Below are 57,671 nucleotides of genomic sequence, written 5' to 3' on the forward strand. Positions count from 1 at the left end.
TAGATGTTAGACATATTCATGTTCCAAAAACAATAGATAACGATTTACCTTTGCCAGATAGAAACCCAACATTTGGTTTTCATACCGCAAAAGATGAAGGTGTACGCATTGGAAATACCGTTTATGAAGATGCAAGAACTAGTGAAAATTGGTTTGTAATGTCTGCAATGGGACGTTCTGCGGGGCATTTGGCCTTCGGAATTGCATCTGCATGTCATTTTCAGATGGTAATTATTCCAGAAATGTTTAATAAAACTACTATTACATTTAAGAAGTTAATCAATATGATTATTTCTTCTATTGTAAAATGTAAAATTATGGGTGTAGAATACGGTGTCGCTTTAATAAGCGAAGGTGTTTTTCACTTTATGGAAAAAAAAGAAATTATCAACTCAGGAATTAATTTTACCTATGATGATCACGGACATCCAGAATTAGGAAACGTTAGTAAATCGCATATATTTAATTACTTACTACAAGTTAAATTAAAAGAAATTGGATTAGAAATAAAATCTAGACCGGTAGAATTAGGGTATGAATTAAGATGTTGTAATCCTATAGCATTCGATTTAACCTTATGTACATTATTGGGTATTGGAGTTAAAAAACTATTTGATCAAGGTGCTACAGGTTGTATTGTAAGTGCTAATTCTAATGGAGATATTTCACCTTTATATCTAAAAGATTTTGAAGATGAAAATGGTAAAATTCCACCAAGGTTAGTAGATATCAATTCTGATATGGCACAATTATTCATAGAAAACTTATTCTTCTTAAAAGAAAAGGACTATGAAAATGCAAAAAAGTATGTTACCAATCCAGAAGCATACGATTTCAAAAAAATATTAAACTGGAATTAATAAGTAGCAGTTTCCAGTTGCAGTATCCAGTAAAAAATAAAATTTTTGTCACTTTTGGATAAGATATTTCATAGTTACACAAATTAAAGTTTACACAAAAAAACAGTTAAAAATATAAAATAAAATGGCACAATTTTCAAGATTAGAAGTAGCACAAGTAATGAAAGAAACAGGAATGATTCCTTTATTTTTTCATAACGATATAGAATTAAGTAAAAAAGTATTAAAAGCATGTTACGATGGTGGCGCTCGTTTAATGGAGTTTACAGCACGTGGAGATTTCGCTCACGAAGTTTTTGGAGCGTTAACTAAATATGCTATTGCAGAATTACCAGGTATGATAATGGGTGTAGGTTCTGTTACAGATGCAGGAGCAGCTTCATTATATATGGCATTAGGAGCAAACTTTATTGTAACTCCTGTTTTAAGAGAAGATATTGCAATTGCTTGTAACCGTAAAAAAGTATTATGGTCTCCTGGTTGTGGTACTTTAACAGAAATTACTAGAGCAGAAGAATTAGGGTGTGAAATAGTAAAATTATTTCCTGGTGATATTTATGGACCACAATTTGTAAAAGGAGTAAAAGGACCTCAACCTTGGACCAGCTTAATGCCTACAGGTGGAGTTTCACCAACAGAAGAAAACTTAAAAGGTTGGTTTGATGCAGGTGTAACTTGTGTTGGAATGGGGTCTAAATTAATTTCGAAAGAAATTATAGCGAACGAAGATTATGCAAAATTAGAAAAAGATGTGAGAGCAGCTTTAGCTATTGTAAATGCAGTTAGAAAATAAAATATAAGTTTATTTTTTTAAGCTGAGAACTCCAACTGAAAAGTTGGAGTTTTTTTTAGTTCCAAAAAGTCTATCTATACTTTTTAGCATTTCATCTACACTTAAATCTTTTTGACCAACCACTCATAAATTAGTCTATTTAATTACCTTAAGTTTGTATAAATTAAATGTAAAACATCCTAACATGTCTAAGAACTTAAAAATATTGTTGATTGAAGATAATCTAATTGAAATTATGAAAATGAAGAGAACTCTTTCATTGTTAAAATTAGAGCATACAATACAAGAAGCTAAAAATGGTGAAGAAGCAATAGATATTTTACAAGAAAAAGGTAATTTTCCTGATTTAATTTTATTAGATTTAAACATGCCAAAAATGAGTGGTATAGAATTTCTATCAATCTTAAAAAATAATAAAGACATACAACATATTCCTACGGTTATATTAACTACTTCAGATAATCAAAAAGATTTAGAAGAATGTTATAAAATAGGTGTTTCTGGTTATATTTTAAAACCTCTAAAATATGATGATTATGTTAAAAAAATTGAAACAGTATTATCTTATTGGAGTATGAATGAATTAAAAAAATACTAATATGAAAGGAATAGTTTTTACTGAGTTTTTAGATTTAGTTGAAGAAAAGTTTGGGTTAGAAATGGTAGATAAAATTATTTATCAGTCAGAATTAGCTTCAGAAGGAATTTATACTTCTGTTGGTACTTATAGCTTTTCTGAAATGTTACAATTAGTTACAAACCTTAGTGATAACACAGGTATTTCTACAGATGATTTGCTATTAGTATATGCAGAACACTTTTTTGGAATGATAGAAAGAAGCTATCCAGGTCTTTTAGCAACCTATAACGACCCCATAGAAATGTTAGCTTCCATTGAAAACCATATACATGTAGAGGTTCAAAAAATCTATCCAGAAGCAGAACTACCAACTTTTATAGTAGAACAAAAAACAGAAAACTCTTTAACAATGGTGTACAAATCTAGTAGAGCAATGCACCATTTTGGATTAGGATTAATGAATAAAACTTTTGAGCACTTTAATACAGAAGCCTCTATAGTTTTAGAAAAAATTAAAGAAGATGGTACAGAGGTAAGGTTTATTGTTAATAAAAAATAATGAGTCAAAATCAAATAGAAATACTACAACGAGCAGTAAAGCGTGAAAAAGCTGCTAGAAAAGCAGCAGAAAAAATTCTTGAAGATAAGTCTAGAGAATTATATGACCTTACAGAAAAATTAAAAGGTTCTAACTTAAAGCTAAATGAACTTTTAGAAGAGAAATCTAGCACTTTAAAAGGAGTTTTTGATAACATTAATGATGCATATTTAGTTATGGATTTGTTTGGTAATGTTTTAAAAATGAATGAAGTTGCAAAGGATCTTTTTGGGTATGATATAGAAAAGGAAACCTTTAATGTTACTGAAATTATTTATGAAGAAGATATAGAATATACCTCTAATTCTTTTAAAGAATTATACGAAAAAGGTTTTTTTAACGCTTATACTGCAAGAGTTTACAGTAAAAGCAAAGAAGTAAAATGGATTCAAATAAATGCAACTGTTATTTATGATAAAAATAATAAAGCAATAGCTGCGCAAGGTATTATAAGAGATATAACAAAAGATAAAGTAGCAGAAGATTTATTAATAGAGTCAGAAAATAGATTAGCAGCACTAGTATTAAATCTAAACAGTGGTATTATTTTAGAAGATGAAAATCGAAAAATAGTATTATCGAACACAAAATTTTGCGAGTTATTTAAAGTAGATGCATCACCTCAAGATTTATTGGGGATGGATTGTAAAATGGCATCAGAACAAAATAAAGTATTATTTAAAGAATCATCGTCTTTTGTTGAAAGGATGGATGAAATAGTAGCAAAAAGAGAACCTATTTTTGGAGAACAACTAGAAATGGTAGATGGTATAATTCTAGAAAGAAATTATATTCCTATATTTATTGGAGGAAAAATAAAAGGCTATTTGTGGACTTTTAGAGACATTACTTTAGAAAAAAAATATAATATAAGTTTAGAAGTAGAAAAAGAAAAGTATAGCAATATTATAGCCAATATGAATCTAGGGTTGGTAGAGATTAATATAGAAGACAAAATTTCTATGGTAAACCAAAGTTTTTTAGAAATGTCTGGCTATGCTAAAGAAGAATTAATAGGTAAAGTAGGAGGTGATATTTTTACATTTAACTCGGGGTCTAATATTATAAAAGATCAAAAAGTTAAACGCCTTAAAGGAGAATCTACTTCTTATGAATTTAAGACAAAAAATAAAAAAGGTGATATTAAGTACTGGCTTGTAAGTGCAGCACCAAATTATAATTTACATGGAGAAAACATAGGATCTATTGCCCTAAATTTAGACATTACAAATTTTAAAAAATTAGAATTACAAAAAGAGCAAATTTTAAAAGAATTAGAAAAAAGTAACGAACATTTGCACGAGTATGCACATATTGTTTCTCATGATTTAAAATCTCCGCTTAGAAGTATAGACGCATTAGTTTCTTGGATTAAAGCAGACAATGAAGGGAAGTTTGATGAAATGACGTTGCAAAATTTTGGACTTGTAGAAACGACATTAGAAACTATGGAGAAACTAATTTCTGATGTTTTAGAGTACTCGAGTGCCGGTTCTAGTACACAAGAAGATGAAGATGTAGATTTAAATAATACATTATGTGATTTAAAAAAGATCTTATTTATTCCAGAAAACATATCTGTAAATGTTCTTAAAAACCTACCTATTGTAAAAGGAGATAAGACTAAGTTTCAACAATTATTTCAAAATTTTATAAGTAATGCTATTAAATTTTGTGATAAAGAAGTAGGAATTGTAGAGATAAACTATGAAGATAAAGAACCATTTCATCAGTTTTCTATAAGAGATAATGGTATTGGTATTGAAAAAAAATATCACGACAAAATTTTTGAAGTTTTTACTTCTTTAAATAAAAGAGAAGATTCTACAGGAATAGGATTATCAATTGTAAAGAAAATAATCGCTTTACATGAAGGCAAAATTTGGTTAGAAAGTGAACCCAATAAAGGAACAACTTTTTACTTCACCATAAAAAAAGAATTAAATGAAAACAGTACAACTTAAAAAACATAAAAACTCTGATTGGAAATACTTATCTGAGAACATAAATTTAAAAGCACCGTTGGTATTGGTTTTTGGAAATAGGTTTCTATTAGAAGATGAAACTATTTTTGATGAAATTAGAACCATATTTAAAGACGGTCATATTGTTTTTGGTTCTGCTTGTGGAGATATTTCATCAGAATCTATTGATGACGAAAGTATAACTATTACAGCAATAGAATTTGAGAAAAGTAGTTTTATAATTAAGACTGCAAATATTTTAAATGAAGATTTAGAAGCTAAAATAGATAGCTTTGCCGTTGGTAAAGAATTAATAAGTCAATTACCAAAAGAGGGATTAAAGCATGTTTTTGTACTCTCTGAAGGAAGTTTTATAAACGGAAGCCAATTAACAAAAGGAATGAATGCTGCTACAGAAAATAACTTGTTAATTACAGGTGCTTTGTGTGGAGATGATGCACGATTTGAAAAAACAATTTCTTCTTATAATGAAAATCCTAAACCAGGAGAAATGGTGGCTATTGGTTTGTATGGAGAAACGTTAGAAGTTACTTTTTCTATTAATGGTGGTTGGACTCCTTTTGGACCAGAAAGAGTGGTAACTAAATCTAAAGGAAATGTTTTATATGAATTAGATAATTTACCCGCTTTAGATTTGTATAAGAAATATTTAGGAGAAAAATCTAAAGAATTACCTGGTGCAGCATTGTTATATCCTTTAAATGTAAAGTCTGAAGATGGTAACAATACAATTGTTAGAACAATCTTAAATATTGATGAAGAGCAGAAATCTGTGATTTTAGCTGGAGATATTTTTGAGGATTCTAAAGTACAATTAATGATGACTAATGTAGATAACATTGTAAATGCAGCAGAAAAAGCGGCTGTAAGTGCTTTAGAGTTTAGAAAGAAGAAACCAGAATTAGCAATTTTAGTAAGTTGTATTGGTAGAAAATTGGTTTTAGACCAAAGAGTAGAAGAAGAAGTAGAAGAGGTAATGGAAGTTGTTGGTGATTCTACAACGATTACAGGGCTATATTCTTATGGAGAAATTGCACCATTTATTGGAGAAAGTAGCTGCCAATTACATAACCAAACCATGACGGTTACTCTAATTAGCGAATAATGAATTCTTTATTAAAAAGACAAATAAGAAAGTTTCTCTCTAAAGAATTACAATCTAATGTCGAATTAGATAAATTCTTAGAGGTTATAGATCGATCTTACCATACTTCTGATGAACAATTTTTAATGCTACAGAGAGCAACAAAAATTAGTTCAGAAGAACTATTTAATGCTAATGAACAATTAAGAGAAGAGTCTAATTCTCAGAAAAAAGTAATCTCAAAGTTAGAAAGTGTAATAGACAAATTACAGGTTTATGATCTAACAACAAACCGACCTAAAGAAAGTATGGATTCTTTAAAATTGGTAGATTTTATAGACAATCAAACCAATGAAATTATTAAAATTAATCAACAAAAAGATAAACTTTTAAGAAACTTAGAGCGACAGAATCAAGAGTTAAATGATTATGCACATATGGTTTCTCATGATTTAAAATCTCCTCTACAAAGTATAGAAGCATTAACAGCTTGGGTTATAGAAGATTATTCTGGTGTTTTAGATACTACTGGTACAGAAAATTTACAATTGATAAGAGAAAATGTAGAAAAGATGGATACTTTAGTAAAAGGTATCTTACAATATTCTACAATAGGTAAAAATGAAAAAGACCTTTATGATATCGATTTAGATTCTTTAGTGCAAAATATTTTAGATGATAAGGAAAAAGCAGAAAATGTAAGCTTTATTATTCCTGAAAAATTACCAAAAGTAAAGGGAGATAAATTTAGACTAGAACAATTGTTTAAACATTTAATAGACAATGCCATTAAGTTTAATGATAAAAAGGAAGTTATTGTTGAGATTGGGTTTAAAGAAGAAAAGGAAGCTTGGCAATTTTATATAAAAGACAACGGTAAAGGAATAGAAAAAAAATATTTTGATAAAATTTTTATCGCATTTCAGAAATTAGAAGATGATTATAAGTCAACTGGAATAGGTTTATCTATAGTAAAAAAAATTGTAGAAGCGTATAGTGGTAAAATTTATTTAGAATCTGAGCCAAAAGTTGGTTCTACTTTTTATTTTAGCATAAAAAAATAAACATGGAACAACCAAACTTAGAGTATATAGAACAACTAGCAAGAGGAGACGAATCTATAAAAGCAGAGTTACTAGCAGTTATAAAAACAGAGTTTCCAGAAGAGAAGAAAGATTACTATAATAGCTTAGAAAATAAAGAGTTTAAAAAAATTGAAGAAAATGTTCATAAACTTAAACATAAAATTAGTATTTTAGGTCTCGAAAAGAGCTATGAAATTGCTAATGAGTTTGAACATAATCTTCGAGAGCTAAGTTTAGAGAAGCAAGAAGATTTTGATAAGATATTAAAAGCAATTACAGCGTATATAGAAACTATATAAGTTTTATGAATTGTATTATTATTGATGATGAAAAAATGGCAAGGGTTATAATTAAAACTCTATGCAATGAAATAGATTCTTTAAATCTTTTAGAAGAGTTTCCTAGTGCCATTGAAGCAATAAAATATTTAAATGAAAATAAAGTAGACTTAATTTTTTTAGACATTCATATGCCTAATTTTAGTGGTTTAGATTTTATTAGAAGTTTAAAAAATCCACCAAAAATTATTTTAACAACTTCAGATCCTAAATTTGCTATTGAAGCTTTCGAGTACGATTTTATTGTAGATTATTTATTGAAGCCAGTAGAATTACCTCGTTTTAAAAAAGCAATTGAAAAAGCAGAAAGGAAAAATATTACTACAAATGAGGTAAAGAACGAAAGTGCTAAACCCATAGATATTGAAAACGATTTTTATGTAAACATAGATCGTAGATTGATAAAAATAGATTTACCAAGTATTTATTTAATAGAAGCTAAAGGAGATTATATTAAAATAAAAACAGAAAGTAAAGATTATATAGTGCATTCTACACTTAAAAAAATTGAAGAAAAATTACCAGACTCTTTATTCCTTAAAATACATCGTTCTTACATTATCAATATCAAAAAAATTATAGATATTGAAGATAATAGTGTGCTTATAAAGAAAGATGTTATTCCCGTTAGTAGGTCTAAACGACCAGAATTAATGAAAAGGTTAGATTTACTTTAATTCTTTATCTAATGAAATCTTACAGCTCATCGACAGTTAAAGTATAAGTAACTAAAATTCGAAAATTACACTTTAATTAGTTCTTACTTTTGTGGTATATGAAATATATCATAAAAATATTATTGCTTATCTCTACTTTTATAGTAGCAATAAACTTAAATGCTCAAACAAAAAAAGCCAATAGATTTGGTGCTGTAGAAGGTGTAAGGTTTAATAAGAATCAATTATCTAAAAGTAATATAAAAAATTCTTTAATAGATTATTTACCAGAAACAGGAATTAATCATACCGAAACGGCATTTGTTTTTGAACCGAAAGAGCTCTCTGAAAATTCTAATCTTAAAGAGACTTTTTCCGTAAGTTATTATCAGGGTAAAAATAAAGTTTCTTCAATTATAGCAACTAAATCAGACGGTGTTGTTTATGATCATTCTAAAATTATTTATGATCGCTTAAATACTGATCGTTTAGATAGTATTAGTACTATTCTTGTAAAAGAACATCAAGTAATTAAAGCTACAATAAGTAGTGTTTCTGGTCAAATTACATATACATTACGTTTTTCCGTTAGAGTTGATACAAATCAAAATGAATTATTTAGTTTTTGGAATGTAGACCAATACCCAACAGGTAATTATCATAACTATTTAATTTTTGGAACTTCTTTTTCTCAAATTTTATCGACAGCAAATTTTATTATAGATCAACATTCATCTAAAAATGGATTAAAAAGCACCAGAGAAGCAAGTGTTTTACCAAATGTTTTTGTTAAATCTGGTAACTATGTTAATGGCATTCTAAATTTAAACTTAGTAAATAGAACTCAAGAAAAATCTGTAAATTTTGTTGGCAATATTGCCGAAACAGAATTAACAACACATATTAAAGCTGCCAATGTTTTTTCTCTTTCAGGAGACTATAATGAAGTATTATCTATAGAAACAGGTGTTTTATTTGACATTGGTTTTTATTTAGAAACAACTACTTCTAAGCAAAAAGATGCTTTATACGTGGCAGATGGTCCATGGGGATTAGATTACTTAAAAGAATATGTAACGGTTTCTAATTTTGAAGTAAACCTATCTGAAAGAGAAGAAGATGATGCTATTTATGAAGTAGATAGGAGCGTAAAAGTAATAGGAGAAGTAAAAGGAAATATTAATTTATTTAGACATCTTTTGCCAGGAAATGAAAGCTTAAGTGTTGAGGGGTATAATTTTGTAAATTTCAATATTAAAAATAATGAACCAGTAGAAGTCGTTATTATGACGAATGAAAATAGAGAATGGGAGCATAGATTACGATATACCGTTCCGGCAAATTCAGCAGAGAAAACATATACCATTTCATTGTTAGATTTTGTAGATGATGCGGGGAAGAAGGTTACGGTTTCAAGTATTAAAACAATAGTGTTTTCTGTAATAGGTGATTACACATATTATAAGCCTTTTAGTTTAGATATAAATAAGATAGCATTTACTCTAAACAATAATTTAAATGAGGAAAGTTTTACAGAAGAGATTAGTGAAAAATTATTAAACTATCCAAATCCTTTTACAAATTCTACAACAATAGAATTACCTAAAGTAGCTAAATATGTTCAAATTAATGTATATAATTTAATGGGTAGAATTGTAGATGCTCAGAAAATTAATACCAATTCTTCTTTAAAGAAAATACAATACAATGCTCCTCAGTTAGAAAAAGGAGTTTATAAATATAGACTGATTGACGATGAAAACAATCAACATTCCGGAACCTTTATCGTCAACTAGTCCCCCAATGTAAAGTAGGAATGTTGTTGGGCAAAAGAGAAATCTTTTGCCCTTATTTTTTGTATAAAGGTTTTTTTAAGAAGATCCATTTAAAGCGTAATCCAAACTCAGTATACGTAAAACTAGCTGTGGTTGTTGCAGATGCAGCAGCAGAAGCAATATTACTTTGTAACCCATAGATATTTATTAATGCACGGTCAGAAAATTTATATCCTAATTTCGCTTGAACTCTATAAGTGCTTTGAGCTTCATCATTTTCTATATATTGCAAACCAGTGGCTGCAGTTAATCCATAAAACCATTCTTTTTCCTTAGCTGCAGCTTCATCTTTTATAAGATCAACAAAAAATTCTACTGCATTAAATTTACTAGGACTAAAATAATTTTCTTTAGATTCTTTAAAAGAAATGTTTTGATAATTAAGACCTGCTTTTATAGAAGGTTTTGCAAATATATTATAGTAAAGAGACGTAAATAAGAGGTTTCTAGCATTATCATCACTTTGCCATGTATAATAATACTGCGTAAACCAACCGAGGTTAAAATTTGTATTTAAACTGTAATTTAAAATAAGGTTATTTTGTACAATTTCATCATTTAATAAAGCGGCATTAAAATTCTGAACATCTCTTTTGTAACCTAAATCTAAACTTTGAAGCTTAAATGGTTTTATATTAACGGAAATATCTGTTAATAATTGATTGTACTTTTTAGATTCTGAATCAGAAGAAGTAACACCAAAACTACCTTTTAAGGTTACGTTATTTAATAATTGATAAGAAATACCTAACAATAAATTATTGGTAGTTGCTTTTAATGAGTCAATTTGATTATTAAGAGTAGTTCTGTAATTATAGTTCGCTAATATTTTAAACTTTGTAGAAAACGGAATTTCAGCTTTTACATCGTATGCGTTTGCTTCGTTATTTCCGTTATCATAAGAATAAGAAAATTTTGTTTCTACAAAAGGGGTAAAACTTAAATCTAATTGTTTTATAAAATTAGATGCATCTTTCTGGTTTTCATAAAAAGATAACGTATTTTCTGCACTCTTGTATGCATTATTATAATAACCAGAGGCTTTTAAAGCATTTGCTTTTCCTAGATTACCATCAAAAGAAGTACTATCTTTTTTTAATATTAAATTATAATCATCTATACTTTTATTAAAATCACTTTTATAAATATTAAGAGTAGCTCTTAATGAAAGCATCCAGTTTTTTGGTTTTTTATTGTTGTCTAATAATTTATCAATTTCAGTTTCGGCAGGTGTATATTTTTTATTCCAAATTAATGCTTGAATATATCTTTCTATTGTTTGATTTTTTAAGGTTTCAGAGGTGTTTTTATCAATGCTTTTTAGTGCTGTTTTACTTACAATTAATGCCGTTTTATCATCAGTATCTAGGTGATACGCTAAAGAAATTCCGTTTAAAGAGGTTAGTTTATCTTCTGGTTTTTTACCTATAATTTCATAGGTGCTTTTTGCTTTTTCTATTTGATTAGAAATTAAATACAAATTAGCAAGGTTTAGTAATGTTTCTTTATCGTCTTTGAAAGAAGTAAAATTTTCTTTTAAAATTGTTTCTGCTTCTTTATATTTTTGATCCGTTACCTTTTTATTAGCCAATCCTAACCTCATGTATTTTTTAGAAACCAGTGCATTTGGGTTTCCTGGGAGTACTTCTAAAGCTTTGTCTACATTAAGTAAAGCAGCTTCAAATTCTTTTAAATTAGATAACGTATTTGCGTAACCTAATAAAGCAGCAAAGCTTTTATTGTTTTCTTTTAGTAATGTTTGATAATAGATTTTTGCATCAGGATAATTTTTACTCCAAAGTAATGATTCTGCATAATTAAGTTTTACTTCAAAATCGGTAGGGAAATCTTTTAAAAGATTTGTAAAAAGAGATACCGCTGCAGTTGCCTTTCCGTTTAAACCAATTGCTCTTCCGTAACAAAGTCTTGCTGTTTTATTTGTAGGATATTCTTTTAATATTTCTTTAAAAAATACTTCTGCTTCTTGGTATTTACCTGTTTCTAAATAAGTAAAACCTTCTTGCATTTCTTGAGAAATGCTGCTAAGACTTATCATAAAAATAATTAAAAAAGAAAAATACTTTAAACGCATAGGAGGATATTTTATAAAATGTAAGTTAAACGATAGCTATTAATCACAAAACTAAAGATAAATGTTTTTCGTCGATTAATAGTGATAAAAGTTTGTTTCTATTTGATATTTGTATTAATTTAATAAAATATTTAAAAACTTAATTTTTAAAGCAATATAAATGATTTTATCCCCTAGGCTATTAAAAGGAAAAATTAAACCAGAACAACTGTTTATGTTAAGTGTTCTCTTAGTTAATGGAGGAAATTACTTATACAATTTGGTTTTAGGTAGGGTTTTAGGTCCAGAGAAATTTGCTGATGCAGCAATTTTAATTACTTTTTTATTGGTTTTATCTTTTGTAGCCATGACTTTTCAGTTGGTTACCGCTAAGTTTTCTGTGCTTTTTGAAGATTCAATTTTTAGTGGTTTTATTTCTAAAATTTACAAAAATGCGCTATTTACAGGAATCTTTTTAGGGATTGCAATTATTGTTTTTTCAACGCAATTGCAACATTTTTTTAAAACAACTTCTTCAACAATGTTTGTTATTTTTGGGTTTGGAGTTCCGTTTTATTTTCTGATGAGTGTTAATAGAGGTGTTTTTCAAGGAAAACAAGAATTAAAATCTTTATCAGTTACATACCAATCAGAAATGATTAGTCGTTTATTATTAACTTTTACATTATTATATTTTTTAGATATAGATTCATCATTAATTATAGCAATCGGTATTTTTTGTTCTTTTGTTTTTGGGTTAATTCCATTTAAAAGTAGCAATTTTTCATTATTTAAACCTTTTTCTTTAGAAGCAGATAATAAAAAGTTAGTGAAGAATTTCTTTATTATTACTGCTTTTTATGAGTTAACACAAATCATTATTAATAACAGTGATATTCTATTGGTTAAACATTATTTTGAATCTTATGAGGCTGGGTTATACGCTTCATTAGCACTTATTGGTAGAGTAGTCTATTTTATTGCTTGGATGTTTGTAATGTTACTTTTACCAAAAGTTGTTCAATTAAAAAAAGAAGGCAAAGATACGTTACCAATCTTGTTAAAATACGTTGTTTATATTGGTTTTATTGCAGCTGTAATCGTTATTAGTTGCTTTTTATTTCCTGATGAAATAATTAAAATTTTATTTGGTAGTGAATACTTATCAGTTTCATCATTATTATGGAAATATGCTTCTGCAACAGGAATTTTTGCCATCTCAAATATATTTGCATATTATTATTTATCATTAGATAAATATGTACCTGTTGTACTTTCGGGTATTTTTGGAATGTTACAAATAGTATTGGTTGTTTTGTTTCATGAAACTTTAGAGCAAGTTGTTCATGTACAAATTATAGCCATGGTATTATTATTAATAGTACAACTTAGTTTCTTCTTTTTTAAAGATTCTAAAACATCTAAATCTATAAAAGAAATAAAAGAGTAATATTGTCTAAACCAATTTTCTAATCATCTATATATAATTGTATTTGAGCGGGGTTTATAAAAAAAGAATAAGTAATAATATAAATTTGTAATAAAATTAATAATATGAAATTAGCCATTGTAACAGCATATCCACCAAGTAAAGTAACTTTAAATGAATACGCTTATCACTTGGTAAAAAGTTTTAGACAGAGTGAAAAAGTAACAGAGTTAATTTTATTAACAGATAAGACTTTAGAAGGAAAAGATATTAATTTTACAGAAAATGGATGTAAAATTACGGTGAAAGAATGTTGGAAATTTAATAGCTACGGTAATACAAATAATGTTATAAAAGCAATTAATGAAACCAAACCAGATGCTGTTTTATTCAACTTGCAATTTATGAAGTTTGGAGATAAGAAAGTTGTTGCTGCCTTAGGGTTAACATTGCCTTTAATTTGTAAAATGAAAGGAATTCCTACCATCGTTTTATTACATAATATTTTAGAACAAGTAGATTTAGATAGTGCTGGATTTACTTCTAATAAATTGGCTCAAAAAATATATAATTTTATAGGAACTTCATTAACCAAGTTAATTTTAAAAGCAGATTTAGTTACGGTAACCATGGATAAATATGTAACTACTTTAGAAGATAAATACAAGGTAGATAATGTAAAAATGATTCCTCATGGTACTTTTGAAATACCAGAAAATCCGTCTCAAAAATTACCAGAAGGACCTTTAAAAATTATGACTTTTGGTAAATTCGGAACCTATAAAAAGGTAGAGTCTATGATTGAGGCTGTAGAAATTGTAAGAAAAGAAACAGGTTTAGATTTAGAGATTGTAATTGCAGGAACAGACAACCCAAACGTACCTGGTTATTTAGAAAATGCAAAAGAAACCTATAAACATGTACCACAACTTACTTTTACAGGTTATGTAGAAGAGGTAGAAGTAGCACCTTTGTTTACGGAAAGCGCTGTTGTTGTTTTTCCTTATACGTCTACAACAGGAAGTTCTGGAGTATTACACCAAGCAGGTAGTTATGGTAGAGCTGTAGTAATGCCCAATCTAGGAGATTTAGCCACTTTAATTGAAGATGAAGGGTATAGAGGTGAGTTTTTTGAACCAGAAAGTGTAACCAGTTTAGCAAATGCTATTAAAGCTATTGTAACTAACGATGCATACAGAATAGAATTAGGTGAAGCTAATTATAAGGCTGCAACTGCTTTTCCAATGGAAAGAATTACAAATATTTATTTAGACGAATTCAATAAAATTATAGAGAAAAAGAAATAATCTATTTTAAAAATTATTCGTTAGAAATATATTTATAAGATAATTTCTTTTTTCCTGAGCTGGTAATAAAACCAAATTTTTTCTGAGGATTTGTACGCCAAGGAAGTCTACCTAAGACTTCTTTGGGAACAACATCAAAATCATATAAAGTCCATGACATAAAAGGAATTGAATTTTCTGTCATTATTTTTTGTACTTCTTTATAATAGTTTGCTTGTTTTTCTTCAGACCCTACAAAAGGTCTCCAAAAACCTCCGTAAGAAGATAACCCAAACTCTTGTAAAATGATTGGTTTGTCTTTTATTTCTTCTTTTAGTTTTAAGTACTCGTTTTCAAGTTCAGCTAAGTCTTCATAATAATGAAAAGAAACTACATCTACTTTATCTTTTAAAATAGTAGCACTTCTGGTGTTAGACCACCCAATAGTTACAGGGTGTTTTTTATCAATAGCTTTAATTAAAATAATCATAAAATCTAACCAAGCTGTTACGTTTTCTTTTCCCCTAGAATTAAAATCTAAATTGGGTTCATTTTTAACGTCCCAAGCTAAAATAGCCTGATGATCTTTAAAAGTTGCTACAATTTTTTCTGCATGTCTTTGGTTTAATGTCCAATCTAAAACATCATAATTACCATAAAAATCAAACAAAGTAATTACCACTTTTAAGTCTTCTGTTAAGGCTGTATCTAAAACTTTTTTTAGTTTTTCTAACTTTTCAAATTTTACATCTGCTTTTCCAAAATCTTCATAAGGCACAAAGATTCTAATGGAATTTAAACCTGCTTTTTTTATAATTCTAAAATCGTTTTTAATAATATTGATGTCAAATTTATCTCCATACATATCCCATGGAGTTGCTTGTGGGTAGTAGTTAATCCCTTTAATATTTGTAAAACTTATTGGGTTTTTTTGAGAGCTGTCTTTAAACTTTTCTGAAGCTTCTTTAACTACGTGTCTTATGCGCCAAAAACCATCTTCTAGCAATAAAACGTATCTATAGGTTGAAACTTCGGTAGCTTCTAAAATTATTTTTTCGTCTTTAAAAACTTTTTTATATTCTAAAGCACTTGAGTCTTTTAGTACAATTAATTGACCATCTTCACTAAAAAATTCAATATCTAAATTGTGTTCTAAAGTAGTCGCATCAATAGACGTATTCTTTAATTTATTATAATCTAAAATATTGTAGATGTTTTCTCTGGCACTTTTAGTAAAATAATCTTCTATACCAACTCGTGTATTTGTTTTGTAGGCAATTTGCTTTACGTACCAAGCATCTAAATAATCGTTTTCTACTGCATTTATTTTTTGCTGACTTATTTTTCTTCCTTCGTTTCCGTCATTTTTCCAAGTTACTTTTGGTAAATATTGTTCTACCTTTTTAACTTCTGTATGTAGCATTTTACTTCTGTCTGCACCCGTATTTAAAAAACTGTATAAAGAACTTACTAAAAATAAAAGAACACCAATTATAGCAAGGTAAGTAAGCATTAAAACACCTCTTAGAATTTGTTTGTTCATTTTTACCATAGTTTAAAGCTTTTAAATTCTTTTTTAATACCTGCAGTTTCAATTATAATTTTATAGACATCATTTTCAAAAATATTTGGATCTAAATAGAAGACAGCAAACCCATTTTTAGACTCTTTATAAATCTCATTGATTTTCTTACCTTCTTTATAAATGGATAGTTTTATAGACAATCCGTCAGGAATTATTTGATTCATAAAACTTTTTAAAGGACCTACTTTTATAGTTCTATTGTTGTCTAAAAAAACAATATTGTAATCTTCAATTACTTTTTTGTACTTAATTTTTAAAATATTACTTTCTGCAATACCTATAAAATACGCTTTTATACTCCAACTATCTTCAAAATCTGGATGAATAATTTTGGCATGAGCAACACCATTTAAAGTAGTACCTGTTGTTTTTAAAATATTGCCATTTTTATTGGTAATATAAAATTCTATATAACTACCATCACTTATAATGTTCTTGTTTTTATCTTTTATGGTAGATGTATAAAAGGTTGTTATTTGATTACCATCTGCATATTCATGGTTTCTATTAACATATATTTTAAAATTGGTAGCTATAGCTGGCATAATATTAACATCAAATTCTTTAGAATTTAAGCCAAAAGATTCTGAAGAAATAATCATTCTTCCACTTTTTTTAGGGGAAAAAATATTTTTATATCCAATTAATTTGTCGGTTAAAATAGGTTGTTTTTTTTCTGATTTTAAAAATTGATATTTTACATCTACTTTACTATTATCTCTAATAGGATTGTCTAAACTATCTGTTGGTATTACAACTAACATAGTGTAATCAGATCCGCCTGCATCTATACTTGGTGGACCTAAATAGGTTTCTATAGTTGTTGGTTGTTGCTGAGAATGAATAAGAATATTGCCAGAAATATCTTCGGAAGTATTTATAATTCTCCAAGACAATATGCCTCTTTTATTTGATAAAAAAGTAGGGATTTTAAAAGATACTTTTTCTTTTAAAACAGTTGCATCTAAAACAGTGGTACCATAGCTATTCGAACAATATAATTGAAGTATAGAGTCGTTTTTTACATGAAATTCTAGTGAAACTTTATCACCAACAATAAAATCTGTTTTTGTTGATATTAAAGAAATAGCTGTTTGCTTGGTTGTTGTTTCTTGGGCAAGAAAAGAAACAACAATTAATTGTAAAATGATTAGAAAAAAAAGTTTTTTTAATTTCATTATTTTGGATTACCTATATACATACTTAATTCTATTCTAACATAACTAAAAAGTGGATGCGCTACTTTTTGCAAGTTACCAATAGTCTGATTTTTAACTCTATTAGGTATTATTTTAAAAGCAATATCTTTATTTGGTAACCCATTAACAAAACAGAAACTCATATCATCATTAATTGTTTTTATAGTTGGGTTTAAAGGAATAGAATAGTTAAAACGGAGTTTTCTCTCTTGTCGTATTCCTTCTTTTAAAAATAAATTATCTACCCAAATCATTTCTTTTTCTTCATTATAGAAAGTAATAATCATTTGAGGTACAGTAATTTCTTGAATTCCACTATTAAATAAGGTTCCGCTAATTGTATTAGGCGTTATATTTATTTCACTTAAAACAATGTCTTTAAATAAGTCTGAATTAGTCGTGTTTCCTGCAGCTTGCAAATTAAACTTTGTAGGTTGTTCACTTAATTCTACAGGTGTAAACTCATCTGGATTAAATGTTTTAGGAATAGAATCTTTGGTCTTAGACCAAGCGATACCTTCAAAATTAATTCTAAAAGCACTAATTTCTTTTGGCATTAATTTATGCTTTAAAATATGCTTAGCATTGTAAGTTGCTAATTCTTTATTATCATCATTATAAAGAGTTCCTTTTAGAACAACATCTGCAGGTACATTGTCTATATTTTGTACTTCTCCAATAATTGCATAGCGTTTATTAAATTTAATTAATTTAGCAGAAACAATTTCTAAAACGGGTTGTTTTAATACATCTTCATGATGGGTTTGTTCTGTTGTAATTCTTCTTCTACCTTGGTTAAAATAACCAGTAGAATTTTTAGAATAGAGTTGATCTGGAGGTAAGTCTATAGACTTTCTTGTAGGTTTTAAATACCATTTTCCTTTTCTTTTAACAGCTGTTTTAAATGCTGTTTTTGATAATTTTTCTAACGGAGTAATCCATTTGGTTTCTACTTTTAAAGTAGCCAAACTATCTGTTTCTTTTGTAATTTCTGTAGTAATAGCATCTAGTTTTGCATATGAACTAAGCAAACCATCTGTAACAGAAATTTCTAATAGATATTGAGCCCGAGAAACACCACTTTTAGGATCTATATAGCTGTAGCTTTTATTTAATTCTTTAAAATCTATAGCATCATAATAGGCTTTTACTACATTTTCTGGAGACCTTTGTGTTTCATTTTTAATATAAAACATATAACAAGCATACGCAATAACTGCTATTAAAACGACTGCCCAAATATGAAGTGCTTTTAAAACAATTCTAGGAAATTTATGGTAATCTACTTTAAATTTAAAATAAATAGGTACCGCTTTTACCTTTGTTTTTAAACTGTTTACAAAAAGAGACTGTACATTTAAAATAAAGGCAATTAGCACGGTTAAGAAAGGAATTACACCCCAAATTATTTTTACCCAAGCAGGTACATCTTCTTTTGGTAAAATAGAAGAAACAGGAGGGACGTTTAATTTTTCCCAAACCATAATTCCGTTTTCTAATTGCGACAAACGCTGCCATCCGCAGAAAAATAAAACAGGATCATAAAATTTATCATTAGAAAAGATATATTTTAAATTATATTTTTCTGGAGTTGTTAAAAATTGCTGCAAAGAACCAATACCTGCAACTCCCTTAAATTTAGAATTTTCTAAACGTTCTATAGGTCTTGTAGTTAATTCTGGTAAACGTCTTGCAGAATGGTAATTACCATCTACACTCATAGCATTTGTTTGTGCTGCTAACCACGCCATTTGATCGCCAAAACCTAAAGTTAAATAACGCCAATGATCATGAGAATCTTGACTCAAAAAATTAACAATAGGCAACATTTTTATTTTTTGAGGTTGAGAAGGTCTAAAATATCCTAAACTCATAGTAAATATCACCATAGAAACATAGGCGCCTGCCAAAAGACCTCCTAATAATCGATGATAAACTGCACCAAATCTATCTTGAATTAATGTTTTTAAATCTCCTTCTACAAACCTATAAATAAATTCACCAAAAATAGGAATAGACATAATAGAACCCCAAAGTGTAAACCTATCTAAGGTTAAGATATTAAAGGCCGTTTCACCTAAAATAATTTTAGGTATAGGAGTTGTTCCACCAGTTCCTAAAATAACTAACATGGTAAAAGACAAACCAAAGAATAAATATCTTTTACTAAAATAGCGGTAAAAAATATAAGGTAGAATAAATAATAAAATTCCCCAAGGAATTGTAAAAAACACTAAACCAGAAGAAGTTACATCAATAAAACTATCTCTAGAACCATGTGGAATAGGTACTTGTGTAATTGGGTTTAATTTAGAATTCATCCAATAAGGAAAAATGCAAAAAATAATAAGGAATAATGAAGAGAAACCAAAAGCTAAGTTTTTCTTCAACTGTTTCATAAATGTTTTTAAAAATAATAAAAAAGTAACTTCTTTATAAGAATCTACTTCTTCTCTAGCAACATCCATAATTACCGTTCCTATTAAAGGGAAAATAAAAAATAACATTCCAAAAATAGGGGTAACATGATGAGAAGTTACTGTAACTGCAATTAAAGAAAGAGATGTAAAAAAGAATTTATACTTACCCGTTTTAAGCCATAAATAAATTTCGGGTAACGAATGCATTAAAACAGAAACACCAATTATACTGGGCAATTGCCCAAAAATGTGTAAAGTTTCTACAAAAGAAGAGGAGAAAACAGCTAAAATAGCAGCATAACCAGCAACAGTTCTATTAGATGTTATTAGTAAAGAATACCTATATGCACCCGTTACAAAAAGTATAATGGCAATTATGGCAACAGAAAACATTCCAAATTTTAAGCCACCAATTAAAGATAAAGCAGCAATTGTTTGATGCACTAAAGGCGGATAACTTTGTACTGTAAAACCGGTGTACCACTTATAGTTCCATGGCTCAAACCAATGATTTGCATAATGATCTGCAAAAAATAAATGAATTAAAGCATCGTAGGTTGTTTCTAAAGTAAAGAAAATAGTAGATCCATGAAATAGTATTGCTAATAGTATTGCAGTTATTAAATATTTGTTTGATTTTTCTTTCATTAACCGAGCTATCTATTAAGATAATGTAAATATAAAATATTTTTAAGGATAGTTTTTTTTTTATTTGTCTAAAGTAAACTACCTTTCATCCATGTTAATTTGCTGTTAAAGTGAAAATTAATAAAATTTAGTAGTACTAAAGTACTTTTGTTATGTAATTAAGAAATAAAAAACTCCCAAACATGAAAATATTAGCGATAGATGATCAAAAATTAGTTTTAATCCCTCTAGAAGTTAGATTAAAAGAATTAGGTTATGATGTAATTACAGAAACTGATGGAGTAAAAGGAATTGAATTATTTAATTCTTTTAAGCCAGATTTAGTTATCGTAGATATTAACATGCCAACCATTTCTGGATTAGAAATTGTAAGACATATTAGAGAAGTAAAAAAATCTGAAATACCAATTATGATTTTATCTGGTAATACAGATGATGAAATGATTACACAGGGTTTTGAATTAGGTGCAAATGATTATATGAAAAAGCCTTTAAGTTTGCAAGAAGTTTGTGCAAGAACAAAAAGATTAATTGGTGCGCCAGATATAGATAATAAAGAGAAAAAGTTTAATAATGTATTAATTCAGCAAAGATGCGTTGGAGTTGTTATTCCTTGTTATGATGAAGAAAAAAGACTTTTAAGTAAAGAATTTACAGACTTTATTATAAAAAATTCTGGTTATCATTTGTGCTTTGTAAATGATGGAAGTAAAGATAATACGCTACAAGTTTTAAATGATTTAAGAAAAGGAAGAGAAGACTTTATTACAGTATATGATTGTGAAAAAAATGGAGGTAAGGCAGAAGCAGTAAGGCAAGGAATGTTGCATATGGCTAAGCAAGATGATTTAGATTATATTGGTTTTTTAGATGCAGATTTATCTACAGATTTAGCAGATTTTGATGATTTAGTTTCAACCATAGAAAACTCTAATTATAAGATTGTTAGTGGCTCTAGAATTAGTAGAATGGGAGCAGATATAACTAAAGAATCTGCGAGAAAGGTTATTAGTTTAACGATTAATTATATTATTAGAAAAATACTTTCTATGGATTTTAAAGATACTCAATGTGGTGCAAAAATTTTCCATAAAGACGTTATTGATGTTTCTTTTGGAGAAAAATTTGTAACACAATGGATTTTTGATGTTGAAATTTTTAGAAGAATTACGCTTTATTATGGTTTAGATAAAGCAAAAGAAATGCTATGTGAGCAGCCTTTAAAAAGATGGATTCATGCAGATGGATCTAAACTATCTATGAAAGATTCTGTTAAAATTGTAGGGCAATTAGGTCAAATAGCTTGGTTTTATAGAAAAGGAAAAAAAAAGACTATTAAAAATTAGTATATAGAAAAGAGTAATTGTAATTTTTCGAAAGAAGATTATTCGTGTTTCAAAAAAATTACAAATAAAACTCAAACTTTTTAGTTTGAGTTTTATTGTTTAGGTGAATTTTCTAGATAAAATTAAATTTTTTAGAAACTATAGAAACTGATTAACTTCCGAATTAAAAAAAAATGAATATTTTTACGCAAACTATCAGGTTTTAATTTGATAAAATTATTAGGAGTAAAAAAGATGAAAGACTTAGAAAATAGATTATTTAGAATAGAAGGGAAAGTGCAAAATTATGATTGGGGAGGAGACAGTTTTATTCCTAATTTAGTTTCAGAAAAAATTGAAGCAAATACTACCTATGCAGAATATTGGTTAGGAGCGCATTTAAAAGCACCATCAACAGTAATTACAGATACCGGAAGTGTTTCACTAGAGCTATTTTTAGATCAAAATATAACAGAAAATTTAGGGGAAGATGTTGCAAAGGATTTTGGTAAATTACCTTATTTATTTAAAGTTTTAGATGTAAGTAAAATGCTTTCTATACAAGTACACCCTAGTATTGCTGCGGCAAAAATAGGCTACAAAAAAGAGAACGAACAAGGAATTCCGTTAACGGCAAGTAATAGAAACTATAAAGATGAAAATCACAAGCCTGAAATAATGGTGGCTTTAACAGATTTTTGGTTATTACATGGTTTTTTAGAACAAGAAAAATTAGTAAAAAATTTAAAAGAAACGCTGGAGTTAAGTTTCTTATTAAATACTTTTTTAGAAGAAGGATATTTAGGACTTTATAAAAAAGTGATGGAATATTCGCAAGAAGAAGTAAATACAATTTTGAGACCTTTGGTTAAAAGAATTCTCCCAAAATTTGTAAATAATGAATTAGAGAAATCATCGCCAGCATATTGGGCAGCCAAATCATTAAACAATACAGATTCTGAAGATATTGATAAAGGAATTTTTTCTATTTACTTTTTTAATATTTTAAATTTAAGTAGAGGAGAAGCTGTTTTTCAAGATGCAGGTGTACCACATGCGTATTTAGAAGGTGTAAATATGGAGTTAATGGCAAATTCAGACAATGTTTTAAGAGCCGGATTAACTAGTAAACATATAGATGTTGATGAGCTTATTAAAAATACAAAATTCGAAGAAACGATTCCTAATATCTTACTTGGTGATGAAAATATAGCAAACGGAGAAGTTGTTTTTAAAACGAAAGCTAGAGATTTTGAACTAAGTAAAATTGAATTGACAGAAACGGTATCTCATGCATCAACTTCTAATTCTGTAGAAATATTAATGGCTTTAAAAGGAGCTGCTACTGTTTCTCAAAATAAAGAATCTATCTCTTTAAATAAAGGGCAGTCTGTACTTATAAAAGCAAATACAACGTATAAAATTACTACAAATTCTGAGGTAGAAATTTATAAGGCAAGTGTACCAAAATAAAATTTCAAATTAATTTAAAATTGTTTTAGAGTTTTTTACTCTAAAACAATTTTCTGATCCCAAGAATTTAGGATCTCCTGCTTCTTCAGACCAAAAACCTTCTAAAATATCTTTATTTAGACATTTATAAACTACCATTCCCTTATAAATTGCATCTTCAAACCCAACATATTTAAAGTTGATAACTAGAATGTTATTCTTAAAGAAACCGATTCCTGTTTGTTCTTGAGAGTCACTAATATTCCATTTGGCAACAATTCTGTCATTTTCATCTAAAGTTAGGTATAGCTCTCCTTTATACGAATTTTGATTAGCATCTTGGTTGCTACCAATAATAGAATATGTGCCAACTAAATCTTGAATTGTCATTTTTTTGAAAGGTTTAGACTTTTAAGTTTACAATAATAAGCTATTTTCCTATCATCTAAAGTAAGCAATTTTGTAAACGGACATATTTTATATATTGATGGTGGAATTTTGGCAACCATAGGAAAACCATTGATAAAAGAGTAAAGATAATACAGTTTATTAATTAACCCATAAAGATATAAAAGGCTTAAAAAATAAAATTATTTTTAACACCAATATATAGGTGAGGTAAAGGGAATTAGTTTGCTATATTATTTATTGTTGAGGTTTGCAATCAAAACAAAAACCATACAAGTTATTAAATTTAGTCTTGTTTAATGATATTTAATGTAATTTAGTAACCAAACACATTGTAACAAGTTATGTATAGACTTTTATTTTTTATTTTTTTTATTAATGTTGTTAGTAGTGCTCAAGAATTACCGCCAATAAAAATATTTACAGCAGAAGATTATAAAGGTCAAAATCAGAATTGGGGAATAGCGCAGTCTGAAGACAATTTAATATATGTAGCTAATAATGGTGGGCTTCTCGAATATAATGGAGAACAGTGGCAACTATATACGCACATTTCAAACCCCATTTTAAGATCTGTAAAAGTTAAAGACAAAATAATTTATTCAGGTTCTTTTATGGATTTTGGCTTTTGGAAAAAAAATGAAAAAGGACAATTAGAATACAGCTCATTAGTAGAAAAGTTATCAATAAAATTAAAAGAAGGAGAAGAATTCTGGGATGTCAAATTTTATCAAAATTGGATTCTTTTTAAATCCAATACAAGAATTTATTTTGTGAATACTGTTTCTAAAGAGGTTAAAATAATAGAATCTAAAGAAATTATTTCTGGACTTTTTGTGTCAAATAATACCATTTTTTTTCAAAAAAAGAATGTAGGTTTATTTACTGTCCAAAATGGAGAAGAAAAAATTTTCTCAAACGATGCTTTTTTTAAGGATAATAAAATTATTAATTGTTTTTATCATAATAAAGAATTGCTTTTTTTATCAAAAGAAAAAGGTTTTGTTACGGTAAAGGAAACAGGTGTTACACAACTAAAAACGGATTTAAATAAACACAGTTTTTTAATTTTTAGTGCTATTCAATTAGAGGATAAAAGTTTCTTGCTTGGTACAATTTCTAAAGGTATTATTTTTCTGAGTGAAAATGGGGAAATTACGTCTAATATAAATCGAAAAAAAGGATTAAGTAACAATACAGCACTTTCTTTATTTCAAGACAATTCTCATAATATTTGGGTTGGTTTAGATAACGGTATAAATTACTTAAATGTATCATCAGCATTTAAAATTTTTGAAGATGAAGATGGCGCTTTAGGAACTATTTATACTTCTTTGTTTTTTGATAATCAACTTTATTTGGGGACTAATCAGGGATTATTTTTTAAAGATAAAAATTTAAAATTTAAGTTAATTGAAAATACAGAAGGCCAAGTTTGGTTTTTGAAAGAAATTGAAGGAAATCTTTTCTGTGGACATGATAAAGGAACGTTTATTATTAAAAATAAAAAGATAATAAGTGCTATAACTAAAGAACTTGGTACTTGGAATATAAAAGAAGTACCAAACAATAAGGATATTCTTATTCAAGGTGGTTATGACGGTTTATCTATTTTAGAAAAGGATAATAGGAGCTGGCAGTTTAAAAATAAAATTGATGGATTTGATATTTCTAGTCGGTTTTATGAGTTTTATAACGATAAATTATATGTAAATCATGAGTTGAAAGGGTTCTATGAACTAGAAATTGATGAAAACTATACTAAAGTACTCAAAAAAAAGAAAATAAATATTCCTCAAATAGGGTATGGGTCTAATGTTTTTTCTTTTGGTAATGATTTATTCTACTCATCTTCAGTAGGAATATATAAAAAACAAACTGATGGTAGTTTTAAAGTAGATTCTTTATTTTCAAAAAAAATAAATGATTTAGAGAGTATTACAACGATAAGAAAATTAGAGGAACAAAAGAACACGTTGTATAGCTTTTCTAATAATAATATACTTCTTATAACCTCTAATAGTATTAGTTTAAGCCCGCAAGTAAAAGCAATTCCTATTGCTGGTAGTATCAGAAATAATGTTTTAGGTTTCGAGAACTTAACACAAATTAGTGCAGACAATTATTTAATAGGTACTTCTCATGGGTATTTACTATTAAATGATGCTCTTGTAAAAAAAGAAAAGAACGTAACCATTTCCCTTCAACATGTACTTGTAAATAAGATTGATGGTGTAAAAACTGGCCTTTCGTTGGTGGAAGCACCAGTGTTAGAGAATAAGCACAACAATATAGAATTTTCATATAGTATTTCTAAGTATGATAAAATGATAAAAAACGAATATCAATATAGATTAGAAGGACTGTCTAACAACTGGTCCGATTGGACGGAGAATTCATCTCAATTATATGAGAACCTACCTTATGGAAACTATATTTTTCAGGTAAGAGGAAAATATGGAAATCAGATAGCAAACATCAAGTCTTTTAACTTTTCTATCGAACGCCCTTTTTATTTAAGTAATCTATACATCGTATTTTATGTAATAGCTGTTTTATTCATTATTGTTTTGATAAATATTTATTATAGAAGAAGGTATAAACTTAAAAGTAAATCTCTATTAGAGAAAGCTCAAAAAGAATTAAAGCTAAAAGAATTAGAAAGTGCTCAAATAATAATGAAACTTAATAATGATAAGTTAAGAGTAGATATAGAGAGTAAAAGCAGAGAGTTGGCAAGTTCTACAATGAATATTATAAAGAAGAATGATTTTTTAAATACTATTAAAACTGAATTGGCAAACAGTGAGAATAAAGATATCTCAAAAGTAGTTAAGATTATTGATAAGAACTTAAACAATACAGATGATTGGAAAATGTTTCAAGAAGCATTTAACAATGCTGATAAAAACTTTCTAAAAAAGGTAAAGGACAAACATACAAGTTTAACACCAAACGATTTAAGACTTTGTGCTTATCTAAGGCTAAACCTATCTTCTAAAGAAATAGCTCCTTTATTAAACATTTCTCCTAGAAGTGTTGAAGTTAAAAGATACCGATTAAGAAAAAAAATGGGTTTACCTCATGATGAGAACTTAACAAACTACATTTTGGAGATTTAATACCCAAACATTACTTTTTTTTACCAATACAACACCTATACAAGGGTAATATAAACATGTTTTGGGTTAATATTTCATACATTCTGTAAGCCTTGTGTTTATTAAGGATTCAGCATTTTTTTGCCATTTTATTTGTGATGTATGTTTTTTGTTGTGGCTGTTTTTGTCATTTAACTATAATTTAACTATAATTTTATAATCAAAATAATAAATACCTTATTCATGAGAAAACAAATCACATTATTACTCCTTTTACTTATAGGTTTTTGTGCTTCTGCGCAAACTATAGCAGTAAAGGGTGTTGTTAAAGATGCTAAAACGGGTGATCCATTGCCGGGAGTAAGTATATTAATTAAAGGAACAACAGTTGGAACTGAAACAGATTTTGATGGACTTTATAGTTTTGCCAAAGTGGAGGAAGGAGCAACTTTTGTATTTAATTATTTAGGATATGCTGCAAAAGAAGTTGTGGTAAATCAACAAACTTTAAATGTTTCTTTAGAAGAGTCTGCAGAGGCTTTAGATGAAATTGTTGTTGTTGGTTATGGTAAACAAAAAAGAAAAGATGTTACAGGTTCTGTATCTATAGTAGGTGAGAAAACTTTAGAAGCATTAAAACCTATTGATGCAACAAGTGCATTGCAAGGAACAACTTCTGGTGTTGCTGTAAATCTTTCGTCTGGAGCACCTGGTGCAAAAGTAAATATTTTAATTAGAGGGGTTAGTTCTAATACTAACAACCAGCCATTAACTATTGTAGACGGTTATGAAGGTGATTTAAATAGTATCAATCCAAATGATATTGAATCTATAACTGTATTAAAAGATGCCCAGGCTGCCATTTATGGTATAAAAGGAGCTAATGGAGTTGTTTTGGTAACTACTAAAATTGGTAAGAAAAATAAAAAAGCAACTGTAAAATACGACTCTTACGCTGCTTTTCAACAAACTACTAAAAAGTTAGACTATTTAAACGCAACGGAATATGCATTGGTTTTAAATGAAGCGTACGCAGCAAGTGGGCAAACATTACCTTTTAGTAATGTAAGTCAACTAGGACAAGGTACCAACTGGCAAGATGAGCTTTTTAATGATGCTATGTTAATGAATCATAATATTAGTTTATCTGGTGGTGGAGAAAGTTTTAGATATTTTATTAGTGCATCACGTACCGAGCAAGATGGTATTATTGCCAAAGAAAAATCTAATTTTATTAGAAATAACATCAAGTTAAACTTAGGTGTAGATATTAGTGAAAAATTAAATTTTTCTGTAATAGCAAACTACTATACGAGTGCTTCACAAGGTTTTGATGAATCGCTTTTATTTAATGGTTTAAATTATGCTCCTACTTTTGGAGTAAATGAAGAGGATACAAATAACTTTTTAGGAATTGAAGTTGTAAATCCTTTATCATTATTAAACAACACATTTGGTGAAAATAACGGTAATGGAATTGAAGGAAACTTTAAATTAGAATACAAGCCAATAGAAGGTTTAAATATAGTGTCGCGTGTGGGTTATAAGATTTATAACGAAAAGCAACGCACATTTACACCTATTCAAAACTATGGTTCTAGTAAAGTATATAATAAAACACAAAGTTCTGTTTATCAGTTTAAAGCAACTTCTACAAGAGTAAATTGGGAAACATTTGCAACCTATCAGAAAACGTTTGCAGAAAATCATAATACTACTTTTACAGCAGGTACAAGTGTACAGAACGATTTATTTGATGGTATTTACGCTACCGGATTTGATGTGCCTAATAACTCTTATGAATTTGCAGATATTAGTTTAACAAATTCGCAAAGTGAACAAAGAAGTTTAAATACAGGTAATGGAGATATTAGGTTAACCTCTTTCTTTGGTAGAGCTCAGTATGATTATAAAGGGAAATATTTATTTTCTGGATTAATTAGAAGAGACGGTGCTTCTGTTTTTGCAGAAGATCAAAGAGTAGATAATTTTTGGTCTGTAACTACAGGTTGGAAAATTTCTGATGAAAACTTCTTAAAAGATAATAAAACGATTAACTTTTTAAAATTAAGAGCAAGTTACGGTACTTTAGGAAACTTAGTTGGGGATAACTTATACAGATCTTTATTAGATGGTGAAGGTGAGTATGTGTTTAATGGTAGCTTAGTAGATGGTACTGCACAAGGTGCTTTGTCTAATCCATCAGCAACTTGGGAAACCGCAGAAAAATTAGACATTGGTTTAGATATGAATCTATTTGATGATAAACTGACTATTGTTGCAGATTATTTTGAAGAAACAAGAAAGGATTTACTAATTGAAAACTTTCCAGTTTCTGGTTTGTTAGGTTCAGGCGCAGCAGGAGGGGAAAACCCAACAGTAAATGCAGGTACTTCTAAAAATACAGGTGGAGAATTGGCAATTAACTACAATGCTATTTCTAAAGAAGATTTTTCTCTAAATTTTGGATACAATGTTACCTATGTTAAAAACAAAGTAACAGACGTTTTAGACGACGCTATTGTAGAAGGAGGTGATTTTGGAATCGGTAACCTTCCTATATCAAGAATGGAAGTAGGACAACCAATTGGTTATTTCTTAGGCTTACAAACAGATGGAATTTTCCAAACGCAAGCAGAAGTAGATGCACATCCTTCGCAAACAGGGCTAGGAGCAAGTGTTACTTCTCCCGGAGATATCAGATATAAAGATACAAATAACGATGGTGTTATAGACTTTGATGATCGTGTTAATATTGGTAATCCACAAGCAGATTTTTATATGGGATTCAATGTGTCTGCAAAATATAAAAACTGGGATTTCACTTCTTATTTATATGCAGAGCTAGGAAAAGACATGGTTAGAAATTTTGAACGTTTTTTACCAAATGTGAATAAACCCGCTTATTACTTAGATAGATGGACAGGTTCAGGAACAAGCAACTCGGTACCTAGGTTAACTAATGATGCTACAAACAACAGACTGTTTTCAGATTTCTTTGTAGAAGATGCTTCTTTTTTACGTATGCAAAATATACAAATAGGATACACTTTTGCGCCAGGTTTATTAGAAAAAGTAGGGCTGTCTAAATTAAGGTTATATACTTCTATCAATAACTTATTTACGCTAACAGACTACACTGGTTACGATCCTTCTATTAATGGCGGAGCAATTGGTGCAGGTATCGATTCTGGTAACTATCCATCTGCTAGACAGTTTTTGTTAGGTTTAAATGTTGAATTTTAAAAAATAAAAGATGAGAAATTACAATCAAATAATAAAATTAGGATTCATCTTTATGGCAAGTTTACTTCTTTTAAGTGCTTGTTCTGATGACTATTTAAATAATTCTAAAATTTACGCGGAAGATTCTGAATCTTTTTTCAATTCAGAAACAGATTATTACAATGCTTTGGTAGCAGCTTATGACCCTTTACAATCTACATTTAGAAATGTATTAATGGGAGAAATAGCTTCTAACAATACTTTGTGTGGTGGAGAAACAGCTACAGATGTTCCTGGATATCAGCAAATAGATGATATGACGCATACTCCTGTTAACGATCAACTTCAAGACCTTTGGAGCCTAATGTATGGAGGTGTTAATAGAGCCGCTTATATAATAGAATTTAAAGATAAAACCGACTTTACAGGTAAAAATGTAATTCTTGCGGAAGCTTATTTCTTAAGAGCGTATTATAATTTTGAATTGGTAAAATGGTTTGGAGACATTCCTATTAAAGCAGACGGTCGTTTTGTTTTGGGTGATGAAAAAACAATACTAAGATCGCCAAAAGCAGATGTATATGCTTTAATTGAAGCAGATTTAGAATATGCAATTGCAAACATGACGTATACAGCGCCTCAAGTTGGTAGAGCAACAAAAGGTTCAGCTCAGGCATTATTAGGAAAAGTTTATTTATATCAAGATAAATTTGATGAAGCTGCAAGCGTTTTAGAAAATGTAATTAATAACGGAGGATATGTTTTAGAATCTGATTATGATAAAATTTTTGAATTTGACGGAGAAAATGGTACAGGTGCTGTTTTTGAAGTGCAATATACAGATACACAAGGTGCAAGTTTCGATTGTTTACAGTGTAGTGAAGGTAATGTTGCTGTTGGTTATCAGGGTGTAAGAGGATATGAAGGGAGTTTATTTACTTCAGGATTTAGTTTTAATGTACCAACTCAAGAAGTGGTAGATGAATTTGAAGATGGAGATAACAGAAAAGAGGTTGCTATTTTAGATATTGATGCATGGGCAGCTTCAACTGGAGCAAAATTCACTACAGGTTATGAGCATACAGGTTATTTTAATAGAAAATATCTTCCTAGAAAAAGAAGTGAAGAAGCAGCAGGAGACTTAAACTTAACAAACCCTAATAATTATAGAGCTATTCGTTTTGCAGATGTTTTATTAATGGCAGCAGAAGCTAATAATAGAAAACCATCAGCAGATGATGCTAAAGCTAAAACGTATTTAAATAGAGTGAGAGAAAGAGCTTTTGGTGATGCAGATCATAATATTGTTACAACTGGTTCTAACTTAACAGCTGCAATTTATAAAGAGCGTAGAGTAGAATTAGTAGGAGAAGGTCATCAATTTTTCGACTTGGTAAGAACAGGTAGAGGGGCTCAAATACCAGGTTTTACAACGGGTAAAAATGAGGTTTTTCCAATTCCGATTGAAGAAATACAATTTTCACAAGGAAATTGGAAACAAAACGATAAATACTAATAATTATGAAGAAATTAAAAATAATATACAAAGCATTAATACTACTTTTGATTATTAATGCTTGTTCAGAAGAAGATAGATCTTTAGACTTCTTAGATAATGTAGCACCTCCATCTAATGTTGCTGCTAGTTATAATTTATCGCAAGATAATTCTGGTTTGGTTACTATTTTACCAACTGCGGTTGGAGCAACCATGTTCGATGTGTATTTTGGAGATGCATCTGCAGAAGAAAAAGGAGTGGAAGCTGGTAAAATGGCGCAATATACTTATGCAGAAGGTACTTATAATGTAAAAGTTATAGCCTATAATTCTAAAGGAGATACAGCAGAAGCAATACAAGAATTAGTCGTTTCTTTTAAAGCTCCAGAAAATTTAGAAGTTACTATAGAAAATGATATTGCAATCTCTAAACAATTAAATATTACTGCGAAAGCAGATTTTGCAGCTACTTACGATTTTTATTCAGGAGAAGCAGATGTAGCTCAACCAGCAGCATCAGCTAATATTGGAGATGTCATAAATTATCAATACGCTACAGCAGGTACTTACAATGTAAAAGTAATAGCTAAAGGTGGTGCAATTGAAACAACAGAATATACCGGTGAGTTTGAAGTTACTGCTATTTTAGCACCTTTAAAATCAGCAAATACACAACCAGCAAGAGACGCTGCAGATGTTATTTCTATTTTTAGTGATACCTATACAGATGTTGCAGGTACAGATTTTAACCCGAATTGGAGCCAAACAACTGTTTATACTCCTTTTGAGTTAAATGGTGATGCTATGATTCAGTATAGTAATTTAAACTATCAAGGAATTCAAATTGGTGAAACACAAGATATTTCTGGTATGGAGTTTCTTCATTTAGATGTTTGGACTGCAGATGCTACAGAATTAGATACCTATTTAATTAGTGTTGCAAGCGGAGAGAAAATGATAAAAAGAGCATTAACAAAAGATGCTTGGACAACGATTAACATTCCTATTTCAGCATTTACAGAGCAAGGTTTATCAGTAGATGATATTCACCAATTCAAGTTTGAAGGTTCGGGGTCTGTGTTTATAGACAATCTTTATTTTTACAAAGCGAGTTCAGCGCCAGTTACTGGTGTAACTCCATTAACTTTTGAAACAGATTATGAATTAAGTTCTTTTGATGGTGGATCTGCTTCCGTTATTGCAAATCCAGATGCAAATGGAAATTCATCTTCTTCAGTTTTAGAACTTGTAAAAAATGCAGGTCAGCTTTGGGCAGGATCTAAAATTACAATTTCGTCAACATTTGATGTTTCTAATACAACAATTACTGCTAAAGTTTGGTCTCCAAGAGTAGGTTTAGATTTATTGTTAAAATTTGAAGATGCTACTCCATGGCCTAATACTGTGTCTTCAGCAGAAATTACAGCAACTACAACGGTAGCGAATGCTTGGGAAGAGTTAACGTTTGATTTTTCTGGAATAAGTACTAGTGTAGATTTTAATAATCTAGTTTTAATAATGGACAACGGTACGGAAGGAGATGGATCATCTGATTTTACTATTTATGTAGATGATATTTCTACAAGTCCTGTTTTAGATTTCGAACCAGAGTTTATATTAAGTTCTTTTGATGGTGGTGCAATTTCTGTAATTGCAAATCCAGACACAAACGGAAACGCATCTGCAATGGTTGCACAAATTGTAAAAAATGCAGGTCAACTTTGGGCAGGATCTAAAATAACGGTTCCAACTCCGTTTAGTTTTACTAACGGAACAAGTGTAAAAGTTAAAGTTTGGTCTCCAAGAGCAGGTTTAGATGTATTATTAAAATTTGAAGATGCTACTCCGTGGCCAAATACCGTGGCTTCAGCAGAAATTACAGCAACTACAACCACAGCGAATGCTTGGGAAGAGTTAACGTTTGATTTTTCTGGAATAAGTACTACTGTAGACTTTACAAACCTAGTTTTAATAATGGATAATGGTACAGAAGGAGATGGTTCTGCTAATTATACTATTTATCTAGACGATATATCACAATTTTAAAATAATGATTATGAAAAAACTTAAAAATATTTATATAATCTTATTTTCTTTAATGACAGTTCTTTACGGTTGTCAAGAGAATGAGCACGAATTCGGAGAAATTGTTTCTCCAACAGACATCGTAATAACTGCAGAAGTTGTAGGTGTAGATGCTAGTAATCCTTACGGTGACGGAAGTGGTTCTGTAAATTTAATTGCAACAGCTGCCAATGCTTCATCTTTTATATATTATTTTGATGGAGTTGCACAAGCTTCACCTTCAGGGATCTTAACAAAAAGGTTTTCTAAAGTAGGTGTAAATTTATATACCGTTGTTGTAAAAGCAAATGGTACAGGTGGCGTTTCATCAACAAAAACAATAGATGTAGAAGTTTATAGTTCTTTTTCTGATGTGGAGGCAGAAAACTTTTTAAGTGGTGCTAATGTAGGTGATAGTAAAAAATGGTATTGGCAAGCAGATGTTGCTGTACATGTAGGTATGGGACCAGCTACAGATGACTATGGGAATGGAGAGTTTGCATATGAGGCTTGGTGGAATGGAATTAAGGCTTGGGATGATGAAAAATCTTGTATGTATGATAATGAGTTTGTGTTTACAAGAACTGCAAACGGACTTACTTTTGAGCAAACAGTTGGACCAGCTTTTATACCTGGTACTTATGGAGATTTAATAGGTGTAGATGGAGATCAATGTTATGATGAAACGGTAGCAACGACAATGTTTGGTGTGAAAACAGTTGCTTTTGGACCATCAACATCTAAAGCAGGAACAGAAGGGACTTATAACAACGCATCATATAGAGGTACTGAATTTGAAATTTCTGATGGAGGTTTTATGGGATGGTATGTAGGTGCTAGTACTTATGATATTATTTCGATTACTAATGATGAAATGATTGTTAGAATTATAGAAAATTCTGCTTCAGGAAGTGGTGCTGCTTGGTATCATAGATTTACATCAACAAAACCTGTAGAAGGCGCAACTACTCCAAATTATACTTTTAATGAGTTAGTTTGGGAAGATGATTTTAATACAGATGGAGCTCCTAATGCTGCAAATTGGACCTATGATTTAGGTGCAGGTGGTTGGGGTAATGGAGAATTACAAACTTATACAGAAGCTGAAGAAAATGTGAAGGTAGAAGGTGGTTCTTTAATTATTACAGCTAAAGCTGATGGAAGTGATGGTTATACTTCTGCAAGATTAAAATCTCAAGGATTGTATCAATTTAAATATGGTAGAGTTGAGGTAAAAGCGAAGTTACCGGCTGCGGCAGGAACTTGGCCAGCAATTTGGATGTTGGGTTCTAACTTTCCAACTGTTGGTTGGCCACAATGTGGAGAAATTGACATTATGGAGCAAACAGGAGATGATAAAAACACCTCTTTAGGAACTTTACATTGGTTTGATGATGCTAGTTCTTCTAATGCAAGCTATGGTGAAACTACTGCGATTTCTAATGCAGCTTCAGAGTTTCATGTTTACAGTATGGAATGGACAGAAGAGTCTGTTAAAATTTATTTAGATGATGTTATGTTTTATGAAATGACAAACAGTGAAACATTGCCATTTAATGCAGATTTCTTTTTAATTCTTAATGTAGCCGTTGGAGGTACTCTTGGTGGAGATGTAGCAGATACATTTACAGAAGATACCATGGAAATAGATTATGTAAAAGTGTATCAATAATATTTTTTGGTTTATTTAATAAGGTCAGTTTTTTATGGCTGGCCTTATTTTTTCTTCTCTTTAGTTTGATGATACATTAAAAACTTACGTATTAAAGTTGATATTTATGAAATACATTTTCTTACCAATAATCCTACTTTTTTTTACTTTAAACTCTTGTGATAATAAGACAGATAAAGTTGCTGTTTTAAAGAATGAACAAGGAATGAAATTAGTTGTAAATGGAGAAGATTTTATAATTAATGGAATGAATTGGGATTATTTTCCGGTTGGTACAAATTTCGCTTATAGTTTGTGGGAACAACCAGAAGCGTTTATAAAAACGGCATTAGATTCAGAAATGACTTTGCTGAAAGAAATGGGCGTTAATACAATTCGTGTCTATAGAGGAATTCAGCCAGAATGGATTACTTATATCTATGAAAATTATGGCATTTATACCATGTTAAACCACTCTTTTGGTAGATACGGAGTTGCTATAAATGGCAACTGGGAACCAGAAACAGATTACAGAAATGCAGATACACAACAGAGCTTATTAAAAGAAGTTGGTGAAATGGCCGCAACTTATAAAGATACACCGGGTTTATTATTATTTCTTTTAGGGAATGAAAATAACTTCGGACTTTTTTGGGCAGGATCGGAAACAGAAGATTTTCCTGAAGGAGAAAATGAAAAGAAAGAAATAGGAGAGTTAAGAGGTAGAGCAATGTATCGATTAATGAATGAAGCAGCTGTTATAATGAAAAATATAGATGTAAACCATCCTGTTGCTATTTGTAATGGAGACGATTTATATATAGATATTATTGCAGAAGAATGTACAGACGTAGATATTTATGGAACTAATATGTATAGAGGAAAGTCTTTTGGAAACGCTTTTGAAAAAGTAAAAAACACATTAGACATGCCCGTATTATTCACAGAATTTGGAGCAGATGCTTTTAACTCAATTACCCAGAAAGAAGATCAAAAAATGCAAGCCTATTATATGGTAGAAAATTGGAAAGAGATTTATGAAAATGTGGCGGGTTTAGGAAAAGCAGAAAATGCTATTGGAGGTTTTACGTTTCAATTTAGTGATGGCTGGTGGAAAAATGGCCAAACGACAAGCTTAAATATTCATGATAATCATGCTTCTTGGTCTAATGCAGGCTATGGAATAGATTATGAAAAAGGAGCAAATAACATGAATGAAGAATGGTTTGGTATCTGTGCAAAAGGATTAACAGATAAAAATGGTTTTTACACATTATCACCTAGGGCAGCTTATTTTGCTTTACAAAAAGCACATGAATTAAATCCATATGCAAAAGGAATGACAACCGATTTAATTTCGGAGCATTTTAAAGAAATAAAATTTTAACGAAGCTTCAAGCGCTTCTTCTTGCAGGGGTTCGAAACCTGTAATTATATAATATAAAATTCTACAAGGTTGAAAAGTACCTTGTGGAATCAATAAATAACAACCTCTTTAAATGAATTATAAGAGGTTCAAAAAATAATTTTGATGACAAAAAAGACTATTTTTTTAGGAAATAATAAAGCAGCGTTTAAAACGCAAGAGGTAAAAGGAGAAATGATGAACTTCGAAAATGAAGTGTATTATAAAATTTCGAATAGTAATGAAATGAGACCTTTTTTTATGAGTATTGTTTCAGACTCTAACCATTGGATGTTTATTTCTAGTAATGGAGGTTTGTCTGCAGGAAGAAAAAATAGTGAGTATTCACTTTTTCCTTATTATACAGATGATAAAATTACAGAGTCTGCAGATATAACAGGGAGTAAATCTATTTTTCAAGTTACTAAAAATGACAAAACGTATGTTTGGGAACCTTTTTCTCAAAGACAGATAGGTTTATATCAAACAAAACAAAACTTATATAAAAACAGTTTTGGTAATAAAGTGATTTTCGAAGAAATTAATGAAGACTTAGGAATCACTTTTAGATATCAATGGAGTTCTTCTGATCAATTTGGGTTTGTAAAAAAATCGACTTTAATTAATAATTCACCAGAAAAAATTGAAGTTACTTTTTTAGATGGTTTGCAAAATATTATTCCTTCAGATGTAACTACAGATTTGCAAAACTCTTATAGTAATTTAGTAGACGCCTATAAAAAGAGCGAATTACAAAAAGAAGTTGGTTTAGGTGTTTATGCTTTAAGTGCAATTATTGTTGATAAAGCAGAACCAAGTGAAGCTTTAAAAGCAAATATTGTTTGGTCTTTAGGGATCGAAAATCCTACGTATTTATTGTCATCATTACAATTAGATAATTTTAGAAGAGGTCTAGAATTACAACAAGAGGTAGCTATAAAAGCAGAAAAAGGAGCTTATTTTATTAGTTCTGATATCGCTTTAGAAGCAAATGAAACAAAAGAGTGGCGTTTTATTGCAAACGTAAATCAAACAATTGGTGATATTCAAAAAGTTTCTAAAGCAATAAAAGAAGATGAAAATTTATTAGAAAGTATTACTAAAGATATTGAGTTAGGTACAAAAAACTTAATTGCTTTAACTGGCGCAGCAGATGGTTTACAAGTAACCGATGATGCTTTGGTAAACACAAGACATTTTGCAAATACGCTTTTCAATTTAATGAGAGGTGGTACTTTTGATGATGATTATAAAATTGAAAAAGAAGATTTTATAAAATATATTAGTAAGGCAAATAAAAAAGTTCTAAAACTAAAAGAAGACCTTTTAAATGCATTACCAGATTTATTTACATTAGATATTATTCTAAATATTGCAGAGAAAGATGAAGATAAAAACTTTAAAAGACTTTGTTTTGAATATTTACCATTAAAATTTAGTAGAAGACATGGAGACCCAAGTAGACCTTGGAATAAGTTTTCTATCAATACAAAAAATGAAATTGATGGTTCTAAAATTTTAGATTATGAAGGGAATTGGCGAGATATTTTCCAGAATTGGGAAACTCTAGCGCATTCGTATCCAGAGTTTATAGAAAGTATGATTCATAAGTTTTTGAATGCAACTACTTTTGATGGCTACAATCCGTACAGAGTTACAAAAGATGGTTTTGATTGGGAAACGATTGAAGAAAATGACCCTTGGTCTTATATTGGATATTGGGGTGATCATCAGATAATTTACTTATTAAAATTCTTAGAATTTATAGAAAACCATTATCCAAATCAATTAGAAAAACGTTTTTCTGAAGCTATTTTTGTCTATGCAAATGTGCCTTATAGAATTAAGAAATATGAAGATATTTTAAAAAATCCAAAAGATACTATTGATTTTGATTTTGAAGAACAAGAAAATATAGAACAAAGAAGAGAACGTTTAGGTGCTGATGGTGCTTTACTAAGAGATGAAAACTACTTTATTTATAAAGTAAATTTAATCGAGAAATTATTAGCTACCGTTTTAGCAAAAGTCTCTAATTTTATTCCTGAAGGCGGAATTTGGATGAACACTCAAAGACCAGAATGGAATGACGCAAACAACGCTTTGGTTGGTAACGGTGTTTCTATGGTAACGTTAAATTACCTAAATCGTTTTATTAATTTCTTCGAAAAAGTAGTTGTAAAATCAACAGCAGAAGAAGTTGCTATTTCTTCAGAATTAGCAACATTTTTTAATGAAGTTATAACTACTTTTAATCAAAATAAAAATATTTTATCAAGAAAATTTTCTGATGCAGAAAGAAAAACTGTTTTAGATGGTTTAGGTGAAGCTGGAAGTAAATTTAGAACTTCAATTTATGAAAACGGATTTTCTAGTGATAAAATTATTCTTAAAAAAGCAGCTCTTTTAGACTTTTTTACCATTACAAAAGAGTATTTAGATCATACCATAAAAGCAAATAAACGTACAGATAATTTATATCATTCTTATAATTTAATGACAATTGAAAACGATACAGAAGTGTCTGTTTCTTATTTGTCTGAAATGTTAGAAGGGCAAGTTGCTGTTTTAAGTGCTGGCTATTTATCGTCAAAAGAAGCTTTAAAAGTTTTAGACGGAATGAAAGCAAGTGCGCTGTTTAGAGAAGATCAATACAGTTATATTTTATATCCGAATAAAGAATTAGCTCGTTTTGATGAAAAGAATATAATTCCGAAATCTTCGGTAGAAAACTCTGAATTGTTATTAAAATTAATTGCTGATAACAATACGCAAATCATTAACAAAGATGTTTTGGGTACCTATCATTTCAATGCCAATTTTAACAATGCAAATAGTTTAAAAGCAACTTTTGAGGATTTACCAGAAGCATACGCTGATTTAGTTGAAAAAGAAGGACAATTATTAGCAACTATTTTCGAAGAGGTTTTTAACCACAAAGCATTTACAGGTCGTTCAGGAACATTTTTTGGCTATGAAGGGTTAGGTTCTATATACTGGCACATGGTTTCTAAATTGTTGTTAGCAGTGCAAGAAAATTGCTTGTTAGCAATAAAAAATAATGAAGATGAGGTTCTTATTGGTGCGCTATTAGATCATTATTATGAAATTCAGGCAGGAATTGGAGTACACAAATCACCAAAATTATATGGTGCATTTCCTACAGATCCATATTCTCATACACCAGGCGGAAAAGGAGCACAGCAACCAGGAATGACTGGTCAGGTTAAAGAAGATGTTTTAAGTAGAATAGGTGAGTTAGGTGTTTTTGTAAAGGAAGGAAAAATCAATTTTAATCCAAGGTTGTTAAAAGAAAGTGAGTTTGTAGAAACTCCTAAAACTTTTAAATATACAGCAATTAACAAAGAAGTGAAATTGATTGATTTAGAAAAAGATTCGCTTTGTTTTACGTATTGTCAAGTGCCTGTTATTTATAAAAATACAGGTAAAGAAAGTGTCACCATCTTTTTTGTGAATGGGGAACAAGAAAACTCAGAAAGCTTAACTCTTAACAGTGCTATTTCTAAAATGATGTTCGAAAGAACAGGAGAAATAGATCACATAGAGGTTTCAGTAAAAAAGTAAATAATACAACTCAGCTGTAAGGTTTTTGCTTTACAGTTGGTGGAGTATTCGTAAAATATAGTAAGGAATGAACATATTTGATATCAAAAGGAAAATGAAAAATTATACTGGAAAAATGAATAAGCAATCTGATATTCTAAACATTGGCGGGTTATGGTTTTTGTTTATATCCATAATTTTTGTTAGCTGCTCACCAAAAAGTGCTTATGAAAATTATGTGTCAGATGTTTATCAAACATCACAAGCTGGTGACAACCTTAAATTACTATCAAGTGATGAAGTTAAAACACCTGTTACAGAAGTAAAAAAAGTAACATTACAGCTTTTTCCTAATGAAGAATATCAAAAGTATTATGGTTTTGGTGCTTCTTTTACTGAATCTTCAGCATGGAATTTAGCTACCATACCAGTCGATTCTCGTAAAAAAGTTTTAGCCAAACTTTTTAGTCCAACAGAAGGTGCTGGATTTACGCTTACACGAACGCACATTAACAGTAGTGATTATTCAAACAATCATTACACTTATGTAGAAGAGGGAGATGAAGATCTTTCAACTTTTAGTATCCATGAAGATATGAAAGGATTTTCTGGAGAAGAAAACGATCAGGTACGTGGCATTGAATTGATAGATCCAAACTATGATCTTATTCCAATGATTTTAGAAGCAGCTAGTATTCCTGGTGCAGATTTTAAGATTATTGCTTCACCTTGGAGTCCTCCATCTTGGATGAAAGCAGGAGAAACTGCTAAAATGACTAATGGTAGTTTACTACCGGAATATTATGGGCTTTGGGCTGAATATATGTCTAAATATGTAACTGCATATAAAGAACAAGGTATTACTCTTTGGGGACTTACGCCACAGAATGAACCATTACATGCGCATGATGCACAATGGGATAGTAATGGATTTACGCCAGAACAAGGGAGAGACTTTTTGAGAGATCATTTGGGGCCTCAATTGGTTAAAGATGGTCATCTTAATCTTGATGATTTAGATGCAGGATTACACGTATTGATTTATGACCATAATAAGTCTACAATGAATGACTATGTTGCAAAAACGTATGAAGATCCAGAAGCATCTAAATATGCTTGGGGAACTGCTTTTCATTGGTATACAAATTCAGAGTTAAAAGAGAATAATTGGTATGCAAAAGAATTAGCAGAATTACAGAGGAATTGGCCAAACAAAGGGATGATTCATACCGAATCTAGTATAGATATTGATGCCAATGATCCAATTGGTCAATATTGGAGATCAAGTACAGATTATGCAGGTACTTTTGTGCCTTTCGAAACGTATGCAAACGATATTATTACAGATTTAAACCACGGAACTCAAGGATATATTGAGTGGTGTAGCATTCTTAGTAATAAAGGACAACCAAATCCTTACGATAATTTTAATAGCGCACCAGTACTTATCAATCCTGTTACTGACGAAGTTATTTATACGCCTTTATATTATTTATTGAGTCATTTTAGTAAGTTTATTCGCCCAGATGCACACAGAATCGGTGTAAAAGGTAAAGCAGTAGATGGGGTAATATATACAGCTGCAAAAAATACAGATGGTTCTATTGCTGTGGTTGTTTTTAACCAAAATGAAGAAGCTCATGAAGTATCGATTGTTTTAGAAACTAAGACTTTTACAACGGAAATAGCACCTAGAGCTGTTCAAACGATTCATTTACGTAATAAGTAAAAAAAATCAAAACGTATGCTTAAAAGTAGACTAGGCTAAGTGTAAAACTGAAATATAGTGTCAATTCAAATACTATGTTTCTTATACAAATCGGTATTCTAAATAAATATATTCAAGGTTATACATCTTGATGTGTAAACAGTATTTAATTATCAAAAATATGAATTCAATTATTAAAATTTTCTTTGCAATTATTGTTTTGACTTTTTGCATTAGTTGTAATTCTAAAGTGAAGTTAAAAGAAGAGAAAAAGGTAGCGATAACAGCAGAACATATTTTAGGAAATCCAGAGTATTTAGCCATTTCTTATGGAGGTTATAGAGAGCAATCAAGAGAAAATCAGCCTACAATTAAAGAGTTGAAAGAAGATTTAAAAATTCTTTCGGCAATGGGTATTAAGGTTTTAAGAACTTACAATGTTCAACAAGAATTACCACATGCAGCGAATGTTTTAGAAGCCATTCATCAACTTAAAAAAGAGGATGTAGATTTTGAAATGTATGTAATGTTGGGGGCTTGGATAGATTGTTTAAATGCTTGGACGGACAAAGAACCAAATCATGATATTGAAAGTGATCAGAATGAAGGAGAAATTGCAAGAGCAGTAGCGTTGGCAAACAAATATCCAGACATTGTAAAAGTAATTGCAGTGGGTAATGAAGCGATGGTAAAATGGGCGGCAAGTTATTTTGTGCAACCGAATGTAATTTTAAAATGGGTAAATCATCTTCAAAATTTAAAGAAAAACGGCGCATTGTCTAAAGATGTTTGGATTACAAGTTCAGATGATTTTGCTTCTTGGGGAGGCGGAGATCCTGTTTATCATACCAAAGACTTAGAAGATTTAATTAAAGCGGTCGATTATGTTTCTATGCACACGTATGCATATCATAATTCTCACTATAATCCAGAATTTTGGAAAGTTCTTGAAAATGAAAAAAGTTTATCAGACAAAGAAAAGGTAGACAATGCCATGTTGCGTGCTTTTACGTTTGCTAAAAAACAATATAGTGATGTTGTAAGTTATGTAAAAAGTATAGATGCTACCAAAACGATTCATATTGGTGAAACTGGGTGGGCAACTATTTCTAGCGGACATTATGGTATAAATGGTTCTAGAGCTACAGATGAATATAAGCAAGGTTTGTATTATCAACATTTAAGAGAATGGACGCATAAAGAAGGAATTTCTTGTTTCTATTTTGAAGCTTTTGATGAACAATGGAAAGATGCAAATAACTCAAATGGATCTGAAAATCACTTTGGTTTAATCAACCTAAAAGGAGAAGCTAAATATTCACTTTGGAATTTGGTAGATAAAGGTGTTTTTAAAGGTTTAACAAGAGGAGGTAAGTCAATTACAAAAACATATAATGGAAATAAAGAAGCATTAATGAACGATGTTTTGGTTCCGAACACAGAGTATAAAAGATAAAAATAACAACAATGAAAACGAACTATTTTTTTTACACACTATTTTTAGTCATAATGATTAGTTGTAACCAGAAGGAACATAAATTATCTGTAGATGTTTATGAAACTTCAGAAGCAGGAAATAAACTAACTAAAATCACTGATTTTACTCCTGCTGAAAATGCAGCTACAATCACATTAAATCCAGATAAAACCTTTCAAACCATTACAGGTTTCGGAGGTGCTTTTACAGAATCATCGGCTTATTTATTAAATAAATTGAGTCAGAAAAACAGAGATACGATTATACAAGCGTATTTCTCAGAAGAAGGCGCAAATTATTCGTTAACAAGAACCCACATGAATTCTTGTGATTTTTCTTTAAGTCAGTATTCATATTCGCCAGTAGAAGGTGATGTTAATTTAGAGAATTTTACAATAAAAGAGGATATGGATGATTTAATTCCGATGATAAAAGATGCCATGAAAGCGTCTAAAGACGGATTTAAAATATTTGCTTCACCTTGGACAGCAGCTCCGTGGATGAAGTATAATAACAAATGGGTTGGAGGAAAATTATTACCAAAATATTATGATACTTGGGCATTGTTCTTTTCTAAATATATAGATGCTTACCAAGCAGAAGGAATCGATATTTGGGGGTTTACAGTAGAAAATGAGCCACACGGAAATGGAGATAATTGGGAGAGTATGCACTTTACTCCAAAAGAAATGACCGATTTTGTTGAGTTCCATTTAGGTCCAAAATTAGAAAAAGATGGTTATGGTGATAAAATTATTTTAGGCTACGATCAAAATAGAGAAGGCTTAAAAGAATGGGTAGATGAAATGTATAGAAGTGAAAGTGCTTCTAAATATTTTGATGGAACTGCAATTCATTGGTATGAAAGTACCTATGAAGTTTTCCCAGAAGCGTTACAATATGCACATAATAAAGCACCAGAAAAATACTTAATTGAAACAGAAGGATGTATCGATTCTGAAATACCTGTTTGGCAAGACGATGCTTGGTATTGGAAAAAAGAAGCAACAGATTGGGGATATGACTGGAGAGAACCAGAAAATAAATATTTACATCCAAAATATGCACCAGTAAACAGATATGCAAGAGATATTATTGGTTGTCTTAATAACTGGGTAGACGGTTGGGTAGATTGGAACATGGTTTTAGATACAAAAGGAGGACCAAACTGGTTTGAAAACTGGTGTGTAGCTCCGGTAATTGTAGATCCTGAAAAAGATGAAGTTTATTTTACACCATTGTATTACACCATGGCACATTTTAGTAAATACATTAGACCAGAAGCAAAAGTAATTGAGGTAAACAATTCTGATAAAGAATTACAAGTTACGGCAGCTCAAAACCCAGATGGTTCTATAGCTGTGGTTGTTTTTAATGAAGGAAAAACGAAGAAAAGTTTCAAAGTTCTTTTAGGAGAAAAAGAAACAGTAATTAATATTGATGCTCAAGCACTGCAAACAATAATGATAGCAACTAAATAAAATCTAAATTATGTCTTATATTAAAACGACTTCTAAAGTTCCATTGAGTCAAAAAATAGCCTTTGGAGTAGGTATGCTTGCAAATCAAATGTTTCCAGCTGTAATAGGGATATTTATAGTCGTTTTGGTAAAAGATTTAGGTTTTCCAGGTTGGATGTGGGGAGTTATCTCTTTAGTGCCAAGAATTTTTGATGCGATTACAGATCCTATTATGGGATACATTTCAGACAATACCAAATCTAGATGGGGTAGAAGAAGACAATATGTTTTTATTGGAGCAATTGTAATGGGGATTTCTTTTATAATTATGTGGCAATTGTTTAGAGAAAACTCACTCGATTATAATTTTTGGTATTTCTTATTAACCTCTTTTGCATTCTATTTAGGACTTACTATTTTTAGTGTTCCTTATGTGGCTATGGGCTATGAGATGAGCGACGATTTTCATGAGAGAACAAGTATCATGGCTGTGGCACAATGGGTTGGTCAATGGGCTTGGGTAATTGCGCCTTGGTTTTGGGTTATTATGTACGATCCAGAATGGTATGTTACAGCAGATGTTGCGGTAAGAGAATTGGCTGTTTGGGTAGGCGTTATTTTTGCAATTTGTGCAATGGTGCCAGCAATTTTTATCAAAAGTAAGTCTACTATAAATGAAAATTATGCTTCTTTAACATTAAAAAATATTGGAGGAAGTTTAAAAGAAATAGGGAATAACTTTGTAGAAGCTTTTAAATCTAAACCTTTTAAGAAACTATGTTTTGCTACTTTCTTTGTTTTTAATGCATTTAATACCGTAGCAAGTTTTACTTTTTTTATTATTGTGTACTATCTTTTTAAAGGAGATGCTGCTGCCGCAGGAATTTGGCCAACGTTATTTGGAAGTGTTGGGGCTTTGGTAACTACTTTTTTAGTGATTCCTATTGTGGCTAAAATGTCTAAAAAAATAGGAAAAAAACAAGCCTTTATGGTGTCTCAAGGAATTTCTGTAGTTGGTTATATTATGTTATGGTTTTTGTTTATTCCTGGTAAACCCTATATGTTTCTTTTTGCATTGCCTTTCTTTTCTTTTGGTATTGGAGGTTTATTTACTTTAATGATGTCTATGACAGCAGATGTAATTGATTTAGATGAATTGAATACGGGAAAACGTAGAGAAGGTGTTTTTGGTGCTATTTATTGGTGGATGGTGAAGTTCGGGTTCGGAATTGCTGGTGGATTAAGTGGCGCAATTTTATCTGTTGTAGGGTTTGATTCAGCCGTTAATATTCAGACAGAAGAGGCACTTATTGGATTAAGATTGTTCTTTTCAGGGTTTCCTATAGCAGGAACTCTTATTGCAATGTACATCATGAGAAATTATGACCTTTCAGAAAAACGTGCTGGAGAAATTAGAATAGCATTAGATAAACGTAAGGTACACTAAAATAGAGAAATTGATGATGTTTAAGTTTCTATAGATAACAGGTTAAGAAAGGAAAATTAAAATATTAAGAAATAAGATAAGTTACTTTTTAAATTATTTTTTAAACGCTATGAATATTAATTATTTATAGCGTTTTTTTTGTAGGATCTGTATTGCATAAATAAAGGAGTTTAAGTTGAGGTTTTAATGGTTATTGATGCCAAATTAGGGGTTGTAATAGTTATACTTTTTATGTAGGATGGTGTAACAGGTTTTAATTCTTATTTTACTTTAAGAACATAAAGGGGATTCAAATTGCATAAAAGTAATTAAGATCTTGATAAATGAATTGTTTATTTTGTGTATAGTGGAAAGTTATTCGTTTTATTTTGGTTTAGAACAATCTCAAACAAAAATAGAACTCTACTTATGTTTTTTTAGCTATACATTACCAATACAAATAAATATATCTATTTAATAATTAGTAATTTAAAGGAAAAATAAAACGATGTTAAGTACTTATTTCATTGATAAATAAACTTAAAATTCAGAATATTTTTTGGTTGTATGTTTTTTGTTGTAGTGCTTTAAGTTAATATAGTACACAATAAGGTTAATATTGTTTTATAAATTTAAAACACAAATAATTATGAAAAAAATTACTTTACTACTAGCCTTTTTAATTACTTCAATAGGCTTTTCACAACAACAAGAATATCATTTAGATTTTGAAGAAGGTACTCCGTCAGGATTAGCGTCTAATTGGTATACCTTTGATAACGAACCAGCTCCAGCAGAAATAGTAGACAATCCAAATTTAAATGGTGTAAACGCTACGACTTCTAAAGTAATGAAAATTGTTATGGGACCTAGTAATGCTTTTTATGCAGGTGTTAATAATAAATGGGAAGACTCTAAATTTGGTACTTGGAAAATTGATATGAGTGTTGCAAGTAACTTAACCTTAACTATGGATGTACATAAAAATTACGTAGGTACTGTAGGTATTAAAATGGGAACAAATAGTGCAGGAACTTCATTTCAAATTACAGACCAAAATGTTGGTAATTTAGTTGTTAATGAATGGCAAACATTAACATTCGATCTTTCTGGTATAAATCCTAATGGAGATTTATCAAATATTAGTCAAATGGTTGTTTTTGTAGATTGGACGCAAGATATGGCGGATAGAGCAGAAGGTAACACCATTTATATTGATAATATAAAATTTAATGCAGAAAAATTAACAGATGCACCAGCAGCTCCTGTTGCAGGTACTGCTTCGTTACCATTAGATTTTGAAAGCGAAATAACTTGGTCAGATTTTGATGGAGGAGTTGTATCAACAGTAACAAACCCTTATAACAATGCAGATAATACTTCAGAAAAAGTTGGTAAGATGGTAAAATTTGAAGGTAAAACTTGGGGAGGAAGTGCGTTAACCTTAAGTTCTGCAATGGATTTTGCTAATAATGATACTTTTACAATGAAAGTATATTCACCAAGAGTAGGAGCAAAAGTATTATTAAAAGTAGAAAATTCTGGAGATGCAGGAATTAATTATAGTAAAGAAGTTCTAACAACAATTGCAAATGGATGGGAAACTTTAACTTTTGATTATGCAGCAATAAGTAAAACGGCATCTTATAAAAAATTAGTTATTATTTTTGACAATGACATAATGGGAGATGGAAGCGCAAATTATACTTTTTATATAGATGATATTTCGTTGTCTTCTTCAGGCGTTGTAATACCTACAGTAGCTTTACCACTAGATTTTGAGAGCGCAACGACATGGGGAGATTTTGATGGAGGAGCTGTAACAACAGAAACAAATCCTCATAGTAATGCAGACAATACTTCTGCAAATGTTGGTAAAATGGTTAAAAGTGCAGGTCAACCATGGGGAGGAAGTTCTCTTAATATGAGTGCTGCAATGGATTTTGCAAATAACGACATGTTTACAATGAAAGTTTTTTCTCCAAGAGTAGGAGCAAAAGTTTTATTAAAAGTAGAAGATTCAGGAAATGGGGCAATTTTTTTCGAAAAAGAAGTAGCAACAACGATGGCGAATACTTGGGAAACTTTAACTTTTGATTATACGGCAATTAATAAAGCGAATACCTATGATAAATTGGTTATAATTTTTGATAATGGAACAGAAGGTGATGGTTCTGCAAATTTTACTTTTTATATTGATGATGTTGTTTTATTTAATTCTGCAACAGCAGGTGTAAATGATAATGCTTTGTCAAACGTTTCTATGTTTCCTAACCCTACTTCAAATAGATTAAATATTACTGCTCAAAACATGATTAAAAGTGCAGCGATCTATAATTTATTAGGGAAGCAAGTAATGAGTTTGGAAATCAATAAAAATAACGAATCTATTGATGTTTCTAATTTATCCTCTGGAATTTACTTAATTAAGTGTTCTATAAATAGCGTATTTGCAACAGCAAAATTTATTAAAGAATAATTAATATTTTTATTTAACTTAAAAAGGATGCTATTTAGTATCCTTTTTTTTTATCCATTATATAAAATAATTTATAAAAGTTTAACAAAACGTCTGAATGACTAACTTTTTTACATAAAAAAATCCTATATTTTTATATAATTTAGTTCTGATGAAGATTTGTATTTTTGCTTTTCAATATCATTATAAATAACTATAATTATTTATAATGATATTGGGTAAGGTGCCCCCGGCTTTAAAAAAAATATAAATCAATTTAAAATGGATATTGTTATTATTGAAGATGAAGACTTAGCAGCAGCATCTTTAGAAAATTTACTATTAAAAAGTACGTATTCTATAAACATAAAAAAACGGTTAGAAAGTGTAGCGCAATCTATCGAATGGTTTAAGAACAATAGCTGCGATTTAATTTTAAGTGATATTCATTTAGGAGATGGAGAAAGTTTTGAGATTTTTGAAGCCTTAAAAATCAATGTTCCTATTATTTTTACCACAGCATTTGATCAATATGCCATTCAATCATTTCAGTTTTTTGCTATTGATTATTTATTAAAGCCATACGACAAACATAAATTAAATGCTGCGCTAGAAAAGTATAAAAATTACTCAGCAGCACCCGTAAATAATTCTAATGATTTAGAAAGTTTATTATCTCATTTTAAGAAATCTAAAGAAACCAAAGTAGTACAAGAGCGATTTTTAGTTTCTAGGGGAGAGAAATTAATATCTATAAGTGCAGATGAAATAGCCTATTTTATGGCAGAAAATAAGTCGCTTTTTTTATATACTATTAAAGGAGACAGTTTTTTGTATGATGATACCATTTTAAATTTAGATTTAAAACTATCGAAAAAAGATTTTTTTAAAATAAATAGAAAATTTATTGTTCGTCACACAGCTATAAAAACGATTGTAAAATACAGTCAGAATAGATTAAAAATAGAATTAGAACCGTCTTCTAAAGGCAACGATTTTATTTTAATTAGCTCAAAAAATGTGAGTCCTTTTAAAGAATGGTTAAATAATTAATATGCAAACCTCTATATTTTGGACCCGTTTAAAAAAGCATCAGCAATACTTGTATATAAGTTTATTGTTGATTGCTGTGTTTTTTATTGGCAGTTCATTAATTACACCTAAAATTACATCGGTTACAGAAAATTTAATTCAAGATGTTATTCAAGGGAACTTAAAATCTAAAGAAAACATTGTTGCTTTCGAGTTTAATCAACTAAATAATTCTTTTAAAAATTCTCAAAAAATTATTCAAAACTTAGAAAATAACTCTTTTGAGTATTTAAAGGAAAAATTACTTTTTACATCAGACTTAGTCTTAGAACAGCATAGTATTCATAATAGTTTTATATCCATTATTTCATCTAAAGGTATATTGGAATCTCATTTTTCGAATAAGAAAGATTCTTTGTATCAAAAAGAAATACATACATTTTTAAAAAATATTCGTTTTATAGCAAATGATGTTTTAATAGATACTATTATTAGTAATAATCACAAGGTAATTAATAGAAAAATCTATGGAAAAAAACTATCTAATAATACCGTTGTTTATACAGGTTACGATGTAGATTTAATTTCATTTTGGAGTTATTTTTCTGAAACCTATAAAGGAGATGGAGGTTATACGGTAGTTACAAATAAAGATGGTATTTGTATGTTACATCCTGATACAAAATACATCGGAAAAAAAATAGACGCCTATTTTAGTACAATTACCATTAAGCAATTATTAAATAATTCACTTAAAATTAATGGATATTACGTACCAAATAATGTTACTATTTTTAATGATAAGGCAATTTCAGAATTTTTAGGTTTAGAGGTCATACGTTATTACGATACTATTAAAATAGGAAATACGCCTTTAATAGTTGTGGTTAGTTTTCCTGTGGATATTCATTTAAAAGAAACTACAAAAAACATACAAGGATATTTTTCGTGGATTAGTTTTTTGGCATTTGCTACATTTATGTTGCTCTTAATTGCTTCTAGAATGCAGTTAAAAAAAGAATATGTAGAGAATTTAAAGGTTGTAGAAGAGAAAGATCAATTAACATATAGTAACGAAAAGTATCAGAAAGAAAATGCAATTCTTCAATTAAATCAATTGAAGAAAAAAATAAATCCACATTTTTTATTCAACAGTTTAAACTCTTTACATGTTTTAATCGATTTAAATCCAGATTTGTCACAACAGTTTGTATTAAAATTAGCAGATGTGTATAGGTACCTTTTAGATGAAAAAGAAGGGAATTTAATTTCAGTAAAAAAAGAAATGAACTTTTTAGAGCAGTATATTTTTTTACAAGAAATTAGATTTAATAAGAGCTTAGAGGTAACAATTGTTAATAATTGTGATGATGGCATTTTAGTAAAAAAAATACCATTCCTATCTTTAGAAACGTTGGTAGAAAATGCGATAAAACATAATGAAATAACTAAAATAAATCCGTTGGTTATTACTATTATTATTGATGAAGATTTTATTACGGTTAAAAATAATTACACGCCAAGAAAGCGTAAAGCTAAAGATAGCCATCATATTGGGTTGACTTATTTAGAGAATACGTATCAGTTTTATCAGATAACTAGCTTTAAAACAGGTGTAATTGATGACGAATTTGTATGCATATTGCCATTTATTACTTAAAAATAGTATTTCACTCCGTTATTTATTGAGTTCACTCCATTTCGTTTTGTTAAGTTGTTAATAACAAGCAAATTTGATGTTTTAACAATATCATTTATGAAAACCCCCTCTTTAAAAGGTGCTTTATTGGTTCAGTATTTAATTGTTTCTATTTTGATGCTTACCAGCTTATCTGGTTTTTCTCAAGATAAAAAGGATATTTCTGACAAAGAAAATCAAGAAAAAAAAGATTCTATAAAGCCTACGGACAATAAAAAACTGACGTATCAGAAATTTTTAAAAGAAGGAAACGTTAAAAAAGGATTGTTTAATGTCTATTCTATAAAAGAAGATTACTATTTTGAAGTTCCAGATTCATTATTATCTAGAGATTTATTAATTGTAAATAAGGTGTCTAGCGTTCCTTATGCTTTAAACGGACATGGTTTAAACAAGGGAATGACTTTTGAAACCAAACTTGTTCGGTTTTACAGAGACACTATTTTAAACAAAGTTTGGGTTAAAACCATAAACCCCAGAGTTCAATCTCCAGAAAATGATGCAATTACTTTATCTGTAAAAGATAATTTTGGTGAGTCTATTATAGAAGAGTTTAATATAGAAACGAAAAATACAGATTCTACTTCTGTATTTATTAAGGTGAATAAAATTTTTAATGGTAAAGAGCAAAGTTTTAGTGATGTACTAACCAATATTGGTTTAGGAGGAAGTATAAAAACTAACTTGTCTATTTTAGAAAGCATAAAATCTTTTCCAGAAAACATTGTTGTAAAATCATTATTAACCACTTCTGTTAAAGAAGGAGCAAGCGCAGCATTGCCTTTAACTATTGGTGTTACTACAAATATTGTTTTATTGCCAACAGATGTAATGAAACCTCGTTTTTCAGACAAACGTGTTGGGTATTTTACAAAACCTATGGATTATTTTTCTGATGAGCAACAAGAAGTTGAATCTAGAGAGATGATTACTAGATGGAGATTAGAACCTAGAAAAGAAGACATCAAAAAATATCAACAAGGAGAATTGGTACAACCTAAAAAACAAATCATTTATTATTTAGATCCTGCTACTCCAAAACAATGGCGTCCTTTTATAGAACAAGGTGTCTATGATTGGAATGTGGCTTTTGAAGCAGCTGGTTTTAAAAATGTTTTAAAAGTAAAGTTTCCGTCTAAAGACGATAAAAATTTTGATGCAGATGATGTTCGGTATTCTGTAATTACCTATGCAGCATCAGAAAAACAAAATGCAATGGGACCTGCTATTGTAGATCCTAGAAGTGGCGAAATATTAGAATCAGATATTATTTGGTGGCATAACTTAATGAAAGGATTACATTCTTGGATTCGTGTGCAAACAGGACCTATCGATGCAAAAGCAAGACCAAACAAGTTTACAAATCAACATATGGGAGAAGCAATTCGTTTTGTTTCATCGCATGAAGTTGGGCATACCTTTGGATTAAAACACAACATGGGCGCATCATTTAGCTATCCAGTAGATTCTTTAAGATCTAAAACGTTTACCGCTAAAATGGGCGGAACAGCACCTTCTATTATGGATTATGCACGTTTTAATTATGTAGCGCAACCAGAAGACAATGTTACAGATATTACTCCCAAAATTGGTGTGTATGATACCTATGCAATTGATTGGGGATATAGATGGATGGATGAGACATCTGCGCATCAAGAAATTCCGATATTAAACCAATGGATTCGCAAACATGAAAATGATCCGTTATATTTTTATGGACCGCAACAAGCAGAAGTAATCGACCCAAGATCTCAAAGTGAAGATTTGGGTGATGATGCTGTAAAAGCAAGTGAATACGGATTGAAGAATTTAAAGAGAATATTGCCAAATATTTTAGATTGGACAGCTGCAGAAGGGCAAGATTATTACAAAGCATCTAAATTGTACAAAGCGGTTATAGATCAATGGGGAACTTACAACGGTCATGTAATGGCAAATATTGGTGGCGTTTATGTTAACAATACCGTTTATGGAGATGGTAAAAATACTTTTGAACCTGTATCTGTTAAAAGACAGAAAGAAGCATTGAATTATATTATAAAAAATGCTGTTTTACCTCAGAAATGGTTATTTATGCCGGAAACAATCAATAAAGTTTTTGCTGTAAGAGATGCTCCAGATGGAGAAAGATATTACGCTCCTGTTTCTATGTTACGCATTCATCAAACAAATGTTATTTATGCTTTGATAAAGACAGAAAGGTTGATGAGAATTACGGAAAACAAAGTTTTAGAAAGTGATGATACAGACGTTTTTACAGAAGAATATGTATTTGATCGTTTATTTGAAGCCATTTTTCAGAAAACTCAAAAAGGAGCATCCTTAGATATGTTTGATCGTATTACACAGAAAAACTATGTAGATGTTTTAACTGTAGATAGAAATAAGTTGTTAGAAAAAACAAAGGAAAATACAATTTCTGAAGACGCTAATAATTTTAAAAATGTACACTTTTCATACTTACCTAGAGTTGCAGATATAGGAACTAGTAAAAGAGCTGCATTAGAAAAAATATTAGTGCTTTTAAAAAGAAAGAAAAATAGAGGAAATAGAGCTACTAAAGCACATTATAGTGACTTAATGGCAAGAATTGAATATAATTTGAAAAATTAAATCATGAAGAAATTAATATACCTGTTGGTTTTTATTCCCAGTTTACTTTTTGCACAGCAAGAAAAAGTAATCAACGGAAAAGTTATTGACGCTGGCTTTAAAATGCCAATTGTTGGTGCATCTGTGTACGCATCGTCTGCAATTATAGGAAATACAACTAATACAGACGGAGTTATACAAGGCACAATGTTGGGAACTACCACAGATTTTGATGGTAATTTTTCTCTAAAAATAGGAGCAGACATTAAGTTTCTTTTGGTTTCTTATATGGGATATGAAACTGAAAAAATTGATGTTTCTAAAATTACTTCAAACATATCTATTACTTTAAAAGAGAGTTCAGAAAGTTTGGATGAAGTTGTTTTAACTGGATATCAAAAAATTGAAAAGCGCAAAATAACCTCTTCTTATGCAGAGGTAGAAATGACAGATATCAATCAAGCAGGTGTTGCTAGTGTAGATCAAATGTTGGTTGGGCAATTATCGGGTGTATCTATTCAGCCTATAAGTGGAGCTCCAGGTGCTCCTTCAAAAATATCTATTAGAGGAGCTGCAACTTTAAATGGTTCTTCAGATCCTTTATGGGTGTTAGACGGAATTCCGTTAGAAGGAAATGATATTCCGCAAGATTTTAGAGATAAAGACAATATCGATAATTTACAATCGTACCCAATTGCAGGTTTAAATCCAGAAGACATAGAAAGTATTACGGTTTTAAAAGATGCTTCTGCTACTTCTATTTATGGTGCAAGAGCAGCAAATGGAGTGATTGTGATCACTAGTAAAAATGGAAAAAAAGGAGCAATGCGCATAAATGTAAATGCGAATGTATTTGTAACTCAAAAACCAGATTTTAGTAAGTTGAATTTAATGAATTCTGCTCAAAAAGTAGATTTCGAATTACTTTTGGCAAGTAGATCCGATTTAAAATATCAGCAAGATAGAGGAGAGGTTGCTAGAATTTTAAATAATTACAGCGAGTATAACAATTTTAGAGATAATGGTTTTGCTAGTATTTCTAGTGATGCTCAAAATGATATCAATAACTTAAAAAACACCAATACTAATTGGGGTGACGAGTTGTATGAAATGTCTATAAACCAACAATATGGTGTTAGTCTTTCTGGAGGAACAGAAAATAATGATTACTATTTTTCTACAGGTATTTTTGATGAAAAAGGAACAACGAAAGGTACAGGTCAGAAACGATTTAATATTACGTTAAAAGATAATTTTAAGGTTAACGAAAAACTAAAAGTTGGTGTAGCGTTATTTGGTAGTCAAACAACAACATCTTCTTATATTACAGGAGCAGATGCATATACAAATCCTTCTAATTACTCAAGAAATGCCAATCCATATTTAAAAGTAAAGGACGCTGATGGTAATTATATGTATGATCCAGATTTGGTAGAAAGATCAGATTTAAATCTAGATTATAATATTTTAGAAGAAAGAGAAAATACGAATTATGAGTTAGTATCAAGCTCATTAAAAGCCATTTTTGATGTTGGTTATAAATTGAATAAAGATATTCACTTTAATACACAATTAGGTTTACAATTAGATTTTGATAAAACTGAAAAGTATAGTGCAGAAGACAGTTACTATACCCGTAAATATGAGCAAAGATCTGAATATGCATCATCTACAGGTACTTCTTATTATATGCCTAAAGGTGGAATTATTCAGAATTGGAATGCAGATGTTTTTCAATATAACTGGAAAACGACGGCTAATTACAACACTTCTTTTAATGATGTTCATGAACTAGATGTTATGTTGGGAACAGAATTTAGAAGAAACAAAAGAACACAAATTCATACCAAAGGTTTTGGTTACAATGCAAACACTTTAACTTCTGTTGCTATTACAGATGAGCGTTCATTAACCAATTCTTTATTTGATCCTTATCAAAAAACATTGAGCGAAAATGCATACGCTTCTTTCTTCGGAACAGCTTCTTATACATACGATAAAAAATATACAGCTTTTACAAGTTTAAGATATGATGGTTCTAACTTATTTGGGGTAAATCCTAAATATAGATACTTGCCGATTTGGTCTTTTGCCGGTTCTTGGAATGTATATAAAGAAGATTTTATGTATAATGTCGATTTTGTAACCGATTTAAAACTAAGAGCATCTTACGGTGTGCAAGGGAATATTGATAAGTCTACATCACCTTTTGTGGTTGGAGAATATTATACAGAATCGATTCTTCCGGGAGTTAGCGAGGAAACTATTAGAGCGTTAAACGCACCTAATGGAAATTTAAGATGGGAAAAAACAGTATCCTCAAACGTCGGTTTAGATGTAGGGTTATTAAATAATAAAATCTATATCTCAGGAGATTATTATGCAAGAAAAAGTACCGATTTAATAGGTTTAAGATCTGTACCATTAGAAAGTGGTTATAATTTTATCAATACCAATTGGGCTACTGTAAGCAATAAAGGATTTGAACTTGCTATAAATACTACCAATATTGATACTCCTAATTTTAAATGGACAAGTGGTTTAAATATCTCTCACAATAAAAGTATTGTCGATAATATTGAAATTAGAGAAGAAGACTTTAAACCTTCTTTAAAAGGATATAGTGTAAATGCCATTTTTGCTATTAAAACTGCAGGATTAGATAGCAACGGATTACCATTATTTTGGAAAGATGGTAAAAAAGTTTCTGCAGTAGATTTTTACAATTTAGAAGCAGGAACCAACGGAAGTCAATTAACAAGAGAAGAACATAGAAATTTATATTCTTATGTGGGCGATGGAACTCCGAAGTTTAGTGGTGGATTTAGAAATAGTTTTAAATACAAACAATTTGATTTACGTGTATTAACTAATTTTAATATAAAACAAACTGTAAAAGCAGCACCAAGTTATAACCTTGCCTTAGCACAACCCGGAAATAATTATAGTACAGATATTTTAAAAGCAGGAACAGGTAATTATCCAGCATTAATAGGAGCGACTTCTCCTGGTTTCGATACTGATTTGGTGTACACTTGGTTCAATTCTTCAGATGACGGACAGACATATAATGACTTAGATATTTGGGTAAAAGATATTTCTTATATCCGCGTAAGCAGTATTAAGTTGAGTTATGCAATACCTAGCAAAAAGTTAGAAAAGTTAAAAATATCAAGCTTAAACTTTAACCTAGAAGGACGTAATTTATTTGTGATCGGAACAGATTATGATGGCTTTTTTGATCCAGAAACGTATGGTAGTTTATATGCGCAACCTATTCCTAGAATTATTTCAGCAGGATTTAATCTTTCTTTTTAAAAAATAATTTATGAAAAAATTAATATATAGCATTTTTGTCACTTTAAGTTTTATCTCTTGTGATAAATACTTAGATATTGAACCAGTAGGGCAGGTAATCCCTAAATCTGTAGAAGAGTATAGAAGTTTTTTAACTTCAGCATATTCAATAGCCAAAAATCATAAGGTTTTAACAACGTACAGAACCGATGAATTATCTTTAAGTGCAGACGCAGCTGGAATAGAGTTTTATCAAGATCTTTTTATTTGGAATGATACAAACCCAAGTCCTTTAACAACTGTTTTTCCGTATGCTACTTTTTATAATACTATTTTTTACACCAATCATGTTATAAATAGTGAAGCTACTATAGAAGG

At 29.7% G+C, this 57,671-nt stretch carries 36 protein-coding genes and 1 pseudogene (2 of these 37 cut by a window edge); 32 read left to right on the plus strand and 5 right to left on the minus strand.

Translation table 11 applies throughout. The features are described from left to right. The 10 genes from GQS58_RS01805 to GQS58_RS01850 all read left to right on the plus strand — a co-directional run. On the plus strand, positions 1–860 hold the 3' portion of the coding sequence (locus GQS58_RS01805) for a 6-phosphofructokinase (RefSeq protein ID WP_166382241.1). It extends 358 nt beyond the left edge of the window; 860 of the gene's 1,218 nt are visible here — the last part of the coding sequence; its start codon lies off the left edge, out of view; it ends in the stop codon at positions 858–860. Positions 861–984: 124 nt separating this feature from the next. Next, positions 985–1,653 carry a bifunctional 4-hydroxy-2-oxoglutarate aldolase/2-dehydro-3-deoxy-phosphogluconate aldolase gene (locus GQS58_RS01810; RefSeq protein WP_166382242.1) on the plus strand — a complete coding sequence of 223 codons (669 nt, stop codon included), beginning with the start codon at positions 985–987 and terminating at the stop codon, positions 1,651–1,653. Between the two features lie 184 nt (positions 1,654–1,837). Next, positions 1,838–2,251, plus strand: coding sequence for a response regulator (locus GQS58_RS01815; RefSeq protein WP_166382243.1), 414 nt, complete (start codon positions 1,838–1,840; stop codon positions 2,249–2,251). A gap of 1 nt (position 2,252) precedes the next feature. Beyond that, positions 2,253–2,792, plus strand: a complete 540-nt coding sequence (locus GQS58_RS01820) for a heme NO-binding domain-containing protein (protein ID WP_166382244.1) — start codon at positions 2,253–2,255, stop codon at positions 2,790–2,792. Next, positions 2,792–4,795, plus strand: a complete 2,004-nt coding sequence (locus GQS58_RS01825) for a PAS domain-containing sensor histidine kinase (protein ID WP_166382245.1) — start codon at positions 2,792–2,794, stop codon at positions 4,793–4,795. Before GQS58_RS01820 ends, GQS58_RS01825 begins: the two co-directional genes overlap by 1 nt. Further along, on the plus strand, positions 4,776–5,921 hold the full coding sequence (locus GQS58_RS01830; RefSeq protein WP_166382247.1) for an FIST signal transduction protein: 1,146 nt from the start codon (positions 4,776–4,778) through the stop codon (positions 5,919–5,921). The genes GQS58_RS01825 and GQS58_RS01830 overlap by 20 nt, the downstream gene beginning before the upstream one ends. Further along, a complete protein-coding gene (locus tag GQS58_RS01835) occupies positions 5,921–6,964 on the plus strand; it encodes a sensor histidine kinase (protein WP_166382249.1) in 1,044 nt (347 codons plus the stop codon). The genes GQS58_RS01830 and GQS58_RS01835 overlap by 1 nt, the downstream gene beginning before the upstream one ends. Before the next feature lie 2 nt (positions 6,965–6,966). Then, on the plus strand, positions 6,967–7,284 hold the full coding sequence (locus GQS58_RS01840) for an Hpt domain-containing protein (protein WP_166382251.1): 318 nt from the start codon (positions 6,967–6,969) through the stop codon (positions 7,282–7,284). A gap of 5 nt (positions 7,285–7,289) precedes the next feature. Continuing rightward, a complete protein-coding gene (locus tag GQS58_RS01845) occupies positions 7,290–8,000 on the plus strand; it encodes a LytR/AlgR family response regulator transcription factor (RefSeq protein ID WP_166382253.1) in 711 nt (236 codons plus the stop codon). Positions 8,001–8,098: 98 nt separating this feature from the next. Next, the gene (locus tag GQS58_RS01850; RefSeq protein ID WP_166382255.1) at positions 8,099–9,775 is read left to right on the plus strand and encodes a T9SS type A sorting domain-containing protein; all 1,677 of its coding nucleotides are present in this window, start codon (positions 8,099–8,101) and stop codon (positions 9,773–9,775) included. A gap of 52 nt (positions 9,776–9,827) precedes the next feature. Here the strand turns inward: GQS58_RS01850 and GQS58_RS01855 are convergent, their stop codons facing one another. Continuing rightward, positions 9,828–11,906, minus strand: coding sequence for a tetratricopeptide repeat protein (locus GQS58_RS01855; RefSeq protein ID WP_166382257.1), 2,079 nt, complete (start codon positions 11,904–11,906; stop codon positions 9,828–9,830). A 160-nt stretch (positions 11,907–12,066) separates the two neighbouring features. On the opposite strand from GQS58_RS01855, the gene GQS58_RS01860 reads away from it, so the two are divergent. Both GQS58_RS01860 and GQS58_RS01865 read left to right on the plus strand, forming a co-directional pair. Then, positions 12,067–13,335 (plus strand): oligosaccharide flippase family protein, encoded by a 1,269-nt coding sequence (locus GQS58_RS01860; RefSeq protein WP_166382259.1) that lies wholly within the window; start codon positions 12,067–12,069, stop codon positions 13,333–13,335. Between the two features lie 104 nt (positions 13,336–13,439). Then, complete coding sequence (locus GQS58_RS01865; RefSeq protein ID WP_166382261.1) at positions 13,440–14,621, plus strand: glycosyltransferase; 1,182 nt, start codon at positions 13,440–13,442, stop codon at positions 14,619–14,621. Positions 14,622–14,634: 13 nt separating this feature from the next. On the opposite strand, the gene GQS58_RS01870 is transcribed toward GQS58_RS01865, so the two are convergent. Genes GQS58_RS01870 through GQS58_RS01880 form a run of 3 tightly spaced genes read right to left on the minus strand, consistent with a single transcriptional unit; the run spans position 14,635 to position 20,452 of the window. After that, a complete protein-coding gene (locus GQS58_RS01870; RefSeq protein ID WP_166382263.1) occupies positions 14,635–16,152 on the minus strand; it encodes a glycoside hydrolase family 2 TIM barrel-domain containing protein in 1,518 nt (505 codons plus the stop codon). Next, positions 16,146–17,363 (minus strand): hypothetical protein, encoded by a 1,218-nt coding sequence (locus GQS58_RS01875; protein WP_166382265.1) that lies wholly within the window; start codon positions 17,361–17,363, stop codon positions 16,146–16,148. The genes GQS58_RS01870 and GQS58_RS01875 overlap by 7 nt, the downstream gene beginning before the upstream one ends. Further along, positions 17,363–20,452 (minus strand): hypothetical protein, encoded by a 3,090-nt coding sequence (locus GQS58_RS01880; protein ID WP_166382267.1) that lies wholly within the window; start codon positions 20,450–20,452, stop codon positions 17,363–17,365. Before GQS58_RS01880 ends, GQS58_RS01875 begins: the two co-directional genes overlap by 1 nt. Positions 20,453–20,634: 182 nt before the next feature. Here GQS58_RS01880 and GQS58_RS01885 point away from each other — a divergent pair, with 182 nt between their 5' ends. Together GQS58_RS01885 and manA are read left to right on the plus strand one after the other, a co-directional pair. Then, complete coding sequence (locus GQS58_RS01885; protein WP_166382269.1) at positions 20,635–21,798, plus strand: response regulator; 1,164 nt, start codon at positions 20,635–20,637, stop codon at positions 21,796–21,798. A 234-nt stretch (positions 21,799–22,032) separates the two neighbouring features. Then, a complete protein-coding gene (gene manA, locus GQS58_RS01890) occupies positions 22,033–23,250 on the plus strand; it encodes a mannose-6-phosphate isomerase, class I (protein ID WP_166382271.1) in 1,218 nt (405 codons plus the stop codon). Between the two features lie 9 nt (positions 23,251–23,259). On the opposite strand, the gene GQS58_RS01895 is transcribed toward manA, so the two are convergent. Next, positions 23,260–23,619: a hypothetical protein gene (locus GQS58_RS01895; RefSeq protein ID WP_166382273.1), complete on the minus strand. Its 360-nt coding sequence runs from the start codon at positions 23,617–23,619 to the stop codon at positions 23,260–23,262. 39 nt (positions 23,620–23,658) lie between these two features. On the opposite strand from GQS58_RS01895, the pseudogene GQS58_RS01900 reads away from it, so the two are divergent. From GQS58_RS01900 to GQS58_RS01985, 18 genes and pseudogenes are all read left to right on the plus strand, one after another. After that, positions 23,659–23,763, plus strand: a pseudogene (locus GQS58_RS01900) (gluconate 5-dehydrogenase); the annotation flags it as partial. Between the two features lie 218 nt (positions 23,764–23,981). Continuing rightward, positions 23,982–26,759 carry a triple tyrosine motif-containing protein gene (locus GQS58_RS01905; protein WP_166382275.1) on the plus strand — a complete coding sequence of 926 codons (2,778 nt, stop codon included), beginning with the start codon at positions 23,982–23,984 and terminating at the stop codon, positions 26,757–26,759. A 222-nt stretch (positions 26,760–26,981) separates the two neighbouring features. Beyond that, complete coding sequence (locus tag GQS58_RS01910) at positions 26,982–29,984, plus strand: SusC/RagA family TonB-linked outer membrane protein (protein WP_166382277.1); 3,003 nt, start codon at positions 26,982–26,984, stop codon at positions 29,982–29,984. 52 nt (positions 29,985–30,036) lie between these two features. Then, on the plus strand, positions 30,037–31,479 hold the full coding sequence (locus GQS58_RS01915) for a RagB/SusD family nutrient uptake outer membrane protein (RefSeq protein WP_240914548.1): 1,443 nt from the start codon (positions 30,037–30,039) through the stop codon (positions 31,477–31,479). 5 nt (positions 31,480–31,484) lie between these two features. After that, on the plus strand, positions 31,485–33,506 hold the full coding sequence (locus GQS58_RS01920) for a PKD domain protein (protein ID WP_166382281.1): 2,022 nt from the start codon (positions 31,485–31,487) through the stop codon (positions 33,504–33,506). Positions 33,507–33,516: 10 nt separating this feature from the next. Then, positions 33,517–35,196, plus strand: a complete 1,680-nt coding sequence (locus tag GQS58_RS01925) for a family 16 glycosylhydrolase (protein WP_166382283.1) — start codon at positions 33,517–33,519, stop codon at positions 35,194–35,196. 106 nt (positions 35,197–35,302) lie between these two features. Then, entirely contained in the window at positions 35,303–36,562 is a 1,260-nt protein-coding gene (locus GQS58_RS01930) for a glycoside hydrolase family 2 TIM barrel-domain containing protein (protein ID WP_166382285.1), read from the plus strand. Between the two features lie 144 nt (positions 36,563–36,706). Beyond that, positions 36,707–40,165 carry a hypothetical protein gene (locus tag GQS58_RS01935; protein ID WP_166382287.1) on the plus strand — a complete coding sequence of 1,153 codons (3,459 nt, stop codon included), beginning with the start codon at positions 36,707–36,709 and terminating at the stop codon, positions 40,163–40,165. Between the two features lie 94 nt (positions 40,166–40,259). Continuing rightward, positions 40,260–41,873, plus strand: coding sequence for a glycoside hydrolase family 30 protein (locus GQS58_RS01940; RefSeq protein WP_166382289.1), 1,614 nt, complete (start codon positions 40,260–40,262; stop codon positions 41,871–41,873). A gap of 160 nt (positions 41,874–42,033) precedes the next feature. Beyond that, the gene (locus GQS58_RS01945; protein WP_166382291.1) at positions 42,034–43,308 is read left to right on the plus strand and encodes a glycosyl hydrolase family 17 protein; all 1,275 of its coding nucleotides are present in this window, start codon (positions 42,034–42,036) and stop codon (positions 43,306–43,308) included. 53 nt (positions 43,309–43,361) lie between these two features. After that, positions 43,362–44,810: a glycoside hydrolase family 30 protein gene (locus GQS58_RS01950; RefSeq protein ID WP_410524700.1), complete on the plus strand. Its 1,449-nt coding sequence runs from the start codon at positions 43,362–43,364 to the stop codon at positions 44,808–44,810. 10 nt (positions 44,811–44,820) lie between these two features. Then, positions 44,821–46,236 (plus strand): MFS transporter, encoded by a 1,416-nt coding sequence (locus GQS58_RS01955; protein WP_166382295.1) that lies wholly within the window; start codon positions 44,821–44,823, stop codon positions 46,234–46,236. 628 nt (positions 46,237–46,864) lie between these two features. Next, complete coding sequence (locus tag GQS58_RS01960) at positions 46,865–48,694, plus strand: T9SS type A sorting domain-containing protein (RefSeq protein ID WP_166382297.1); 1,830 nt, start codon at positions 46,865–46,867, stop codon at positions 48,692–48,694. A 261-nt stretch (positions 48,695–48,955) separates the two neighbouring features. Next, positions 48,956–49,726: a LytR/AlgR family response regulator transcription factor gene (locus tag GQS58_RS01965; RefSeq protein ID WP_166382299.1), complete on the plus strand. Its 771-nt coding sequence runs from the start codon at positions 48,956–48,958 to the stop codon at positions 49,724–49,726. A gap of 1 nt (position 49,727) precedes the next feature. Beyond that, positions 49,728–51,365: a sensor histidine kinase gene (locus GQS58_RS01970; RefSeq protein WP_166382301.1), complete on the plus strand. Its 1,638-nt coding sequence runs from the start codon at positions 49,728–49,730 to the stop codon at positions 51,363–51,365. A gap of 96 nt (positions 51,366–51,461) precedes the next feature. Next, a complete protein-coding gene (locus GQS58_RS01975) occupies positions 51,462–54,017 on the plus strand; it encodes a zinc-dependent metalloprotease (RefSeq protein WP_166382303.1) in 2,556 nt (851 codons plus the stop codon). A 3-nt stretch (positions 54,018–54,020) separates the two neighbouring features. Continuing rightward, positions 54,021–57,314 carry a SusC/RagA family TonB-linked outer membrane protein gene (locus GQS58_RS01980; RefSeq protein WP_166382305.1) on the plus strand — a complete coding sequence of 1,098 codons (3,294 nt, stop codon included), beginning with the start codon at positions 54,021–54,023 and terminating at the stop codon, positions 57,312–57,314. A gap of 10 nt (positions 57,315–57,324) precedes the next feature. Beyond that, positions 57,325–57,671, plus strand: partial view of a RagB/SusD family nutrient uptake outer membrane protein gene (locus tag GQS58_RS01985; protein ID WP_166382307.1) — the 5' end (the start) only. Its footprint extends 970 nt past the window's final position; only the first 347 of its 1,317 coding nucleotides appear in the window; its start codon is at positions 57,325–57,327; its stop codon lies off the right edge, out of view.

The organism is Polaribacter sp. 11A2H (genome assembly GCF_011379025.1).
In the GTDB taxonomy this organism is placed as follows: domain Bacteria; phylum Bacteroidota; class Bacteroidia; order Flavobacteriales; family Flavobacteriaceae; genus Polaribacter.

What these genes read in the sequence shown, in the direction of transcription:
- GQS58_RS01815 (WP_166382243.1), top strand. Translation starts at nt 1,838, where the DNA reads ATGTCTAAGAACTTAAAAATATTGTTGATTGAAGATAATCTAATTGAA.
- GQS58_RS01960 (WP_166382297.1), top strand. Translation starts at nt 46,865, where the DNA reads ATGAAAAAAATTACTTTACTACTAGCCTTTTTAATTACTTCAATAGGC.
- GQS58_RS01930 (WP_166382285.1), top strand. Translation starts at nt 35,303, where the DNA reads ATGAAATACATTTTCTTACCAATAATCCTACTTTTTTTTACTTTAAAC.
- manA (WP_166382271.1), top strand. Translation starts at nt 22,033, where the DNA reads ATGAAAGACTTAGAAAATAGATTATTTAGAATAGAAGGGAAAGTGCAA.
- GQS58_RS01980 (WP_166382305.1), top strand. Translation starts at nt 54,021, where the DNA reads ATGAAGAAATTAATATACCTGTTGGTTTTTATTCCCAGTTTACTTTTT.
- GQS58_RS01940 (WP_166382289.1), top strand. Translation starts at nt 40,260, where the DNA reads ATGAAAAATTATACTGGAAAAATGAATAAGCAATCTGATATTCTAAAC.
- GQS58_RS01870 (WP_166382263.1), bottom strand. Translation starts at nt 16,152, where the DNA reads ATGGTAAAAATGAACAAACAAATTCTAAGAGGTGTTTTAATGCTTACT.
- GQS58_RS01910 (WP_166382277.1), top strand. Translation starts at nt 26,982, where the DNA reads ATGAGAAAACAAATCACATTATTACTCCTTTTACTTATAGGTTTTTGT.
- GQS58_RS01925 (WP_166382283.1), top strand. Translation starts at nt 33,517, where the DNA reads ATGAAAAAACTTAAAAATATTTATATAATCTTATTTTCTTTAATGACA.
- GQS58_RS01955 (WP_166382295.1), top strand. Translation starts at nt 44,821, where the DNA reads ATGTCTTATATTAAAACGACTTCTAAAGTTCCATTGAGTCAAAAAATA.
- GQS58_RS01965 (WP_166382299.1), top strand. Translation starts at nt 48,956, where the DNA reads ATGGATATTGTTATTATTGAAGATGAAGACTTAGCAGCAGCATCTTTA.
- GQS58_RS01835 (WP_166382249.1), top strand. Translation starts at nt 5,921, where the DNA reads ATGAATTCTTTATTAAAAAGACAAATAAGAAAGTTTCTCTCTAAAGAA.
- GQS58_RS01810 (WP_166382242.1), top strand. Translation starts at nt 985, where the DNA reads ATGGCACAATTTTCAAGATTAGAAGTAGCACAAGTAATGAAAGAAACA.
- GQS58_RS01915 (WP_240914548.1), top strand. Translation starts at nt 30,037, where the DNA reads ATGGCAAGTTTACTTCTTTTAAGTGCTTGTTCTGATGACTATTTAAAT.
- GQS58_RS01820 (WP_166382244.1), top strand. Translation starts at nt 2,253, where the DNA reads ATGAAAGGAATAGTTTTTACTGAGTTTTTAGATTTAGTTGAAGAAAAG.
- GQS58_RS01860 (WP_166382259.1), top strand. Translation starts at nt 12,067, where the DNA reads ATGATTTTATCCCCTAGGCTATTAAAAGGAAAAATTAAACCAGAACAA.
- GQS58_RS01865 (WP_166382261.1), top strand. Translation starts at nt 13,440, where the DNA reads ATGAAATTAGCCATTGTAACAGCATATCCACCAAGTAAAGTAACTTTA.
- GQS58_RS01935 (WP_166382287.1), top strand. Translation starts at nt 36,707, where the DNA reads ATGACAAAAAAGACTATTTTTTTAGGAAATAATAAAGCAGCGTTTAAA.
- GQS58_RS01885 (WP_166382269.1), top strand. Translation starts at nt 20,635, where the DNA reads ATGAAAATATTAGCGATAGATGATCAAAAATTAGTTTTAATCCCTCTA.
- GQS58_RS01840 (WP_166382251.1), top strand. Translation starts at nt 6,967, where the DNA reads ATGGAACAACCAAACTTAGAGTATATAGAACAACTAGCAAGAGGAGAC.
- GQS58_RS01895 (WP_166382273.1), bottom strand. Translation starts at nt 23,619, where the DNA reads ATGACAATTCAAGATTTAGTTGGCACATATTCTATTATTGGTAGCAAC.
- GQS58_RS01975 (WP_166382303.1), top strand. Translation starts at nt 51,462, where the DNA reads ATGAAAACCCCCTCTTTAAAAGGTGCTTTATTGGTTCAGTATTTAATT.
- GQS58_RS01945 (WP_166382291.1), top strand. Translation starts at nt 42,034, where the DNA reads ATGAATTCAATTATTAAAATTTTCTTTGCAATTATTGTTTTGACTTTT.
- GQS58_RS01970 (WP_166382301.1), top strand. Translation starts at nt 49,728, where the DNA reads ATGCAAACCTCTATATTTTGGACCCGTTTAAAAAAGCATCAGCAATAC.
- GQS58_RS01855 (WP_166382257.1), bottom strand. Translation starts at nt 11,906, where the DNA reads ATGCGTTTAAAGTATTTTTCTTTTTTAATTATTTTTATGATAAGTCTT.
- GQS58_RS01830 (WP_166382247.1), top strand. Translation starts at nt 4,776, where the DNA reads ATGAAAACAGTACAACTTAAAAAACATAAAAACTCTGATTGGAAATAC.
- GQS58_RS01845 (WP_166382253.1), top strand. Translation starts at nt 7,290, where the DNA reads ATGAATTGTATTATTATTGATGATGAAAAAATGGCAAGGGTTATAATT.
- GQS58_RS01920 (WP_166382281.1), top strand. Translation starts at nt 31,485, where the DNA reads ATGAAGAAATTAAAAATAATATACAAAGCATTAATACTACTTTTGATT.
- GQS58_RS01825 (WP_166382245.1), top strand. Translation starts at nt 2,792, where the DNA reads ATGAGTCAAAATCAAATAGAAATACTACAACGAGCAGTAAAGCGTGAA.
- GQS58_RS01850 (WP_166382255.1), top strand. Translation starts at nt 8,099, where the DNA reads ATGAAATATATCATAAAAATATTATTGCTTATCTCTACTTTTATAGTA.
- GQS58_RS01950 (WP_410524700.1), top strand. Translation starts at nt 43,362, where the DNA reads ATGATTAGTTGTAACCAGAAGGAACATAAATTATCTGTAGATGTTTAT.
- GQS58_RS01875 (WP_166382265.1), bottom strand. Translation starts at nt 17,363, where the DNA reads ATGAAATTAAAAAAACTTTTTTTTCTAATCATTTTACAATTAATTGTT.
- GQS58_RS01880 (WP_166382267.1), bottom strand. Translation starts at nt 20,452, where the DNA reads ATGAAAGAAAAATCAAACAAATATTTAATAACTGCAATACTATTAGCA.
- GQS58_RS01905 (WP_166382275.1), top strand. Translation starts at nt 23,982, where the DNA reads ATGTATAGACTTTTATTTTTTATTTTTTTTATTAATGTTGTTAGTAGT.